The organism is Methylotetracoccus oryzae, from assembly GCF_006175985.1.
GTDB classification, from domain to species: domain Bacteria; phylum Pseudomonadota; class Gammaproteobacteria; order Methylococcales; family Methylococcaceae; genus Methylotetracoccus; species Methylotetracoccus oryzae.
In genome coordinates, this window is sequence record NZ_SRSH01000007.1 from 172214 (window position 1) to 223077 (window position 50864).

At 60.7% G+C, this 50864-nt stretch carries 44 protein-coding genes (1 of these 44 cut by a window edge); 13 read left to right on the plus strand and 31 right to left on the minus strand.

The window, feature by feature from the left end:
• The 5 genes from trpB to moeA form a co-directional block, all read right to left on the minus strand.
• Positions 1-208: the start of a tryptophan synthase subunit beta gene (trpB, locus tag BWR02_RS09135; RefSeq protein WP_268921405.1), read on the minus strand. The gene continues 1016 nt to the left of window position 1, outside the view; 208 of the gene's 1224 nt are visible here — the first part of the coding sequence; it begins with the start codon at positions 206-208; its stop codon lies beyond the left edge, outside the window.
• Positions 183-839 carry a phosphoribosylanthranilate isomerase gene (locus tag BWR02_RS09140; protein ID WP_139557428.1) on the minus strand — a complete coding sequence of 219 codons (657 nt, stop codon included), beginning with the start codon at positions 837-839 and terminating at the stop codon, positions 183-185. The genes trpB and BWR02_RS09140 overlap by 26 nt, the downstream gene beginning before the upstream one ends.
• Positions 805-1650: a tRNA pseudouridine(38-40) synthase TruA gene (gene truA, locus BWR02_RS09145; RefSeq protein WP_139557429.1), complete on the minus strand. Its 846-nt coding sequence runs from the start codon at positions 1648-1650 to the stop codon at positions 805-807. The genes BWR02_RS09140 and truA overlap by 35 nt, the downstream gene beginning before the upstream one ends.
• Positions 1651-1735: 85 nt before the next feature.
• The gene (locus BWR02_RS09150) at positions 1736-3913 is read right to left on the minus strand and encodes an iron-containing redox enzyme family protein (RefSeq protein ID WP_139557430.1); all 2178 of its coding nucleotides are present in this window, start codon (positions 3911-3913) and stop codon (positions 1736-1738) included.
• Between the two features lie 5 nt (positions 3914-3918).
• The gene (moeA, locus tag BWR02_RS09155; RefSeq protein WP_236102068.1) at positions 3919-5196 is read right to left on the minus strand and encodes a molybdopterin molybdotransferase MoeA; all 1278 of its coding nucleotides are present in this window, start codon (positions 5194-5196) and stop codon (positions 3919-3921) included.
• Between the two features lie 60 nt (positions 5197-5256).
• Here moeA and BWR02_RS09160 point away from each other — a divergent pair, with 60 nt between their 5' ends.
• Positions 5257-6330, plus strand: coding sequence for a PA0069 family radical SAM protein (locus tag BWR02_RS09160; RefSeq protein WP_139557431.1), 1074 nt, complete (start codon positions 5257-5259; stop codon positions 6328-6330).
• An 85-nt stretch (positions 6331-6415) separates the two neighbouring features.
• Here BWR02_RS09160 and BWR02_RS09165 read toward each other — a convergent pair whose 3' ends face one another.
• From BWR02_RS09165 to BWR02_RS09180, 4 genes are read right to left on the minus strand one after another with little or no spacing between them, the layout of a single operon-like run.
• Complete coding sequence (locus BWR02_RS09165) at positions 6416-7474, minus strand: peptidylprolyl isomerase (RefSeq protein WP_139557432.1); 1059 nt, start codon at positions 7472-7474, stop codon at positions 6416-6418.
• A gap of 11 nt (positions 7475-7485) precedes the next feature.
• Complete coding sequence (locus tag BWR02_RS09170; RefSeq protein ID WP_328591512.1) at positions 7486-7746, minus strand: BolA family protein; 261 nt, start codon at positions 7744-7746, stop codon at positions 7486-7488.
• Positions 7747-7775: 29 nt separating this feature from the next.
• Positions 7776-8078, minus strand: coding sequence for a YciI family protein (locus BWR02_RS09175; RefSeq protein ID WP_139557434.1), 303 nt, complete (start codon positions 8076-8078; stop codon positions 7776-7778).
• 4 nt (positions 8079-8082) lie between these two features.
• Positions 8083-8622 carry a septation protein A gene (locus BWR02_RS09180; RefSeq protein WP_129884014.1) on the minus strand — a complete coding sequence of 180 codons (540 nt, stop codon included), beginning with the start codon at positions 8620-8622 and terminating at the stop codon, positions 8083-8085.
• Between the two features lie 300 nt (positions 8623-8922).
• Between BWR02_RS09180 and BWR02_RS09185 the strand changes: the two genes are divergently transcribed.
• The gene (locus BWR02_RS09185; protein ID WP_139557435.1) at positions 8923-9231 is read left to right on the plus strand and encodes a DUF1244 domain-containing protein; all 309 of its coding nucleotides are present in this window, start codon (positions 8923-8925) and stop codon (positions 9229-9231) included.
• A 47-nt stretch (positions 9232-9278) separates the two neighbouring features.
• Here BWR02_RS09185 and gloA read toward each other — a convergent pair whose 3' ends face one another.
• The 4 genes from gloA to rlmE all read right to left on the minus strand — a co-directional run bounded on the left by gloA (position 9279) and on the right by rlmE (position 14105).
• Positions 9279-9674, minus strand: a complete 396-nt coding sequence (gene gloA / locus BWR02_RS09190; RefSeq protein WP_139557436.1) for a lactoylglutathione lyase — start codon at positions 9672-9674, stop codon at positions 9279-9281.
• 46 nt (positions 9675-9720) lie between these two features.
• Positions 9721-11064 (minus strand): phosphoglucosamine mutase, encoded by a 1344-nt coding sequence (glmM, locus tag BWR02_RS09195; protein ID WP_139557437.1) that lies wholly within the window; start codon positions 11062-11064, stop codon positions 9721-9723.
• Between the two features lie 332 nt (positions 11065-11396).
• The gene (gene ftsH, locus BWR02_RS09200; protein ID WP_236102083.1) at positions 11397-13304 is read right to left on the minus strand and encodes an ATP-dependent zinc metalloprotease FtsH; all 1908 of its coding nucleotides are present in this window, start codon (positions 13302-13304) and stop codon (positions 11397-11399) included.
• 171 nt (positions 13305-13475) lie between these two features.
• Positions 13476-14105 (minus strand): 23S rRNA (uridine(2552)-2'-O)-methyltransferase RlmE, encoded by a 630-nt coding sequence (rlmE, locus tag BWR02_RS09205; RefSeq protein WP_139557438.1) that lies wholly within the window; start codon positions 14103-14105, stop codon positions 13476-13478.
• Positions 14106-14161: 56 nt separating this feature from the next.
• Here rlmE and yhbY point away from each other — a divergent pair, with 56 nt between their 5' ends.
• Positions 14162-14503: a ribosome assembly RNA-binding protein YhbY gene (yhbY, locus tag BWR02_RS09210; protein ID WP_139557439.1), complete on the plus strand. Its 342-nt coding sequence runs from the start codon at positions 14162-14164 to the stop codon at positions 14501-14503.
• Here the strand turns inward: yhbY and greA are convergent.
• The 8 genes from greA to hrcA form a co-directional block, all read right to left on the minus strand.
• Positions 14466-14942: a transcription elongation factor GreA gene (greA, locus tag BWR02_RS09215; RefSeq protein ID WP_139557440.1), complete on the minus strand. Its 477-nt coding sequence runs from the start codon at positions 14940-14942 to the stop codon at positions 14466-14468. The genes yhbY and greA overlap by 38 nt on opposite strands.
• Before the next feature lie 39 nt (positions 14943-14981).
• Complete coding sequence (gene carB / locus BWR02_RS09220) at positions 14982-18197, minus strand: carbamoyl-phosphate synthase large subunit (protein WP_139557441.1); 3216 nt, start codon at positions 18195-18197, stop codon at positions 14982-14984.
• A gap of 11 nt (positions 18198-18208) precedes the next feature.
• Positions 18209-19345 carry a glutamine-hydrolyzing carbamoyl-phosphate synthase small subunit gene (carA, locus tag BWR02_RS09225; protein WP_139557442.1) on the minus strand — a complete coding sequence of 379 codons (1137 nt, stop codon included), beginning with the start codon at positions 19343-19345 and terminating at the stop codon, positions 18209-18211.
• 123 nt (positions 19346-19468) lie between these two features.
• Positions 19469-20281, minus strand: coding sequence for a 4-hydroxy-tetrahydrodipicolinate reductase (gene dapB / locus BWR02_RS09230; RefSeq protein ID WP_139557443.1), 813 nt, complete (start codon positions 20279-20281; stop codon positions 19469-19471).
• A 120-nt stretch (positions 20282-20401) separates the two neighbouring features.
• Positions 20402-21541, minus strand: a complete 1140-nt coding sequence (gene dnaJ, locus BWR02_RS09235; protein WP_139557444.1) for a molecular chaperone DnaJ — start codon at positions 21539-21541, stop codon at positions 20402-20404.
• Positions 21542-21617: 76 nt separating this feature from the next.
• On the minus strand, positions 21618-23558 hold the full coding sequence (dnaK, locus tag BWR02_RS09240) for a molecular chaperone DnaK (RefSeq protein WP_139557445.1): 1941 nt from the start codon (positions 23556-23558) through the stop codon (positions 21618-21620).
• 81 nt (positions 23559-23639) lie between these two features.
• Entirely contained in the window at positions 23640-24248 is a 609-nt protein-coding gene (gene grpE, locus BWR02_RS09245; RefSeq protein ID WP_139557446.1) for a nucleotide exchange factor GrpE, read from the minus strand.
• A gap of 121 nt (positions 24249-24369) precedes the next feature.
• Positions 24370-25416: a heat-inducible transcriptional repressor HrcA gene (gene hrcA / locus BWR02_RS09250; protein WP_139557447.1), complete on the minus strand. Its 1047-nt coding sequence runs from the start codon at positions 25414-25416 to the stop codon at positions 24370-24372.
• Between the two features lie 176 nt (positions 25417-25592).
• On the opposite strand from hrcA, the gene bfr reads away from it, so the two are divergent.
• From bfr to BWR02_RS09275, 5 genes are all read left to right on the plus strand, one after another.
• On the plus strand, positions 25593-26057 hold the full coding sequence (gene bfr, locus BWR02_RS09255) for a bacterioferritin (protein WP_139557448.1): 465 nt from the start codon (positions 25593-25595) through the stop codon (positions 26055-26057).
• A 19-nt stretch (positions 26058-26076) separates the two neighbouring features.
• Complete coding sequence (locus BWR02_RS09260; RefSeq protein WP_407941057.1) at positions 26077-26973, plus strand: NAD(+) kinase; 897 nt, start codon at positions 26077-26079, stop codon at positions 26971-26973.
• A gap of 3 nt (positions 26974-26976) precedes the next feature.
• Complete coding sequence (gene recN / locus BWR02_RS09265; RefSeq protein WP_139557449.1) at positions 26977-28653, plus strand: DNA repair protein RecN; 1677 nt, start codon at positions 26977-26979, stop codon at positions 28651-28653.
• Positions 28654-28726: 73 nt separating this feature from the next.
• Positions 28727-29773: an agmatine deiminase family protein gene (locus tag BWR02_RS09270; RefSeq protein ID WP_201276210.1), complete on the plus strand. Its 1047-nt coding sequence runs from the start codon at positions 28727-28729 to the stop codon at positions 29771-29773.
• Positions 29770-30660, plus strand: coding sequence for a carbon-nitrogen hydrolase (locus tag BWR02_RS09275; protein WP_139557450.1), 891 nt, complete (start codon positions 29770-29772; stop codon positions 30658-30660). Before BWR02_RS09270 ends, BWR02_RS09275 begins: the two co-directional genes overlap by 4 nt.
• Before the next feature lie 67 nt (positions 30661-30727).
• Here the strand turns inward: BWR02_RS09275 and BWR02_RS09280 are convergent, their stop codons facing one another.
• The 3 genes from BWR02_RS09280 to BWR02_RS09290 form a co-directional block, all read right to left on the minus strand.
• Entirely contained in the window at positions 30728-31054 is a 327-nt protein-coding gene (locus tag BWR02_RS09280; RefSeq protein WP_139557451.1) for an H-NS histone family protein, read from the minus strand.
• A gap of 521 nt (positions 31055-31575) precedes the next feature.
• A complete protein-coding gene (locus BWR02_RS21640) occupies positions 31576-31803 on the minus strand; it encodes a transposase domain-containing protein (RefSeq protein WP_162560083.1) in 228 nt (75 codons plus the stop codon).
• A 44-nt stretch (positions 31804-31847) separates the two neighbouring features.
• Entirely contained in the window at positions 31848-33788 is a 1941-nt protein-coding gene (locus BWR02_RS09290) for an aconitate hydratase (RefSeq protein WP_139557453.1), read from the minus strand.
• A 1196-nt stretch (positions 33789-34984) separates the two neighbouring features.
• Here BWR02_RS09290 and fae point away from each other — a divergent pair.
• Positions 34985-35503, plus strand: a complete 519-nt coding sequence (fae, locus tag BWR02_RS09295) for a formaldehyde-activating enzyme (RefSeq protein WP_139557454.1) — start codon at positions 34985-34987, stop codon at positions 35501-35503.
• Positions 35504-36011: 508 nt separating this feature from the next.
• Here the strand turns inward: fae and BWR02_RS09300 are convergent.
• From BWR02_RS09300 to BWR02_RS09315, 4 genes are all read right to left on the minus strand, one after another.
• Positions 36012-36497 (minus strand): CBS domain-containing protein, encoded by a 486-nt coding sequence (locus tag BWR02_RS09300; RefSeq protein ID WP_162560084.1) that lies wholly within the window; start codon positions 36495-36497, stop codon positions 36012-36014.
• 775 nt (positions 36498-37272) lie between these two features.
• Positions 37273-37770 (minus strand): hypothetical protein, encoded by a 498-nt coding sequence (locus BWR02_RS09305; RefSeq protein WP_139557456.1) that lies wholly within the window; start codon positions 37768-37770, stop codon positions 37273-37275.
• Between the two features lie 1754 nt (positions 37771-39524).
• Complete coding sequence (locus BWR02_RS09310) at positions 39525-39932, minus strand: hypothetical protein (RefSeq protein WP_139557457.1); 408 nt, start codon at positions 39930-39932, stop codon at positions 39525-39527.
• Between the two features lie 326 nt (positions 39933-40258).
• Positions 40259-41470 carry a sensor histidine kinase gene (locus BWR02_RS09315; RefSeq protein ID WP_139557458.1) on the minus strand — a complete coding sequence of 404 codons (1212 nt, stop codon included), beginning with the start codon at positions 41468-41470 and terminating at the stop codon, positions 40259-40261.
• Between the two features lie 1103 nt (positions 41471-42573).
• Between BWR02_RS09315 and BWR02_RS09320 the strand changes: the two genes are divergently transcribed.
• A complete protein-coding gene (locus BWR02_RS09320) occupies positions 42574-43260 on the plus strand; it encodes a response regulator transcription factor (protein WP_139557459.1) in 687 nt (228 codons plus the stop codon).
• Positions 43261-43422: 162 nt separating this feature from the next.
• Here BWR02_RS09320 and BWR02_RS09325 read toward each other — a convergent pair whose 3' ends face one another.
• From BWR02_RS09325 to BWR02_RS09335, 3 genes are all read right to left on the minus strand, one after another.
• The gene (locus BWR02_RS09325) at positions 43423-44115 is read right to left on the minus strand and encodes an iron-containing redox enzyme family protein (protein WP_139557460.1); all 693 of its coding nucleotides are present in this window, start codon (positions 44113-44115) and stop codon (positions 43423-43425) included.
• Between the two features lie 92 nt (positions 44116-44207).
• Positions 44208-44858, minus strand: coding sequence for a transposase (locus BWR02_RS09330; protein WP_139557461.1), 651 nt, complete (start codon positions 44856-44858; stop codon positions 44208-44210).
• Positions 44859-45243: 385 nt separating this feature from the next.
• Positions 45244-48447 carry a PAS domain S-box protein gene (locus tag BWR02_RS09335; protein ID WP_139557462.1) on the minus strand — a complete coding sequence of 1068 codons (3204 nt, stop codon included), beginning with the start codon at positions 48445-48447 and terminating at the stop codon, positions 45244-45246.
• 113 nt (positions 48448-48560) lie between these two features.
• Between BWR02_RS09335 and BWR02_RS09340 the strand changes: the two genes are divergently transcribed.
• The 3 genes from BWR02_RS09340 (at position 48561) to BWR02_RS09350 (ending at position 50141) form a co-directional block, all read left to right on the plus strand.
• Positions 48561-48878, plus strand: a complete 318-nt coding sequence (locus BWR02_RS09340; protein ID WP_162560085.1) for a hypothetical protein — start codon at positions 48561-48563, stop codon at positions 48876-48878.
• A 475-nt stretch (positions 48879-49353) separates the two neighbouring features.
• Positions 49354-49641, plus strand: coding sequence for a sll1863 family stress response protein (locus BWR02_RS09345; protein WP_139557464.1), 288 nt, complete (start codon positions 49354-49356; stop codon positions 49639-49641).
• A gap of 242 nt (positions 49642-49883) precedes the next feature.
• Positions 49884-50141 carry a high-potential iron-sulfur protein gene (locus BWR02_RS09350; RefSeq protein WP_139557465.1) on the plus strand — a complete coding sequence of 86 codons (258 nt, stop codon included), beginning with the start codon at positions 49884-49886 and terminating at the stop codon, positions 50139-50141.
• Positions 50142-50864 lie beyond the last annotated feature (723 nt).

The window sequence follows — 50864 nt, forward strand, 5'->3', positions numbered from 1 at the left end:
GCGACGGACGGCCGACATAGTGCTTGAGGTCGTGATCGAGTTCGGCGATGAAATCGGGGTCCGTGCGGTAGCGTTCATACGCGGCACGCAGTTCGGTCAGCGGCTCCATCAGCGTTTCCGCGACGAAAATACCGCCGTAAGGGCCGAAGTGTCCCCTTTCGTCCGGGAGATTGTAGGGTCCGCTAACGCGACCGCTGTCTTTGATCAAAGTCATAAACCTCTGTTAAGAAACGTGCGATCCTGGCAGCATCCTTGATGCCCTTCGCGCTCTCCACGCCGCTCGACACGTCGACGGCATAGGGTCTTGCTACTTCCAGCGCCTGCCCCACGTTGTCGGGGTTAAGTCCGCCCGCCAGAATGAGCTGCCGCCCCGGCGGCGCGACCGCGCGCTGCCAGTCGAAAGCCTGCCCAGTACCGCCCCGAATGTCTCCGTGGTAGGCGTCGAGCAAGAGCGCCAGCGCATCGGGAAACCGGGCAAACTCCGCTGCGAGATCGATGTCCGGCGCCATCTGTAACGCCCGGACATACGGTTTTCGAAAGCTGGCGCAATACTCGGGAGACTCGTCCCCATGGAACTGCAGCAGGTCGATGCGCACTTTGGACAGAACGCCGTCCACTTCGTGCCCGGTCGCGTTGACGAACAGGCCAACCACCGTCACGAATGGCCCGACCGCCGCCAGCACGGCCTGTGCGCGATCGATATCGACCGCCCGCGGGCTTGGCGGGTAGAACACCAGTCCGATCGCATCCGCGCCCAGCGCCACGGCCTGCTCGGCATCGCCGGGCTGAGTCAAGCCGCAGATTTTAACGCGAGTTCGTTGCCAGGGATACGCCGTCATGGGGATGATGGGGTCTGAAGCGGTCCACGCCCGGGGGCAGGCGCGAAAAGATCGAATCTTGTGGCACGGCGAAAGTGGCCGGGTACATGACGCTGGCGAAATATAACCCATCCGGCGGTGCGGTGACACTCGCAAGCGACCGGGACCGGGCGTCGAGGACTTCCCGGGCCCACTCGGGTTCAGCCTTGCCCGCACCTATTGTCATTAGAACACCGACGATGTTCCTAACCATGTGATGCAGGAATGCGTTGGCGACCAGATCCACGACGACCTGATCACCGTCACGGCTAACGTCGAGCAAGTGCATCCGACGGAAGGGGCTTTTCGACTGACAGCCCTGAGCCCGAAAAGACGAAAAATCATGTTCCCCGACCAGATGCTCGGCCCCACGCTGCATACGTACCTCGTCCAGCGGGTAGAAACACCAGGTGGCCCTGCGGTGCAATAGCGCCGAACGCATCGGGCGATTCAGGATGGCATAGCGGTAATACCGGGCGATCGCACTGTAACGCGCATGAAAGTCACACGGAACCACCCTGGCCCACAGCACCCTGACATCGTCGGGAAGCGCGCTGTTGGTCCCCATGATCCAGCCCCGCATTGGGCGCTCGACCGCGCAATCGAAATGGACGACTTGTTGCAGGGCATGGACGCCGGCGTCGGTGCGCCCTGACGCATGCACCCGAACGGAAATGGCCGCGACGCGACTCAGAGCGGTTTCGAGAACCTCCTGCACGGTCCTGCGCCCCTTTTGCCATTGCCAGCCCGCGAAGCGACTGCCGTCGTACTCGATCCCGAGGGCAACGCGCACTGGCCTCTCGCCATTCCGGACCTCGGAACGACTCACGGAGAAGACCGGGAAGGCATGGCCTGCGCCCGAGCAGGCTGTCCTGATTTCATGTTGGCTGCGGCCCCATCACTCGGGTACGAAGGCGCGGGACCCACCCGCGTGTCAGGTAAGCGGCCGCCAGTCGCCACTTGAAAGGGCGGGTCACGACGCGCAGCAGGTCGTACCCGCGCTGGATGCGCTGCCAGTGCTCCTGTTCTGCTGCCTCACCACCCAGGCCACGCGCCTCACGGAGATAAACCACGATGGCGTCCCTGGCCAGTGCGGCATGGCCGCTCGCAAGATTATCGATCGACTGGTGCAGCCTCACGATTTGGGCATCGATGCCCCAGTATTCGAGATCGCGCGCGACCTGTCCGTACGACGCGCCCAGGCCGCTGACCTCGATCGCCAGATTCAGACCCAACAACTCGGGCAGGAAGCGATGGGTGTGAACCGATATCGACAGCAGCAGCGCTGGAAGCTCGAAGGCTGCATCGAGAAAACGGGGACTTGATGCAAAGTCTATGGAGTCGACCGCCGGACAATCGATGCCGAGGCTGACCAAGAGCCTCCGATAGATCCAGGGATGATTCTGAACGACGTTCCCGCTGCCCAGTTCGTCGGCGTAAATGGTGGTGAGCCGCCGCGCAACCCCAGGGGACACGCGCGCCAGACCGTCCACCCGTTGCAGCCAGCACCCATCAACCAGAACCGCGGGGGCGAGTTGTTCGATACCGAACACATAGGCACCACGAGGCAGCTTCGGTACGCTTCGCGGCTTTGGTGAGGGTGAGTCGGTCTGGCGCCGGTAGAGCGCGTTCAACCACGTTTCGAAGGTTGCCTCGGAATAGGGAAACCGGTCACATCGGTGCCATGGATCGCGGGCTACCCGCTGCACACAGCGCTCGATATAGCGGCGTGCCGAGCAGAACGCCCCCGGCTGCTGTTCCTCCGGATTGACCAGCACGTGAAACAGGCTTCGGGGAACCGTGCACAACCTCCGGGCATCCCGCCGCACCAACGCCCCGACGCCGACCTCAGCGACCACCTGCGGCGCGCCACCACCCGCTCCAGCGGCAGCTCTATCTCCCGACTCCACCGCCATCGGAACCTTGTACGTAGGATCTGACACCGGTCGTCTGAGTCCGGCGAGCCAGGCTCGCAACGTGGCTTCCTCGTCGGCGGTCAGTACCCCGAACATCGGCCCGCCGAATCGGAACAGGGTCAACAGATGACTTCGCTCGGGCACCTCGCGGTCAATCCATGCCGATGCCGCCAATGCCGACAGCAAGGCGTCGGTCTGGAATGGCTGATCAGCAAACCAGGCGTCCAGGCTGCGTCCGCCGATCATCACGCCGCCGTGATACCCAGTCGCGAACGGTGCCTTGCTCAGCAGCAATCGGCGCATCGCGCCGACGACATCCACTGCGTTATGACGATGCGCCTCGAGCGCTTGCCAAGCCTGCTCGGTCAGCGATTGATGCAGGGCGATACCGCGGACCATGCGCGCATTGAGCAGGCTTCGGGTCTGGCCAGTGGCGCTGCGCCGCGCCGCTTTCCACGCAGCAGCCAGCACCGGGCGTTCGGCCTGCAGGCAACGCACCTGAGTTTGCAGAATCTCCAATAGGCCAGCGTGCTCCCGCGTGACATCACGTAGCCCGTCACACTGCGGAGCGGTGCTGCGAATCTCGGCGAGCGCGTAACCCAGAATCTCGGGGAAGAATGCGACCGGAAAACAGCCGAGGCCAAGGCGCAGGAATACCGCTTCATGGAGCAGGTCACCGGCTGAGTCCACGACGCCGCCAGCCGTCGCTGGCTGGCTGTCATCGGTCGCGTGCGCTGCAGCCCGCAGTTGATCGGTAGGGCTTCCCGGCGCAAAGCATCGAACATAGATGCCGAACAACAGGGCATGCGCCTGCCGATGGCCCGTGGCCGCCTGTGCAATACGGCACAGTTCGGCTCCCGCTCCGGCCAGCCAGGGCAAAAGGTAGCGCAAATCGTCGATGCTCGCCTTTGGCCCGGGACCGACCGGCGCCCTGTCCCGCTTCACCAGCGTTGCAAGGCGCGTCTCCAGTGCGGCGCGGGCCATCGACAACAGTTCGGGCGCATCGTCGTCGGTGGCCAGCCGACGACACAGAGTGCGATAGTCCCACCCGGCGCTGACCCGGGGGAAGCCGGTCGTGACGGCGCTGCGTGGGATGGACCGGGACGCTTCGTCGCCCGCGGTTGGACACGACCTGAACATGTCGGCTAGAACACCGCGGAAAACGGGAGCACGGCCACCTGGCTGCCCGCGGCAACCGGCCCTTCGGCCGCTGGCAGGACGATCAGGCCGTTGGCCAGGCTCATCGAGCGGAGAATCCCCGAGCCCTGGTTTCCGGTAGTCCGCACCTGATATCCGCTGCCGCCGGCCCGCGGAGTCAAGATGCCCCGCTGGAACTCCATGCGTCCAGGCTGTTTTTGCAGCGGCGTCTCGACCATTGCATTGATTAGAGGGATCAGCGGCCGGTCCAAAACACCCATCCGCTTTTCCAGCACCGGCCTCACGAACCAGCAGAACGCTACCAACGCCGCGACCGGGTTGCCCGGCAATCCGAAAAATATCGCGTTCTCTACAGACCCGAACGCCAACGGTCGCCCGGGCTTCATCGCCACTCGCCACAGGCTGATCCGCCCGATGTCGGCCACGACCTCGCGGATACGGTCGGCCGCGCCGCTGGACACGCCGCCGCTGGACACGATCAGGTCCAGATGAGTCGCCGCCGAGTGCAACGTGGCTACCAGCTCGCCGGGATCGTCGCGGACGATGCCGAGGTCGCAGACTTCGGCTCCCATACGCCGCAGCGCAGCCGAAAGCTGGTAACGATTGCTGTCATACACCATACCGGGTGTCAGCGCCCCCCCCAAACCGCGCACCTCGTCACCGGTCGACAGGACGCCGACGCGCAAGCGCCTGTAAACGGAAATCTCGACCAGACCTACCGAAGCCAGCAGTCCGATATCCGCGGGCATCAACCAGCGTCCGCAGGCCAGCAGGACCTCACCTGCGCGCAAATCCTCACCGGCCTGCCGCACGTTGGCGCCCGCACGGAGCGGCGGTGCGAAACGCACGTGGTCGTCATCCAGCGCCTGCGTCTGTTCCTGCATCACGACAGTGTCAGCGCCGTCGGGCATGACCGCGCCAGTCATGATCCGAACCGCTTCGTGGGCCGCTAGCGGATTACCCTGGTAAGGGGACCCGGCATACGCAACCCCGGCGACCCGAAAAGAGTTGTCCCCTTCGGCCAGATCGCTCGCGCGCACGGCGTAGCCGTCGACTGCGGAATTGGCATGAGCGGGGACCGGCCTGGCAGCGACCACGGATTGGGCCAAGACCCGCCCCACGGCCTCCCACAGCGGGACGCGCTCGCAGGCGGACACCGGAGCAACCTCTGACAGCATGGCTTGCAAAGCAAGATCGACCGGGAGGCTCTGCTGGTCAACGATGTCGTCGCAACTCATCTCGGCGTTCAGGTTAAGGCGCGTCAAGGAACGTGCGATGCTACCATGCGCCGTTGAGGATTCAGTCGGACTTCCCACTACGTCACTATGGTCAACGGACCCATCAAAGGTCGGGGCGCCATTACCAATCGTGCATCACGGTTCGACACCACCGTTCGGGAGCCCGACGAGGCCGCAGACTCCGGCATCGGGATCGGAGTGCCGCGAACGGAAGTCACCGAAGAATACGCGCGCTCCATCGTCTCGACCAACCGTTCGCCGGACATTCCTTTCGACCGGTCCATCAACCCTTACCGCGGCTGCGAACACGGCTGCATCTATTGCTACGCCCGACCGACACATGCCTACCTGGGCTTGTCGCCAGGGCTGGATTTCGAGACGCGGCTCGTCGTCAAGCGCAACGCCGCAGAGCAGCTGTCTACCGAGCTGGGGCGCAAGGGCTACCGCTGCGAACCGATCGCGCTCGGCGCCAATACCGACCCTTACCAGCCGGTCGAGCGGATCCATCGCGTGACGCGGGAAATTCTCGAGGTCCTGCACGATTGCCGACACCCGATCACGATCACGACGAAGTCGGCACTGATCGAACGTGATCTCGACCTGCTGGCGGCCATGGCCGAGCGCCGGCTGGTCGAGGTGCAAATCTCGATCACGACACTGGACGGACAACTCGCTCGGGTCATGGAACCCCGCGCCACAGCGCCTGCACGGCGCCTGGAGACAGTGCGGACACTGGCGGATGCCGGTGTGCCGGTGCGCTTGATGGTTGCCCCGTTGATCCCGTTCGTCAACGATGCGGATCTCGAGAATCTGATCACCGAAGGCGCGCGCCACGGCGCGCAGTCGGCGGGGTACATCGTTCTGCGGCTGCCGCTGGAAATCAAGGACCTTTTCCGGGAATGGCTGGAGGCCCACTTTCCGCTCCGGGCCCACCGCGTGCTTGCCTGCGTGACCGAACTGCATGGCGGTCAGTTGTACAACCCGCAATTCGGCAAGCGCCAGACTGGCACCGGGATATTCGCTGACTTGCTGCGACAGCGGTTCGCAATCGCACTGCGGAAATCGGGTATGCGTTGCGAGTTGCCACCGCTGGACTCCTCGCTGTTCCGTCCGCCGCGTCGGCACGCAGCGCAATTGGATCTGTTCGCGGAAGACGACTGAGGTCGTTCAAGTAGGGCGGCGGTTTTGGGCCGGATGCCGCGCGGAGCGTGACCCCGTGCGGCACCCGGCGGGAGTCGAGGAACGCCTATTCAGGCTGCTCAGGTGTCTGAGTGTCGTCCTCCGGTACTTCCTCCTCCGGTGGAACCTGCTCCTCGATGACCGTCTCCTCCTCAACCTCAACCGGTCCGCCAGCCTCGGCAGATTCGTCGTTGTCATCCGGCACTTCGGTCGCAGCGGGCGCCCCGGTCGCCGCAGGTGCCACGGCAGCGGGCGGCTGTCCCGGCTTGCCGGCCGCGGGGGCGTCGTACTTGATCAGCGTCTCGATCTTCGCCTGGCTCTTTTGTTCATCCAGATACCTCTGCAGCTTGTCACTCTGCAGGAACGACTGGACCTGCGGCTTCACGGATTCGTAGCTCGGCGCTTCCTGCTCCCGCGAGCTCTCCCGCTGGATCACGTGCCACCCAAAATCCGTCTTCACCGGAGCCTTGGTCGTTTCGCCATTCTTCAGCGCGATCACGGCATTCGCGAAGGGCGGAACCATCTGGTCTGGGGAGAACCACCCGAGATCACCACCATTGTTCTTGGAACCCGGATCCTTGGACAACTTCTTTGCGATCGCGTCGAACTTTTCACCCTTGCCGAGGCGCTTGATCACATCCAGAGCCGTCTTCTCGTCTTCCACCAGGATGTGCCGGGCCTTGTATTCGCTGGCCTTCATCGCGCCAACACGCTGGTCGTATTCCTTCCGGATTTCCTCGTCGGTAGGCGTCAGCTTTTTGAGCAGGTTTTCGGCTGCCACCTGCGACAAAGTCATCCGGATGGCATTGTCGACTCGCGCCGCTATCGACGGATCCTTCAACAATTGATCCTTTTCGGCCGACTGCCGCAGGATCTCACGCTTGACCAGTTCGTCGACGATCTTGTCCTTCGGCACCCCTTCGCCGCCGCGGCGCTGAGCAATCTCGGTGGCCAGCATGTCGACCGACTGCTTGCTGATCGGACGGCCATTCACGAGGACCGCCGTATCGTCGCGGGAAACCGGAGGTAGCACTATCGCTCCCTCGGCGGAGGTCTTGCCGGCCTGGTCGCAGGACCACAATGAAACACCGCTTAACGCAACCAGGACCAAAAGGCGTTTATTCATCTTGCAATTCCCTATTGTCTGTTTTCAATTCGGTCGAACTCGTCGGGCGCATAGGCTTTCATGCTGAAAGCATGAATGTCGGTCTGCATCAGATCGCCCAAAGCTTGATATACCAGCCGGTGCCGTGCGACGAGACTCTGGCCGGCAAACGGCTCGGCCACGATGATGGCGGAAAAGTGTCCGCCACCGCTTTGCCGGGCTCCGGCATGACCGGCATGGGCGGCACTGTCGTCGAACAGCTCGAGGTGCAGGGGCTCGAGGGCCTTTTCCAAACGCGCGCGGATCCGCTCGATTCGGGCACTCATCTCGGAAACACTCGCTTGAAGGGCTTGACGACGACCCGCTCATAGACGCCCTCGCGACGGTACGGATCTGCCGCGGCCCAGGCTTCGGCTTCCGCCAAACCGGGGAAATCGGCCACGATCAGGCTACCGGTAAATCCGGGATCGCCCGGATCGTCGGCGTCGATTGCCGGGTGCGGGCCGGCGAGAATCAGGCGCCCCTCGTTGGCGAGCACCTCCAGTCGGGCCAGATGGTCCGGTCGCGCCTTCCGACGCAATGCGCCACTACCCGGCACATCCTCACACAGGATTGCGTACAGCACCGATTCACTCCTGATGAGGTTCAGCCACGTACCGGTGCAGGTACAGGGTTTGCAGGATCACGAAAAAGAGCGTCAGCCCGATCAGACCAAACAGCTTGAAATTGACCCAGGTGTCGGTGTCGAAGCGGTAGGCAACGAACAGGTTGACGCAGCCGACGACGATGAAGAAAGAAGCCCACATCAGGTTGAGGCGTTTCCACACACCCGAAGGGAGTTCCACCTTGCCACCCAGCAAGCGCTCGATCGCGGTCCGCCGCCCGAAAATCTGGCTGAGCAGAAACGCCACACCGAACAGCCAATTCACGACCGTCGGCTTCCACTTGATGAACAGCTCATCCTGAAAGTACAGAGTTGCGCCACCGAAGACGGCGATCACGGCCAGTGTAATCAGGTGCATCGGCTCGATGCGTCGGGTTCGAAACCAGACGAAAGCGACCTGCACGACGGTCGCGATGATCGCCACTACGGTCGCGACATAAATGCCGTAGACCTTGAAGGCACCGAAGAACAGCAGGATCGGGAAAAAATCGACTAGAAGTTTCATGGTGAGCAGCGATTAGCTGGATCCTGCGTCATAACAGTGTTTCCTAACTGCAAGTCCTGCCGACGGCGGGCGACAATACACCAAGGGCATGGTCAGCAAACGTTCTGATAGGGCGGACCGGCCCTGAATGCGGATTCGACACCCGGTCTCTCGAGCATCGACGGGCCCTTGCGTTGCCTGAGCAGGTCGCTATGATACAAGAAAAAGTCGTGGACTGACGTTTCCATCATCTGCGCTGCGTGGCTTGGCTTCAGCGGGCACTTGCGCATTCCCTGTCGCTCCCAAGGTTGTAGGCCCAACGTGTCATTGGATTCATCCGCCCAAACGGCGATCGAAGCGGCGGCCTTTCGCCGCCTGCTGCAGCACCTCAGAGAACACCCCGAAGTCCAGAACATCGAGCTGATGATCACGGCTGACTTCTGCCGGAACTGCTTGGCCAAATGGCTGACAGAGGCCGCGCAGCAAGCCGGTGAACCGTTGGACGAGAGCGCCGCCCGCGAGTGGGTTTACGGCGAGCCCTACGCTCGGTGGAAGGAAAAATTTCAGCGCGAAGCCACTCCCGAGCAACTCGAAGCCCTGAGACAGCGGCAATCCAAGACCGACACCTAAGGCTTACGCTGCGTTGCCGGAGACGGTTTCGTAACGTCGCTCCGAATTCACGGGTTTTCCAAGCAACGACCGATCAGTTCGATTCGGTATCCGTCAGGATCTTCTACGAAAGCAATGACGGTACGGCCGTGTTGCATGGGGCCGGCTTCCCGAACGATCCGCGCTCCCCGGCTACGCAACTCCTCGACCGCAGCGTAGACGTCATCAACCTCTACGGCCAGGTGTCCGAAGGCGTTGCCGAGCTCGTACCGTTCCACCCCCCAATTGAAGGTCAATTCGAGCACCGTATGCTCGGATTCGTCGCCGTAACCAACGAAGGCCAAGGTGAATCGGCCCTCCGGGTAATCATGTTGCCGCAGCAGCTTCATACCCAACACATTGACGTAAAAGTCGATCGAGCGTTCCAGGTTTCCGACCCGGATCATCGTATGTAGCAAACGCATGAGTTTTCCCGTTGGCAGAAACGACCGGCGATGGTTTGCAAGCGAGTCAGAGCGACAGAGCGGCCCGGACATCGTCCGCCAGGCGATGCGCGAGCTGGTCGACGAGTTCGCGATCCTGACCCTCGACCATGACACGTACCAGCGGCTCTGTTCCCGATGAGCGCAGCAACACGCGCCCCCTTCCCTTAAGCCGAGCTTCGACATCTTCCCTCGCACGCCGGATGGACTGATGGGACTCGAGGTTGGTCCTCACGTCGACACGGACGTTGACCAGACACTGCGGATACTTGGTCATGCCAGATTTCAGTTCGTGCAGGGATTTCCCCTGCGCCTTCATCTCGGCAAGCACCTGCAAGGCCGCGACGATACCGTCCCCCGTCGTCGTGCGGTCACGGCAGATGATATGCCCGGAACCCTCGCCCCCGAGCATGCTGTCGTGCGATTCCATCAGTTCCAGTACATAGCGGTCGCCGACCGCAGCACGCTGCAGGGGGACATCGATCGCCGCAAGCGCATGCTCCAGCCCCAGATTGCTCATCAAGGTACCGATCACCGGGCCCCGCAACTGCCCCTGGTCAAGGCGGGAACGGGCGATGATGTACAACAATTCATCACCGTCTACGATTTCACCACGATGATCGACCATGATCACGCGATCCCCGTCGCCATCGAAGGCGACACCGAGATCGGCGCCTGCTTCGACCACAGCCTGGCGCAATAACTCCGGCTGGGTCGCACCCACGGCATCATTGATGTTGAGCCCGTCGGGTGAAACGGCAAGCGCCGTGACTTTCGCGCCGACTTCAGCGAACACATGGGGAGCGATGTGGTACGTGGCTCCGTTGGCACAGTCGACAACGACCTTGAGCCCGGCGAATTCGGTACCGGCCGGGATCGTACTCTTGCAGAATTCGATGTAGCGCCCCGCGGCATCTTGGATGCGCGCGGCCTTACCCAGCCCCGATGAGGGCACGGTGGTCATAGGTTGGTCGATCTGTTCCTCGATGCGCAGTTCGACCTCGTCGGGCAGCTTCAAACCCTGCCCGGAAAAGAACTTGATTCCGTTGTCCGCGTACGGGTTATGGGAAGCGCTGATCACGATGCCGGCCTGGGCCCGAAAGGTGCGGGTCAAATAGGCGACTGCCGGTGTCGGCATGGGGCCGAGCAACTGGGTATTGACCCCCGCCGCGGCCAACCCGGCCTCCAGCGCAGACTCGAACATGTAGCCCGAGATGCGGGTATCCTTGCCGATGATCACCTTGCGTGGGCCAGTGCCTCCGGCAAATACCTTGCCCGCAGCCCAGCCCAGCTTCAGCATGAAATCGGGTGTTATCGGATAAGTGCCGACCGTACCGCGTATACCGTCGGTCCCAAAAAAACGCTTCTTCATGTGTATTCTCCTCCCCTCCCAGGGATTGGCCGGATCGCCGCAGCGAACCGCGACGGCGTAACGGTGAGGTCATAGCGGTCGCGGCACCAATTCCATCTACCCATCCGCCCTAATTTACCGTTTTACAGACTCCTGACATCCGCCCAACGCCGATTCGCCTGTCCAAGGAATCACGAAACAGGAGCGAGTGTAGCGAAAATCGTCGTCGGGAGGGAACGGGAAGTGAGCGGGGGCGTGACGCCGAAGGTCGCGATACGCGGGGAAGGCATGTTCCAAAAAAAACCCCCGGGCGCATTGGCATGCGCCCGGGGGCTTGGCTTCAGCGCAACGAGCTAGTGTTGCGCGGCAGGACGACCGAACGTCGGCGCATCGTCAGCGCGAGGCGGCGCGTCAGCCGTCTGGCCCCCACTGGGCGGGGTCTGGTCTTCCCAGCCCTGCGGCTCGCGCGGCACACGCCCCTCCATGATGTCGTCGATCTGCAACCGATCGATGGTCTCGTACTTCATCAGGGCATCGGCCATCAAGTGCATCTTGTCGATGTTCTCGCGCAGGATACGCTCCGACCGCTCGTAGTTCCTGTCGATGATGGAACGAATTTCCTCGTCGATCAGGTGTGCCGTCTCTTCCGAAACTGATTTGTGCTTCGTCACGGATCGGCCGAGGAATACCTCACCCTCCTCTTCACTGTAAGCCAGGGGACCCAGCCGCTCGGACAAACCCCAACGAGTCACCATGCTGCGAGCCAGATTCGTCGCCCGCTCGATGTCGTTTTGAGCGCCAGTGGTCACCCGTTCCTTGCCAACGATCATTTCTTCAGCGATGCGGCCACCGAAAAGACTGGAGATCTGACTCTCGAGCTTCTGCTTGCTGGCACTGTACTGGTCGCGTTCGGGCAAGAACATCGTAATGCCCAAGGCCCGACCACGCGGCATGATGCTGACCTTGTAGACCGGATCGTGTTCCGGGACCAGTCGGCCGACGATCGCATGCCCCGCTTCGTGATATGCGGTCAGACGTTTTTCGTCTTCGCTCATGACCATGGACTTGCGCTCGGCGCCCATCAGGATCTTATCCTTGGCCTTCTCGAAGTCGGACATGTCGATCACGCGCTTATTTTTACGCGCTGCGAACAGAGCCGCTTCATTGACGAGGTTGGCAAGATCGGCGCCCGAGAAACCCGGCGTACCACGAGCCAGGTATTTCGGCTCGACGTTGTCGGCCACAGGAGTACGCTTCATGTGCACTTTCAGGATCTGCTCGCGACCACGCACGTCCGGCAGGCCGACTGTGACCTGACGATCGAAGCGGCCAGGGCGCAACAGTGCCGGGTCAAGAACGTCCGGTCGGTTGGTGGCCGCAATCACGATGATGCCTTCCGTGCCCTCGAAGCCGTCCATCTCGACGAGCAACTGGTTGAGGGTCTGCTCCCGCTCGTCGTGTCCACCGCCCAGGCCGGCCCCGCGGTGACGACCAACGGCATCGATTTCGTCGATGAAAATGATGCACGGAGCATGCTTCTTGGCCTGCTCGAACATGTCCCTAACACGGGAGGCACCAACGCCGACGAACATTTCGACGAAATCCGAGCCCGAGATCGAGAAGAACGGCACTTTCGCTTCGCCGGCGATGGCGCGAGCCAACAGCGTCTTACCGGTTCCGGGCGGACCCACCATCAGAGCCCCGCGCGGAATTTTGCCGCCCAGCTTCTGGAATTTGCTCGGATCTTTGAGGAAGTCGACCATCTCGGTCACATCTTCCTTCGCTTCTTCAACGCCGGCGACATCGGCGAACGTCACCTTCACCTGATCTTCTTCGATCAGCCGCGCCTTGCTCTTGCCGAAGGACATCGCCCCGCGACCACCGGCTCCGCCCTGCATCTGCCGCATGAAGAAAATCCAGACGGCGATCAGCAGCAGCATCGGGAACCAGGAGATGAAGATCTGCATCAACAGCGACTGCTGCTCCGGCGGCTGCGCCTTGATCTCGACATGGTTCTTTAGCAAATCGTCGACCATGTGAGGATCTTCGGGAGTGTAAGTGGCGAATTTCTCGCCGCTGCCGAGGACACCTTTGATCATCGGTCCGTCGATGGTCACTTGCTTGACCTGCCCTTCATTCACCGCAGCGATGAATTGCGAGTAGGACATACTGGAATCAGTGGCTTTGCGATTGCCGAAATTGTTGAATACAGACATCAACACGACGGCAATAACCACCCACAGGACAATGTTCTTCAACATATCATTCACGTCCACCACTCCCTAATTCGGATTGGAACCCGAGTGTATCTCATTGTTTAGCGAAATTCTAAGTTTGTAACCCGGACCGCGGGTGCACGGTGTTTTTCCGCGCACCGAAAATAGGACAAGGGCCCCGCGGGATGGTTCCAGAAGGATCAGGTGGATTGTTCGTCAGCCTGCCGGCGCACGGTAACCGCTTGCAACGACGTAAGTTTCCGGGCTACGGCTCCGCGACGCCTTGGGCTTGCTAAGCGCCACACGGCTGAAGTTCGCGCGGACCGTGCGCAGAAATTCGTCGAAACCGGTACCCGAGAACGTCTTTACGACCAGCGTGCCGCCCGGACGCAGGACCTGTTGCGCCAAGTCCAGTGCGAGCTCCACCAGGTATAAGGACCGTGGTATATCGACCCCGCGTATGCCACTCATGTTCGGAGCCATATCGGACAAGATCAGGTCTACCGGACGCCCGACCAGTTCCGCCCGCAAGCGAGCGAGCGTGGCATCCTCACGAAAGTCGCCCTGAATGAAGCTCACCCCGGGCAAGGGTTCCATGGCCAGGATGTCGAGCGCTATAATCGCGCCTCCCGGCCTGATGCGGTTGACCGCAAACTGCGACCAGCCTCCAGGGGCCGCGCCAAGGTCCACCACAGTCATTCCGGAACGGAGCAGCCTAAAACGCTGGTCCAATTCTTCGAGCTTGAAGACGGCGCGTGAGCGGTAACCCAGTTCCCTCGCTTTCTTTACATATTCGTCGCTGTGATGCTCGGCCAGCCACCGGCTGCTCGTAGGACGTCTAGCCAAATCGGAACGCTCCGTCAGCAGGGGACATCCGAACACTTTCACCAGACAACATCGGCATGATCACTTCCCAGCAGAAGAAACTTCTCAAGGCGAGGGCGCATACCCTCAAGCCCGTCGTCATCACCGGCGCAGCCGGCCTTACTCCTGCGGTCACTGCCGAGATCGACCGTGCGCTCGAGCATCATGAACTGATCAAGGTCAGGATCAACGCCGATACGCCACAGCAACGATCAGCGCTGGCAGCCGAGGTCTGCACCGAACTTCAGGCCGACCACGTACAGACCGTCGGCCATGTCGTCACGCTCTATCGGGAAAAACCGCCGGCGCCCGCGACGGGCCGCGGCCTCCCGAAGAAACGCACTAGATATACCGGATCTGCAAAATCTCGTACTCCCTGACGCCACCGGGAGCCTGCACGGTCGCAACATCCTCGACGTGTTTGCCGATCAGCGCCCGCGCGATCGGCGACGAGATTGAAATCAATCCCTGCTTGATATCGGCTTCGTCCTCGCCGACGAGCTGATAGGTGACCGTGTTCCCGGTCGCGAGATCTTCGAGTTCAACCGTCGCGCCGAAAACCACCTTCCCGTCCGCATTGACTCGCGTCACGTCGATGATTTGCGCGTTGGCCAGTTTCGCCTCGATTTCGTTGATTCGCCCTTCGGTAAACGCCTGCTCCTCGCGAGCCGCGTGATACTCGGCGTTCTCCTTCAGATCGCCGTGCGCCCGCGCCTCGGCAATGGCCTGGATGATTTTGGGACGGCGCACCGACTTGAGGTGATTCAGTTCTTCCCTCAACTTCTCGGCACCGCGAGTGGTAATCGGCGTTTTGTTCATGGTTGTGGTTCGGGATGCGGATGGAAATGTCGCCGCCGTTCAGAAGTCCCCGTGGAGATCCTGCAGCCTGCAGACGCCAGCCGATTGCGCTTCGTCGAGTGCGAAGCAGATCGCGCGTGCGCCTGACACCGTCGTCGTGTAGGTGACCTGACGTTGTAACGCCTGCCGCCGAATCGTGAATGAATCGGCGATCGCCTTCGCGCCTTCGGTCGTGTTGATGATCAGATGCAGTTGCCCGTTCTTGATCATGTCAACGATGTGCGGACGGCCCTCGTAGACCTTGTTGACCACCTCGCAAGGCACACCCGCATCCACCAGGGTTTGCGCGGTCCCCCGAGTGGCGACCAGGGAAAAGCCCTTCGACACCAGGTCGCGCGCGATCGGGACAATCTTGACCTTGTCCGCATCGCGGATACTGATCAGTGTCACACCACTGGTGGGCAGACGCACATTCGCGGCACGCTGCGCCTTGCCATAGGCTTCACCGAACGTGGCGCCGACCCCCATGACCTCACCGGTGGATTTCATCTCGGGACCGAGCACGGGATCGACCCGGGGAAACTTGATGAACGGGAACACCGCTTCCTTGACCGAGAAGTAGGACGGAACCCGCTCCTCGACGATCCCCTGTTCGGCCAAGGTCCGGCCCACCATGCAGCGCGCGGCGACCTTTGCCAACTGATAGCCGGTTGCCTTGGACACGAAGGGAACGGTGCGGGAGGCCCTGGGGTTGACTTCCAAAATAAAGACATCCCGCCCCTGGATCGCGAACTGCGCGTTCATCAGGCCGACCACATTCAGCGACTCGGCCAGCAATTTGACCTGCTCGCGAATCTGCAACTGGATGGCAGCATCCAGATCGTAAGGCGGAATGGAGCAGGCCGAATCGCCCGAATGGACTCCTGCCTGCTCGATATGTTGCATCAGTCCGCCGACGAGAACCTCCGATCCGTCCCGAACGGCGTCGACATCCATCTCGATCGCATCATCCAGAAACCGGTCCAGCAAAACCGGCGACTCGTTCGAGACGCTGACCGCCTCGCGCATGTAGCGGCGCAACTCGTCGTCGTTGAAGACGATCTCCATCGCCCGTCCACCCAGCACATACGACGGTCGCACGACCAGCGGATAACCGATCTGCTGCGCGCAGGCCACGGCCTCATCCAGGGATCGAGCCGTCTTGTTGGGCGGCTGCTTCAGACCGAGACGCTCGATCAAGAGCTGGAAGCGCTCCCGATCCTCGGCCAGATCGATGGAGTCGGGCGAGGTGCCGATGATGGGCGCGCCCGCGGCTTCAAGCGCTCGCGCGAGCTTCAGCGGCGTTTGTCCTCCGTACTGCACCACAACTCCGTACGGCTGTTCGAGATCGATGATCTCCAGCACGTCTTCTAGCGTCAGCGGCTCGAAGTAGAGCCGATCGGAGGTGTCGAAATCGGTCGAGACCGTTTCCGGATTGCAGTTCACCATGATGGTTTCAAAGCCATCCTCGCGCAGCGCCATCGCAGCATGGACGCAGCAGTAATCGAACTCGATGCCCTGCCCGATCCGGTTCGGCCCGCCACCGAGCACCATCACCTTCCGCCGCGTCGACGGCTCCGCCTCGCACTCCTGCTCGTAGGTCGAGTACAGGTAGGCCGTCGAACTCGCAAACTCGGCGGCGCAGGAATCGATACGCTTGTAGACTGGCTTGATACCGAAACCACGGCGCAGGGAACGGATCGCGTCGGCGCTGCTGCCCAGCAAAGAGGCGAGACGCGAGTCGGCGAAACCCTTGCGCTTCAGGGCGAACAAGTCGGCCCGGGACAACCCGGTCGCCTGACGCCCGGCCAGATCGGCCTCGGTCGCAATCAGGTCTTCGATTTGCGCCAAAAACCACGGGTCGATCCGGCTGTGCTCATGGACTTCGTCCAGTGTCCAGCCGCTGCGAAAGGCATCGGCAACATGCAGGATGCGCTCCGGCCCCGGGTAGTGCAGTTCGCGCTGCAGGCTTTCGCGGACGTTGCCGGCCGCGGGATCCAGCCGGCTGACCAGGCCGTCTATCCCGGTTTCGAGACTGCGCAAGGCCTTTTGCAGGGACTCCTGGAAGGTGCGGCCGATCGCCATCGCCTCGCCCACCGACTTCATCTGGGTGGTCAGCCGATCATCCGCCTGCGGAAACTTTTCGAACGTGAAACGCGGAATCTTCGTTACGACGTAATCGATGGTCGGTTCGAACGATGCCGGCATCGCGCCGCCGGTGATCTCGTTGCGCAACTCGTCGAGTGTATAACCGACCGCGAGTTTCGCTGCGACCTTGGCAATCGGAAAACCGGTCGCCTTCGAGGCCAGGGCCGAGGAACGCGATACGCGCGGATTCATTTCGATGACGACCATGCGGCCGTCAGCCGGATTGACCGCAAACTGCACATTCGACCCGCCGGTGTCGACGCCGATCTCGCGGAGCACGGCGATCGATGCATCCCGCATCAACTGGTATTCCTTGTCGGTCAGCGTCTGCACGGGTGCAACGGTAATCGAGTCGCCCGTATGCACGCCCATCGGATCGAAGTTCTCGATCGAGCAGACGATGATGCAGTTGTCGTTGCGGTCCCGCACGACTTCCATCTCAAACTCTTTCCAGCCGAGCACCGATTCTTCGATCAGCAGTTCCCGGGTTGGCGACAGATCGAGCCCACGCTCGCAGATCTCGACGAACTCCTCGCGGTTGTAGGCGATGCCACCGCCGCTGCCGCCCAGCGTAAACGACGGACGGATAATCGTCGGGTACCCGATGCGGTCGAGCACCTCCAACGCCTCATCCAGCGTGTGCGCGACTTCGGAGCGGGGCGTCGCCAGCCCGATGCGGTTCATCGCCTTGCGGAAACGATCGCGGTCCTCGGCCTTGTCGATCGCGTCCTTCCTGGCACCGATCAATTCCACGCCGAACCGATCAAGCACCCCTTCCCGATCGAGATCGAGGGCGCAATTCAGGGCTGTTTGTCCACCCATCGTCGGCAGCAAGGCATCCGGGCGCTCCTTTTCGATGATCTGGGCGACGGTCTGCCAATCGATCGGCTCGATGTAGGTCGCATCGGCCATTTCCGGGTCGGTCATGATCGTGGCGGGGTTCGAGTTGACCAGGACCACGCGGTAGCCTTCCTCACGCAAGGCCTTACAGGCCTGCGCCCCGGAGTAGTCGAACTCGCAGGCCTGACCGATGACGATCGGCCCGGCGCCCAGCAGCAGAATGGATTCGATATCGGTTCTTTTCGGCATGTCGTGCTCTGCTACGTTCGGCGACTCGTACCCTTCATTCTCTCGATGAAGGCATCGAACAAGGGGCTCAGGTCATGCGGACCCGGGCTGGCTTCCGGATGACCCTGGAAGCTGAATGCGGGCCGGTCGGTCCGTTCGATGCCTTGCAGGCTCTGGTCGAACAAAGACCGGTGAGTTGCGCGCAGCGTCACGGGCAGACTGTCTTCATCGACCGTAAAGCCGTGGTTCTGGCTCGTGATCATGACCTTCCCCGTTGCAAGATCCTGCACCGGATGGTTCGCGCCATGATGGCCGAACTTCATCTTGACGGTCCTTGCACCGCTGGCCAGTGCCAGCAGTTGGTGGCCCAGGCAGATGCCGAAGACCGGGACTCCGGCGTCGACGATGGCGCGTATCGCCTCGATTGCATAGGTGCAGGGCTCGGGATCACCCGGACCATTCGACAGAAACACCCCATCCGGGCGCCGCGCGAGAACGGCGACGGCCGGCGTCGTCGCCGGCACCACGGTGACGCGGCACCCGCGGTCGGCGAGTAGCCTCAAGATGTTGTGCTTGATACCGAAGTCGTAGGCCACGACCTCGTAACCGAACTCGGCCAGCTCACGATGCCCCTCGCCGAGTTGCCAAGCGCCTTGAGTCCACGCGTACTCTTCATTGACGGTGACCTCCCGCGCCAAGTCCATACCTTTCAGCCCGGGAAATTCCTGTGCCAGCGCGATCGCGCGCTCGGGGACAATGTCACCCCCGGCGACCAGACACCCGCGCTGCGCACCCTTGTCCCGCAGGATCCGGGTCAACTGGCGGGTATCGAGGCCGGCGATTCCGACGATCCCCGAGGCTCGTAGAAAATCGGTGAGACTCCGACCGGACCGCCAGTTGCTGAACCGCGCCGGCACATCGCGGACAACCAACCCGGCGGCGAACGGACGCACCGATTCCGCATCTTCGTCGTTGATCCCGGTATTGCCGATATGGGGATACGTCAGGGTGACGATCTGCCGCGCGTAGGAGGGATCCGTCAGGATCTCCTGATAGCCCGTGATCGCGGTATTGAACACCACTTCACCGACAGAACTGCCGTCGGCACCGACGGCGACGCCATCGAACACCGTTCCATCTTCGAGAGCCAGGAATGCGGGTCTATCCAAAAAAGCCACCTTTAGACGTGCAAAACGGGAGGAGCCCGGAGGACTCGTCCCGTCAATCCGCGTACGAACTTAATCGCGTGATTTTACGCAACCGCCCCCCCTCGTGTCCACGGCAGGGCCGCGTCAGAGCGACTTCAAACCAAGTACATCCTGCATATCGTAAAGGCCGGACTCACGCCCCATGACCCATTGCGCCGCACGCAGCGCGCCCTTGGCGAAGGTCAACCGGCTGGACGCCTTGTGGGAGATTTCAACGCGCTCACCGTCGTCGGCAAACATCACCGTGTGCTCGCCGACGATGTCGCCGGCGCGTATCGTCGCAAAACCGATGGTTTTCGGGTTGCGCGCACCGGTGGTCCCTTCGCGCCCGTAGACGGCGCACTCCGCCAGGTCGCGGTCGAGCGCTGCCGCGATCACTTCGCCCATACGCAGCGCCGTGCCCGATGGCGCATCGACCTTGTGCCGGTGATGCGCCTCGATGATCTCGATGTCGGTCTGATCGCCGATCGTACGCGCCGTAAGCTCGAGCAGCTTCAGCACGAGGTTGACACCGACACTCATGTTGGGGGCGAGAACGAGGGCCATGGACTGGCTCGCGGCCTCTATCGTCTGCCGCTGCTCGGCGGTAAACCCGGTCGTGCCGATGACCATACGCACCCCGGCAGCGCGGCAAATCGCGACATGACCGAGAGTGGGCTCCGGCCGCGTGAAGTCGATCAGCACGTCGAGTTGTTCACTGGCACTCTCCAGGCCGGTCGCCACTGGAACACCGACCGCTGGCAAGCCGGCGAGTTCTCCGGCATCCATCCCCAGGTACGGGCTCTGCGCATGCTCCAGCGCAGCCGCCAAAACGAGGCCGGGGGACTCCTGGCACGCGGCGATCAAGCTCTTGCCCATCCGGCCGGCAGCGCCGGCTATCCCAATACGTAATGCCACACTGATCTCCCGAAACAAAAAATCGCGGTTCCGTGGCTTATCGCCCCATTGCCGCACATTCGCCTGACCGCTGGGAATCGGGTACCCGCGCAGCATCTCGGCAACAGACGAAGGCCGCGGCTACAAACCCAATTTATCGAAGAACTGCTTGACCCCATCGAGCCAACCGTGAGCCTGCGGGCTGTGCCGGCTACCACCGCCGCTCAAGGATTCATCCAGACGCCTGATCAGTTCGACCTGGTCCTTATCGAGAGAAACCGGCGTCTCGATCTGCACCCGACACAAGAGGTCGCCCTGCGGCCCGCCGCGGACCGGCTTTACGCCCTTGCCGCGCAGGCGGAACAATTTACCAGTCTGGGTTTCCGGCGGTATTTTCAGCACCACCTTGCCATCCAGCGTCGGTACGTCCAACTCCCCGCCCAGACATGCGCACGGGAAACTGATTGGCACTTCACAATAAAGATTGGCGCCATCGCGCGTGAAGATCGGATGATCCTTTACCGCTACCTGTACGTACAAGTCTCCGGGCGGCCCGGCATGGTCGCCTGCCTCCCCCTCCCCGGCGAGACGGATGCGATCGCCGGAATCCACACCCGGGGGGATCTTGACCGACAAGGTCTTGGTGTCCTGTATGCGCCCCTGCCCCTGGCACGACCGACACGGATCCTTGATCTGCTGGCCGGTGCCGCGGCACGCCGGACAGGTCTGCTGCACCGAGAAGAATCCCTGCTGCATCCGGATCGCGCCATGGCCCTGACAGGTCGTGCAGGTTACGGGACCCGACCCCTTCTTGGCGCCGCTGCCTCCGCATTCCTGGCAGGTATTCCAGGTCGGCACCCTGATCTTGACCTCGGTACCGGCAACGGCGTCTTCCAGCGTCAGTTCGAGGTTGTAGCGCAGGTCAGCGCCGCGCTGCGCTCTGCCTCCCCCACCGCGGCGCTTGCCACCGCCGAAGATGTCGCCGAAGACGTCGCTGAAGATGTCGCTGAAACTGTCGCCCGAGAAACCGAAGCCGCCAGCGCCGCCCATCGAAGGATCGACGCCGGCGTGTCCGAACTGATCGTAAGCGGCCCGCTTCTGCGGGTCCGACAAGACATCGTAGGCCTCCTTGACCTTCTTGAACTGCTCCTCGGCGTTCGGGTTGTCGGTGTTGCGATCCGGATGGAACTTCATCGCAAGCCGCCGGAAGCTTTTCTTGATATCGCTATCGCTGGCGTTGCGAGCGACCCCCAACAATTCGTAATAGTCTTCTTTGGCCATGATGCAACACGACCGCCGGCTTACGCCGGCGGTAATCGACTGATGAATCTACCGACCATCGCGGCCGGCAGAGCGGTTATTTCTTGTCGTCCTTCACTTCCTCGAACTCGGCATCGACGACGTCATCCGCCGTGGCGTGCGCCGTCTGCTCGGACGAACCCGCGGACTCGTGCGACGCGGCGCCGGCATCGCCATCGGACTTCTGCGCGTACACCCGCTCCGCCAGTTTGCCCGATACCTCCATCAATGCCTGCGTCTTGCTCTCGATCGAGGCATGGTCATCGCCCTTGATGGCTTCCTTCAGCTCGGCAATCGCACTCTCGATCCGGCTCTTTTCATCCGCATCGACCTTGTCGCCAAGGTCATGCAGCGACTTGTTCGTTGCGTGAATCATCGCGTCCGCGTGATTACGCGCATTCACCAGTTCGTGCATCTTCCGATCGTCTTCGGCATGCAATTCGGCATCCTTGACCATTCGCTTGATCTCGTCTTCGGAAAGTCCGCTCGACGCGCGAATCTGGATCGACTGCTGCTTACCGGTCGCCTTGTCCTTGGCCGACACGTGCAGGATGCCGTTGGCGTCGATATCAAACGTGACTTCAATCTGCGGAATGCCGCGCGGAGCCGGCGGGATATCGGCCAGATCGAAGCGTCCGAGCGACTTGTTGTCCTTGGCCATCTCGCGCTCGCCCTGCAGGACATGGATCGTCACCGCCGTCTGGCTGTCCTCGGCCGTCGAGAACACCTGTTGCTGCTTCGTCGGGATGGTCGTGTTCTTCTCGATCAGCTTGGTCATGACGCCGCCCAGGGTCTCGATACCCAGGGACAACGGGGTGACGTCCAGCAGCAGCACGTCCTTCACCTGGCCGCCCAGTACGCCGGCCTGGATCGCCGCACCGACGGCTACCGCCTCGTCGGGGTTCACGTCCTTGCGCGGCTCCTTGCCGAAGATTTCACGGACGAAATCCTGCACCTTGGGCATGCGCGTCTGACCGCCAACCAGGATCACCTCGTCGACCTCGGCCGCCTTCAAACCGGCATCCTTCAGCGCCGTAAGGCACGGCCCTTTCGTGCGCGTGATCAGCTCCTCGACCAGCGACTCGAGCTTGGCTCGCGTCAGCTTCAGGTTCAAGTGCTTCGGGCCGCTTGCGTCGGCCGTAATGTAGGGCAGATTGATTTCCGTCTGCTGGCTGCTCGACAGCTCGATCTTGGCCTTCTCTGCGGATTCCTTGAGTCGCTGCAAGGCCAGCGGATCGTGGTGCAGATCGATGCCGCTTTCCTTTTTGAACTCGTCGGCGATGTAGTCGATGATGCGCAGGTCGAAGTCTTCACCGCCGAGGAAGGTATCGCCATTGGTCGACAGCACTTCGAACTGGTGCTCACCGTCCACTTCCGCGATCTCGATGATCGAGATGTCGAAGGTACCGCCACCGAGGTCGTACACCGCGATTTTCTGGTCGCCCCGGCTCTTGTCCATGCCGTAGGCCAGCGCTGCCGCGGTCGGCTCGTTGATGATGCGCTTGACTTCGAGGCCGGCGATGCGCCCGGCGTCCTTGGTCGCCTGCCGCTGGGAGTCATTGAAGTAAGCCGGCACCGTGATGACCGCCTCGGTGATTTCCTCGCCAAGGTAGGCTTCCGCGTCCTTCTTGAGTTTCATCAACACGCGCGCCGAAACTTCCGGCGGCGCCATTTTCTTTCCGCCCGCATCGACCCAGGCGTCGCCGTTCTCTGCCTCAACGATTTTGTAGGGCACCATCTTGATGTCCTTCTGCACGACGTCGTCCTTGAAGCGCCGTCCAATGAGTCGCTTGATCGCGAACAGCGTGTTCGTCGGATTCGTGATGGCCTGGCGTTTGGCCGACTGGCCGACCAGGACTTCGCTATCCGAAGTGAAGGCGACCACCGACGGCGTCGTCCGGCCACCCTCTGAGTTCTCGATGACCCGCGGCTTGTCCACCTCAAGGATCGCGACACAGGAGTTGGTCGTACCGAGGTCGATACCAATAATTTTTGCCATTTTTTGAATGCGCTCCGGTATTCGTTGGTTAAATTCGTGAATCGGTCACTGCCGGGGTCTTGGGGTGCATCGAGCAGGATTTCAAGCCTGGCCTTGGGCCGGCACGGGAACCGGCTGCGCGACAACGACGAGAGCAGGCCGAAGCAACCGGTCGTGCAGCAGATACCCTTTCTGAAACACGCGAATGACGGTATTCGGGTCGGCATCGGCCGTCGGCTCGGCGGCCATCGCCTGATGGAACTCCGGATTGAAGCGCTCGCCCAGCGGATCGACTGGCTTGACATCGAAACGCTCCAGCGCAGCGCCCAACTGCTTCAACGTCAGCTCCATGCCCTCCCGCACCCCGTCGGCATTCGCGTCCGCGGCGGAAGCCGCCTGCAATCCCAGCTCCAGGCTATCCACCACTGCGAGCAACTCCTTGGAAAAGCGCTCCAGCGCGAACTTGTGGGCGTTTTGCAGATCCTTCTCGGCACGGCGCCGCACGTTTTCCATTTCAGCCTGGGCACGCACGAACCGCTCCCAGTTCTCCTCGGCCTTCTTGGTCGCCTCGTTCAGCCGCTTCTCCATCAACTCGATGGAAGGCGGCTCATTCGCGTCGCCGCCGGGCGCCGCTGGTTCGAGGGTGGCATCGAGGTTCGCCTCTGGAACCTCGGCGGCGTCGACTGGATGATTCGTCTCTTGTTGTTGCATGGCAATGTCTCCCGAATTCTCTTTATGCAAGGCGGCAGGGCAGGCATCAACCGCGCTGCCGCGCGGCGACGACCGCAACCGCGAAGGGGATCGAGGGTCCGCTCCCTTGGTGACCGGTGCGCTAGGATCTCCGGCAAAGCGCCAAACCGAGCAACCTCGCGGTGATGTCGACCAGAGGGATCACGCGCTCGTACTCCATCCGCGTCGGGCCGATCACGCCCAATACGCCGACCACTCGGCCGTCGATCGAGTACCGTGACGTAACAAGACTGCAGGGCTCGAGCGAGCGGCACCCGCTCTCTTCGCCGATGAAGATCTGAACACCGGGCGTTTCCAGACAGCGGTCCAGAAGATGCACGATGTCTTCCTTCTGCTGGAAGATCTCGAAGAGGCCTCTCAGACGCTCCATGCTCGCCAGTTCCGAAAACTCCATCAGGTTGATTTCGCCAGCCAGCACGAACGGCTTGCGCTTCCTGCCACCCTGATTCAACGCGAGCTTGACCATCTCCGCGGCGTCGATCATTTCCTGCCCGATCCGGTCGCGCGACTCTTCCAGGTCACGAAACAGGCCATCCCGGATGCCGCTCAAGTCCTTCCCGGCGCAGGTCGCGTTGAGGTAATTGGCGGCAACCGTGAGCTGCGCGGCACTGAACGGGCGCGCCGTATGAATGATCTTGTTGTGCACCTCGCGGTCGTTTGTCACCAGAATCACCAGGACGCGGTGATCCGACAAGGGCACGAACTCGATGTGCCGAAAGGTGGGCGCATCACACCGTGGCACGGTCACGAGACCGGCCATGTGCGTGGCGTCGGATAGCAGCCTCGAGGCCGCCTCCAGCAAATCCTCCGGGGTATCCTGTGTTTCGAGGTCGCCCTGAAACTGTGCAATCACCTCTTGCTGCAAAGGCCGCACCGTCAACAGCGAATCGACGAAGAATCGATACCCGGAAACGGTCGGCATGCGCCCGGCCGACGTATGCGGTGCCGTCACCAACCCCAGCTCCTCGAGGTCAGCCATCACGTTACGTATCGTTGCCGGGCTCAGATTCAGACCGGCATCGCGCGCGAGGACACGCGAGCCGACCGGCTGGCCGTCGTCGATATAACGTTCGACCAACACCTTGAACAGGTGCTGGGCCCGATCGCTCAGTTCCGGTAGATTAGACACGCAGGGGACGACTTTTAGCACTCTCGGCGTGAGAGTGCTAAAGGTAGCAACCCCTAGATTATGTGTCAATAAGCTCATACCATAGCCCGCGGATGTGCGGGGCCGCGGTGTCTGCGCATCGAGTCCCCAAGGCGTGCAGCTGTGCCACTCACACCCTGATCTTCCGGAGTAACCACATGAAGGGCGACCCCAAGGTTATCGAATGTCTGAACCGCGTCCTCGGCAACGAACTGATCGGGATCAATCAATATTTTCTCCACGCGCGGATGTTGAAGAATTGGGGCTACCACAAGCTCAATGACCATGAGTACCGGGAATCGATCGACGAGATGAAGCACGCCGACCGACTGATCGAACGCATCCTCTTCCTGGAAGGCCTGCCGAACCTGCAGGAACTCGGACATCTGCGCATCGGTGAAAACGTTCCGGAAATACTGGCTGCGGACCTGCAACTGGAACAACAGGCGCATGTCGTGCTGAAGGATGCGGTTGCGCTGTGTGAGACGGCCGGGGACTTCGTGTCGCGGGAACTGTGTCAGGAAATTCTCAGCAGCGAGGAAGAGCACATCGACTGGATCGAAACACAGCTCGGCCTGATCTCGGCTGTGGGACTCGAAAACTATCTCCAGTCCCACTGTTGATGGGGCCACCGCCGATTTCGTGCTGATCGCCCCGATGCAGCGGCAATTCAAGACCATAGGGCTGATCGGCAAGCCGGACGCCGAACGTATCTCGGCCACGCTCGAACACATACACCAGCACCTGACCGAACAAGGGTTCCGCGTTCTCGTCGACCGCGGCTGCGCCGGTTTCGTGTCGGGTAACTCGACCGTTTGCGACATCGACGAAATCGGCAGAAGTTGCGACGCCGCAGTCATTGTCGGCGGCGACGGCACCCTGCTGAGAGCGGCGCGGCTCCTGGTCGACCACGAAATTCCCTTGATCGGCGTCAACCTCGGGCGACTCGGATTTCTCGTCGATATTTCGCCGGACGAGGTGGGCACGCAGCTCGACGCCATTCTGGGTGGCGACTACCAGTTCGAGGAACGTTCCCTGCTCCGCGTGCGTGTGTCCCGCAACGGCACTGTCGTGCACGACCGGGTCGCAGTGAACGAAATCGTCGTGCACAGCGCCATCGCGACCAGCATGATCGAGATCGAAACCTGGATCGACGGCGCGTTCCTCAACACGCAGCGCTCCGACGGGCTGATCATTTCGACCCCGACCGGATCGACGGCCTACGCCCTGTCGGCGGGCGGTCCGATACTGCATCCGGGACTGAACGCCCTGGTGCTGGCTCCGATCAACCCGCACACCCTGACCAATCGACCCATCGTCATTGGCGGCGACAGCCTCATCGAGATCGGCTTTCGGCCCAGCAAGCAGTTTCGCGCCCAGGTCAACTGTGACAATGTCTCGATCCCTGACGTCGAGGCAACGGATCGCCTGCGCATCACCCGGCATGACCGCCCCTTCCGGATGCTGCATCCCGTCGACCACGACTTCTTTGCCATCCTCCGGTCCAAGCTGAACTGGAGCAGCGGCAACCGCAACTGAACCATGCTAACCGGTCTGAGCATACGCGACCTCGCTCTGGTCGAAGCCCTGGAACTGGAACTCGCGTCCGGCTTCACGGTGCTGACCGGCGAGACTGGCGCCGGCAAGTCGATACTGCTCAATGCGCTGGGCCTCGCGCTCGGGGACCGCGCGGACTCCGGGCTGGTGCGCCCGGGCGCCAGCCGGGCCGAAGTCACGCTGCAGTTCGATGTGTCCGACCTTCCGACAGCCCAGACCTGGCTGGACGAACACGAACTGTTCGACGATCTCGACTCATGCTTCATACGCCGCACGATCGGCAGTGACGGCCGATCCAAGGCCTATATCAATGGCCGGCCGGTGACGCTACAGCAACTGCAGGACTTCAGTTCACTGCTGGTCGAGATCCATGGGCAACACGCTCATCTGGCCTTGCTGCAGGCTCGGGAACAGCGGCGACTCCTCGACGAGTCATCAGGGACGCTCGCTCTGGTCGGCGAGGTCGGCGAACTTTACGGACGCTGGCGGACGCTGCAGGACCAGCTCACGCAGCGTCGCCAGACGTCGGCGCAGCGGGCCGCGCGCGAGGAATTGCTGCGCTATCAGGTCGAGGAACTGGAACGCCATGAGGTCTGCTCCGCCGACTACGAGCAAGTGCTCGCCGAACACTCGCGGCTGGCCAATGTTGGACGCATTCTGGCACTGAGCCAGCAGCAGCTGGACCTGCTGTACGACGACGAAACCGGTTCGGCCAACCGGCTGCTAGCGCAGGCCGTTACGTCAATGAAGGAGCTCGGCGCGCTGTGCCCGGAACTGGGCGAGGTCATGGCGATGCTTCACGAAGCGCAGATCCAGATCAAGGAAGCGGCCGCATCGATCCGTCATCATGTCGACCGGCTGGAGTCGGATCCAAAGCGGCTCGAATGGCTGGAGGAGCGCATCGGCGATCTGAATCGTCTGGCCCGCAAACATCAGGTGACGCCGGCCGAACTCGGACCGCAGTATGCGGCACTGAGCGCCGAGCTGGAGAGCCTCGGCCGCAGCGAGGAGCAGGTTGCAGAGTTGGAGCGCGCCGTACAGGATACGCTGGAACGCTACCAGGTATCGGCTCGTCGCTTGTCCGAGCAGCGGAACATCGGCGCTGCGCAGCTCAGCACACGCATTACGGCTGTGATCCGTGAACTCGGCATGCCCTACGGCGAGTTTCGAATTTCCGTTCAACCGTCGGATGACTCCGAAATGGGGCCCCACGGGATGGATCGGATCGAGTTTTCGGTTACGGCCAACCCCGGCCTGCCGGCACGTCCCATCGGCAAAGTGGCATCGGGCGGCGAACTGTCCCGTATCAGTCTGGCAATACAGGTCAGCGCGATGGCCTACAAGTCCACGCCCACCCTGATCTTCGACGAGGTCGACACCGGCATCGGGGGCGGTGTCGCGGAGATCGTCGGCCAGAAGCTGCGGTTGCTGGCCGCCGATCGGCAGGTGTTGTGCGTAACTCATCTGCCACAAGTCGCGGCCCAGGGCCACAACCATCTGCTGGTCGCGAAGTCGACCCAGAACGATGTCACGCAAACCGTCGTCAGTCCGATCTGCCCGACCGAAAGAACCCGGGAAATCGCCCGCATGCTGGGCGGCGTCCGAATCACAGAACAGACGCTCGCACACGCCGAGGAGATGCTGGCGCAAGCCCTCTCCTGAAAGTCGGAGCAGCGCTTCTCGCCCGCCCCGCCACCACGCTCATCCAGAAGCCAAGAACGAACTGAGGGAACCCGTGACCCATCGCCATTTTCCGCCCGAATGGGCCGAGCAAAGCGCCGTCCTGATCGCCTGGCCGACCACGGACGGCGCCTTCGCCGACTGCCTCGACGAAGCAGTCGAAACCTATGTTCATATCGCCACCGCCATCAGCCGGCGCGAACACGTTCTGATCGCCTGCCCTGATGCCACTTTGCAGGCGTCGATACTCGATCGAATCGAAGCATCGCAAGGCGTGACCTCGCGCGTCCGATTCGTCGACGTGCGCTATGACGACATCTGGGTTCGCGATACCGCCCCGCTAAGCATCGAAACGCCCGCAGGACCAATCCTGCTCAATTTCCGCTTCAACGGATGGGGGGGGAAGTACGACTGCGCCAATGACGCAGCATTCGGCAGCGGCGTCGTTCAAGCCGGCGTTTTTTGCGGTGTGGGCACCGAGACGAGCCGCATGGTGCTCGAAGGCGGCAGCATCGAGACCGACGGCGCGGGCACACTGCTGACCACTCGCTTCTGTCTGAGCAACCCGAACCGAAATCCGGATCTGTCGGCCGCCGCGATCGAGTCGGAACTGACAGAGCGCCTCGGCGTTGACCGACTGCTCTGGCTCGACCACGGTCACGTCGCGGGTGACGACACCGACGCGCATGTCGACACGCTGGCACGTTTCTGTGACGAACACACGATCGCGTTCACGGCTTGCGACGACCCTGGCGATCCGCATTATGCCAGCCTGTCCGCGATGGACGAGGAACTGCGTTCCTTCCGGACCCGAACCGGCCTACCTTATCGTCTAATCCCCCTGCCGATCCCGCAACCGATTCTCGCGCCGGATGGGACCCGGCTACCGGCCACCTACGCGAACTTTCTGATCATCAACGAGGCCGTACTGGTGCCGACTTATGGTGATGCGAACGATGCGCTTGCGATAGAGCGGCTGGATCGCTCCTTCCCCGGACGCGAAATCGTGCCGATCGACTGCCGCATCCTGATCCGACAATATGGGAGCCTGCATTGCATGACCATGCAGTTTCCGAAAAACCTTTCACTGACCGCGCCATGAAAGACACCGTGACTTTGGGCCTCGTACAGCAGGGTTGCAATGCTTCCGACACTGCCACCAATCTCGCTGCCTCGCTGGCCGGTATCCGCGAGGCTGCAGCGCTGGGAGCCAAGCTAATCCTGCTGCCGGAACTTCATCTCGGACCTTATTTTTGTCAAACGGAAAACACCACTCAATTCGACCTGGCTGAACCGATTCCCGGGCCAACCACCGAAAAGCTCGCCGCGGCGGCAAAAGAACTCGGCGTCGTGATTGTCGGATCCCTGTTCGAGCGGCGCGCTGCCGGCTTATATCACAATACCGCCATAGTTCTAGATGCCGATGGAACGCTCGCCGGAAAATACCGAAAAATGCATATTCCAGATGATCCTGGTTACTACGAGAAGTTTTACTTCACGCCAGGCGACTTGGGCTTCACGCCGATCGATACCTCCGTCGGCCGACTCGGGATATTGGTCTGCTGGGACCAGTGGTACCCGGAAGCCGCGAGACTCATGGCACTCGCAGGAGCCGACATCCTGCTATATCCCACTGCGATCGGCTGGAATCCGCTGGATGAACCCAAGGAAAGGGAACGCCAACTTGAAGCCTGGGTCACGGTACAGCGCGGGCATGCCGTTGCAAACGGTATTCCGGTGGCCGCTTGCAACCGCATCGGTCAGGAAATGGACCCCAGCGGTACAACACCGGGTATCCGCTTTTGGGGTAATAGTTTCGTTGCCGGCCCTCAAGGGGAAGTGCTCAGCCGCGCCGATGACACAGGACCCCAGGTCCTGAGGGTCGAAATCGACCGGATGCGCTCGGAATCCGTACGACGGATTTGGCCATTCCTCCGGGACCGCCGCATCGATGCCTATGGTGACATCGTAAAGCGTTTCCGAGACTGAGGTCTCTCTGAAACGCGCCCCGTGCCCCCCGAACCCTTGTACCGTCACATGGCATGAGTCGCTTTCGCTACGAAGCCACTTCGAACTCTTCCAGCTTTCGCCCGTGGGCCAACAACTGTTGCAGCCACTTGGGTTTCACACCCCGGCCGCTCCATTGCTCGGCAAGATTGTCCGGATTCCGATATTTGATTGGAACCTTGCGGCCCTTGCGCCCAGGAGCAGCAGAGGGCCCGTCGATTATCTCCACGGCAACACCGATCGAGGCCGCAAGCTGCTTCATCTGACTCAAAACCTCCTTCCGCTTTCCTTGCTGCTTCTCCTTCAGAGCCCGCGCGGCTTCCTCGATCATCGATTCCAATTCCCTTTCGGTCATTTCGACGTATTTTTTACTCATCGCTTCTCTCACGGTTAAATTGAAATTTCTTTTGGCCTGTCTCGCCCGAGTTCTTCAAGAAGCGATCGATACCAAAAAAACAGCAAGACCCTACAGAGTAGCTGTGAGCGAATGGTATAGTTGCGTGGAAAGAACTTCAACTAGAGTATGTTCATTTTCTCGCTGCAACAAACCGAATGCAGGAGAATCCGGCCTCGCCCAATGGTGGAAAGTCGTCCTGTACCGATGACAGCGGGTCGAGAGAAGCAGTTCCTCAAGACTTCGGCAAACTAAGTTTAACCTCATTCCCGAGCCTGGCTCGCCGGCATGCCGCCACTGAAGGCAACAGCCCAGAACATACCAACGCTGTCGACGAGTAGGAGTGACGCCCGATCCCCGCGATGCACTGAACCACCCCGGGAATCGTGGAGGCTGGTTAATTAAGTCAGGCTAGGGTAGCCGCCTGCTCGGCGAGTTGCCGATCGTGGTTTACCTGTAAGCGCTCCACAAACCCCAGGTATTCGGTGCGGATCCGGTGGTGATCAAATGCGCGGGTTGGCAACGCCAGGATAGCAGGGCTTCGACGTGTTCGGCAGTGGTCCGGTGGGCAAGCGACGCAAGACAGGGTGCAGCCACAGGTACGGTTCGACGCCGTTGGCCTTGACGGTTTCGGTTTCGACCAGCAAATAGATCAGCGCGCCGGCGTGGGCACCAGCCGGCGCATCGGCAAGCAGCCAGCCTCTGCCGCCCGCTGCCCCACCCGCCTGCACGGTTTGAACAACTCGCCCGATGCGCCGTTATGACGATGTAGAGGTTACTGACCTCGTTCGTGGCTGACCCAGTTGATCAGGCCGCCCGCCAACACTACCCCGACCTCCCGATCACTGAGTTCGTGGAGAACCTGAAAGTGGGTCTGTCGGCTGAGGTTTTCCACCGTGATCGGCGCATGCCGTTCCAATTCGGCGCGCACCCCTTTGATCCGCAGCCTGTCGCCGGGTCGAACGTCATAGGCATCGGCGGCGTAGATGAAGCGCAGAGGCAGCACGCCGAAATTCACCAGGTTGTCCCTATGGATTCGCGCGAAGCCCTTGGCGAGGACCGCGCGGAGTCCCAGATAGCGCGGCGCGAGCGCGGCATGCTCGCGGCTGGACCCCTGACCGTAGTTGTCGCCGGCGATCACGAAGAAACCCGAGTCGCGATGCGGAAGCGCTCGCTCATGGAAGCTTCGATCGATCGGGGCGAACACGAACTCGCTGATCTTCTGGATGTTGCTGCGGTACGGCAGAACCTTGGCACCGGCCGGCAGGATCTCGTCCGTGGATATGTCATCGGCAACCTTCAGCAACACAGGCCCTTCCAGGCAATCCGGAAGAGGCTCGAGAAAAGGCAGCGGCTGAATGTTGGGACCTAATTCCAATGGAGTCCCGAGTTCTCGAGGGTCCGGCTCCACCAGCATCGCCGTGTTGATCAGGGGTCTATCCGGTTCCTCGAACGAGGGATACACCATCCCGAGCGTTCGCGGATCGGTGATCACCCCGGTCAGGGCCGACGCCGTGGCCGTCTCCGGGCTGCACAAATAGACATGATCGTCGCGAGTACCCGATCGCCCCGGAAAGTTGCGGGGTACGGTGCGCAGGCTGATGCGGTCGGTTGCCGGCGCCTGACCCATGCCGATGCAGCCATTGCAGCCGGCCTGATGGAGCCTCGCACCGGCCCGCACCAGCCTGCCCAGTAACCCGAGTTCGATCATGTTTTCCAGAATCTGGCGCGAGGTCGGATTCACGTCGAAGGAGACACGCGGATGCACCTGTCTGCCGTCGACCATCCGGGCGGGAATCGCGAAGTCACGCAAACCGGGATTAGCGGACGATCCGATGTAAGCCTGGTAGATCTCCCTGCCCGCCACTTCCCTTACCGGGACGACGTTGCCCGGGCTCCCGGGCAATGCGATCAGCGGCTCCAGACTCGTCAGGTCGATCTCATCGTGCTCGTCGTAGGTCGCACCAGGATGCGACTGAATCTCGCGAAACGCCGCCTCCCGCCCCTGCGCCCTCAGGAAAACCCGAACCGCTGAATCGGCCGGAAACACCGTTGTGGTCGCGCCGAGCTCTGCGCCCATGTTGGCGATCACGTGGCGATCCATCGCGGTCAAGCGGTCGAGACCCGGCCCGTAGTATTCGATGATCCGGCCACGGCCGCCGCTGACCCCATGTCGGCGAAGCATTTCCAGAATCACATCTTTGGCACTGACCCAGGCAGGCAGCGTCCCGTGCAGCCTGACACCCCAGATGCGCGGCATGCGCAGGTGAAACGGTTCACCGGCCATGGCCATGGCGACCTCCACTCCCCCGGCACCGAACGCCAGCATGCCCAGAGCACCGGCGGCGCAGGTGTGACTATCGCATCCGAGCAAGGTCTTGCCCGGCGCACCGAACCGTTCCATGTGGACGGGGTGGCTGACACCGTTGCCGGGACGGCTGTACCACAGACCGAACCGCCGGCACGCGCTGTACAGAAACAGATGATCATCCGGGTTCCGGTAGTCTTCCTGAAGCAGGTTATGATCGATGTACTGCACCGAGAGCTCAGTGCGGACCCGCGGAAGGTTCATGGCCGCGAACTCGAGCATGGCCAGCGTGCCGGTTGCATCCTGTGCCAGGGTCTGATCGATGCGCAGAGCGATCTCCTCGCCCTCGGCCAGGCAACCTGAAATCAGGTGACTCGAAATCAACTGTTGGGCGACGTTCTGCTTCATGTTCGTCTCTCGGCGAAAGGGCCCGCAGTCGAGTTCCGAGCGGAGGCTTGAAGGGGTTGGACCCTTATAGCCGAACCTGACGTCCCTAACTATCAGCCTAACTACGTAGGATTGCCCCCTCGGTATCGAAGGTTCCCGGCAAGCGATGTGCCTCGCCGCAGCCCGTCCAGCCCAAGGCGCTGGAGCCCGGAACCCGCCCCTTCGCTCGCCGATTACGGGCAGCACGCACGTGACAGCACGGATAGTCACGGCGCACCGCTTGTCAGATAGCGGGCGGGAACCGATTTGGCCCTGCAGCAACCACCAACCTGCAATGCGGGGCCGGGCGGGACCAAATAGTCCGCCGCAAGGTCCAGCCCGTCTGCCCGAAAGAGACGCTGGTTTGGCAACACACTCGCTGACGAACGATACCTGTCGGCGGAACCGTCGGGGCCTCGCCGTGTCATCTATATTCCTAAGGCGCCGGAGGCAGTGTGAAATTCAGGGCGTGTCCATCGCACAGGCGAATCATCGATGGCACCCCACGAGGCGACTCGGAAGCCGAGCCGGACAGAGTTCCAGACAGCGAACGAAAGGCTCACGGCACTCAACCGGGAGGGTCGCGAACGAGTCGCCGAATTGAGCCGCGCGAACGCTGCATTCGACAGCCTGGTCGCCACCGCGGAGATCGGCACCTTGCTCCTTGACTGTTAACTGACGCTCGTGCACTTCTAGGAAATGCATCAGTCCGGCATCCAGGACGCACTGGGGCGGGCCGCCAACTTGGCGCATGCTTCCTTGCGTGTCTCCAGCCCGCAATGCCCAGAGACGGTTGGCATCCAGGTCTAGGATATCGAGCGCGATAAGCGGCGCGGACGAATACGGGCTAGCGCCAGGTCGCGACGTCCTATGCCCCGTAACCAGCCACTCGTCGGACCATAGCAGGCCGAAGAAACACAGATCATCCGTACGGCTACTGGGGGGTTTGTACGGATTGCCGTCGAAGCCGGCCCGATCTATAAGCTCGAACTGGCAGCCAGTGACCGGCTCGCGCGTCGCGAGCGCGCGGCCTGCGGCTTGGGCCGCCCGCGATGTTCAGTGGTGAACCAGAACCGTGACGGCAGATATCAGGAACGTGGTCTGTCGGCCGCTGGCGCCTGCACCGATCCGCTCCCGGACTGGCGCGGTGCTCTGACAGCTTGGATAGGAGAAAGGCAATGAACGGTTACAAGATCAATCACGTCCTGGTAGCGGAAGCCCTGGTCGGCGAAGGGAACGAAGTCGCACATATCGAACTGATTATGGGACCGCGCGGTAGCGCAGCCGAAATCGCCTTTTGTACCGCTTTGACCAACCAGAAACGAGGCGACAGTGCGCTGTTGGCCCTGGTTGCACCGAACCTGATGGCGAAGCCTGCGACGGTGATGTTCAACAAGGTTGAGATCAAGGACGAGCGGCAAGTCACGCAGATGTTCGGGCCCGCCGAGCGAGGCATCGCCAAGGCGGTGGTGGACTCGGTCAAAGAGGGCATCATCCCGAGAGATGAGGCCGATCACGTATTCATCTGTATCGGGGTATTCATTCACTGGGACGCCAAGGACAACAACAAGATCCAGGACTGGAACTATCAGGCGACCAAGTTGGCGATCGCTCGCGCGCTGGCCGGGGAACCGACCATCGCCGACGTGATTGCGCAGGAAGACATCATGCACCACCCATTGGCTGCACATGACTAGCTCCCGTGGAATCTCGAGCGTCGGGCCGAAATCAGAAGTGGGTATGGCGCGGTCCCCATCGGTTCGCAAGCGCTCCTGCGAGCTCACGATACGCCCAGCGCCCAGCCGAAAGGAAGGCGCGGGGCTACTACGCAGCGCAACCTATCTGATTTCGAGCGACCGCGAATGACGCGAAGTCTTATTGCCTGACTCAAACGGCATCCTCCGATGATCGCGGCGCACCTGACAGATACTGCGGCGTTACCGATCGACTGCTGGGCTGACCTATTGAACGGAGCGGACTTCACGGGCAAACAAGAGCGAATTTACGCTGTCATGGAACACCTGGGATTGCGTCGATTCCGCGTGTACCCTGACAGCCAATACAGGAGTGAACCGAGCATCCGCGAAAAACCAGGGCCATGACCACACCTGATCCCGAGGCGACCGCGCGACACCGCTGACGGGCGGACGCGAGTCCACCCGCTCCGGTCTGCTCAACAGCTCGCGGAGGGCGATGCCCGGACCATCACGCGTCGGCGATTGGGGACTCCTGGGTGCGAGGCGCACAGATTGCCGCGAGCGTATCGCCGATCTCGTTCTCGGTGATTTCCTTGCTTTGCTCACCGCACTCTCGCATTGCCTCTTGGGCCAAGTCGGCGAGTGAGATCATGCCGATGACAACGCCTTGGTCGTTTACGACCGGAAGTCTTCGGACCTGCCCCGATCGCATCCGTTGTTCCGCCTCGGCGAGTGAGTCATCCGGACGACACGTCAAGACGTCACGCGACATCGTATCCTTGACATATAAATCGCGAAGGGGCCGGCCCTTGAGCAGGGCGGACATCGCGATATCGCGATCAGTGACAATGCCCACCGTCTGGCTTGCGCCATTGCCGGTACATACCGCAACAGCCCCACAGTCAAAATCCCACATTAACTGCGCGGCACGCTCCAAGGAGTCGTCGGGCTGGCAGGTATGGACTCGCTTGCTCATAATCTTATCTATACGCATGGCGTTACCTCGTCTCTCTCGATCCAACGGTTTGGACGCCAAAAATGTCCGGCCACTTGATGCGGCCCCGCGACATTTCAGGGAAGCCCCTGCCAGGTTCTGTTTCTTGGCGAAGATATGTTCGAGTCTCCGAAAGCGTTGCGCCATTCGTATATCCACTTAGGTAGCGCGCCGGGTCGCGCATGGGGCGGATGAGGTGCGCCGCGCCACTCACGTCAGCATTTCGCCAGAGCACACAGTGACAGCGACTACGTATCACCAGGGATAGTCGCGCAAGCTTCAGCTCCGTATCCTTACGCACAGGCTCCCGGCAAGGAAACCCGCTGGTTCCTTCTCCGTTCAATGCCTCGCGGTTTCGAAGGCCGGAACCTTTACCCGTGTAAGACGGGTCCTCTTTTTTCGCTCGGATTCGGCGAAACCTTTCCCCAGCCGAATATCTCAGGTTCCAGTGCCAACACGGTTGATGCGGTCAAACGGGGTGTGAGCGCAAGCGCGAGCATGGGAACACGTCCGATGTATGGAAGGCCATACGCCGGACCGCGTAGAGTTCAGTTGAGGGCTCAAGGTTCGAATACACGGAAACGGCCGTGTGTAGCCACTCCCCCGATCAACCGCTCGTCTCAACACTGCGGGGTCTTCCAACCCTGCGCCGCCGATGCCCAAAGACAGCGATTCATAAACCTCGCCGCAGTTACCCACCGCGTTCGAACCGCTGTACTTTCGGCATCGGATCCCTAAAGGACAAAGAGCAGACCGCTGACCGCTCAGGCGCGCGTCAGCAATGCGGAAGTGAGTCGACACGGATCCGTGATGATCGCGGCTCGGTGCTCTTCCACAAGAAGCTTACCGCGGTGGGACGCATCTGCGAGAGAATGCGCACTTGCCGTGTCTGTATTCGATCACCGTTTTCGGCAACGATCTTATACCTGCCGGGCGCCAGGTGTGCATACAGATACGGACCTTCAGAGCGCGTGTCGAGCACGGTAGCACCATCCTGACTTATTATCCTGACCGGGATATCCGCCAAAAATTGACTGGCAGGTGTCTCCGCGAAAAGTAGATGCAGATTGAACGCGGCTTTCATGCCCTTGATCTGGCAAACCTCATCCTGACCAACGCCGCCGCTGACGTAGGAGACCCTACCCTGTGTTTGCAGCGATATTGCTTCTGCTTGACCGTACATGCCGAGCACGGTCAGACAGGCCAGTAATGAATGTAATGGGCATCTGTGGGCTACTACTGAACCGATTTCTTGACTGGTTTGGGTAACCATCGTGTTGTCCTCCGTTCAGAGGTTATAACGGGCGAGGGCCGGTTCACCTGATTGACCGGATCGCGTATGTTCGATACCCGATCGATGCGACGGAGCTGGAAGGCGAGCAGGCCCTGGGGCCTACAGAAATCATGATGGTTTCGCGGCCTTGCTTGTTTGACCTGACATTCCACCGGCTGGTTTCGCGAAGCCCCTCCGGTTGAGCACGTCCGTACGAATACTGAGCGCCAAGATGTCGGCGTTGGGCTTGCGGAGGGCAGGTGCGGCGATCAACACGCCGATCAGCGTGACTGATCGCTCCGTTAACCCAGCTCATACGCGCGCCTGTAGCCACTGTGCGTGACAAGGAGACAGCCACAATCACTGCCCGCGAGTGCCGCAACATGCTTTCTCTGGCGAATGGCACGCTTTCTTGGTACCGCTGCTCGCAAGCATGATCTCGTGTTACAACGGTATTCCCTTGTGGCTCCGGAACCGTTGGTTCAGCCCCCTTCGCCTCCATGTTGGTGATGGGATTCGACGTCGAGCCGGGAACGCGGTGTCATTCGCCCCATTCCGGAGAGACGGAATCCAACCGGAGTTTGGTTCTAGTAGTTATCAGGGACTTCAGTGACACACGCCGACCCTCGCCATAAGTATTCATCGCAAGCGCCAAGAGCGCGCAGAAAACGCTGATAACCGTCATCACCCTGCTGGCCGAATGAAGGAGAACGACGTGTTTTCGATTCCATCTCACCGATACTCGATCTCTCCGCGAGTAGTTTCTAGCGACCTGATCCGGCCCGCATAAATGAGGCTATCCCAGACGTCGCACCAAGTCGCCGCAAGACTGGCGAGTGGACACACAATCGTGGCGCAGATCCGGCCGTCAGAACCCCGGAGTTCCAGCACATTGGGCGCTCCATCACCGGGCCGACCCGTTGCCACGTAAGCGGCTTCCAGGCCTTGCTCATTCATGTGGAAACTAAAGCAGTCGCCGATGAGGCTGAACAGGCCTTGTTGACGTTGGGAGCGCCGGATTTCGCGCCGCAGATTCGCATACCCCGAAGGAATGGCGACCCTGACCTCACAGGGCACCTCCAACACCAATAGTAATTCGAGCCGGTCTTGAACCGCCTGAATGGACTCTATTTCCCACCCTCGAGCCTGGCACGGGTCTGGGGTTCGAGCCACCAGCGCAACTGGTTTGGGCCTCGTACATGTCGAGTTTGCCCGTCTCGATAAAGTGATGTGCTGATCTGACCGATTTTGTGAAGTTTGCCTATACATTCCCCGGTCCGCGCTTTTCTCTCGTACGGAATCGCTGACCGCGCTGAGACGCCCCCGACGACAGCTTGTCCTTGACTCTCGGGGGCGGAACCCGTGTAGGTCGCGCCGGGGAATCATTTGGGGCCCAACAGCCATATGCTGTATCGAATACGCGGTTCAGGCTACATGAGGGTGGCAGCATTCCCGAATCAACTCGCCCAGCAAGTTCGAGGCATCGCTTGTTGCTATCCACCCAGGTTACCGTGGTCACGCTAGCGCCGAGGGTCACCGCAGACTATCCGTCTGAATACGGATGCGAGACCACCGTCGGCAAGGCCTGGCGATCGCTGCGTGGCGTGCGAAGCGGCGCGACCGACTCGTGGATGATGGGACTGCGGTCATACCGCTCTGGGATTGATGATGTGCCGACCCCTCACGCGGGCGTTCCCCGCCCCTTTCGTTCGGTCAGCGGAGTCGTGCCACATCCTCTCGGTCACAATGCCCGTTCACACCGCCGCAACCCCGAGCGGTTTCAAAGTCTCGGGACGCGCAGGAAAACGAAAGCTCAGCAAGACACTGCCGCCATTCCGCTTGTCGATCCTCAAGCCCGTGTGCAAGCCTTCGGCCGTTTCCAGCAGATGGAGACCTGACACCTCGGAGATCAACTCATGGATGTGCAGCTTACCGTCCCCGAGCGACAGCTCCAGGCCGCGACCATTCGGCAGAACATGAAGTCCCGCAAAGGGAAAGTCCCGCGCCGTCAGGTGTGCGTGGGGATGCTCGGTCTCACCTGACGACAGGGGTGCCTCCTGCTCGATGACGGACGTCGCGACCAGACAGCCGTGGTGTTCCAGACTGAACTCATCGCAAAATTCCGCCCATTGATGCCGTGCAATGTTATTCACCCTAATCACGCAATGCCTCCGAATACAGCTGATTTGACCGATGCGAAACGAGATTCGGCGTGAACATCCGACCAGCCTAGCAGCCGAGGAAGTAATATGGGATTCGCAAGCGCACGGAGGCGGAGCGCCGTGAGCAGTCGTGGGACCCAGCGGCAGAGATCAAGCCAAAGCCGGCGAGAACGGACGTACCCAGTTGCGCAGTGAGCGTGGAGCGGAAAAGCAGCCCTTATGGAAGGTAGAAGCGCGGGGTCGCGAGAGGCGAGAAGCCGGAAAGGCGTTTGATCGAACGTCGGAGCCAGCTACAGCGACTTCCTATCCGCCGCGAACACGATGGACTAAGAGACATCGCGCCCCTGTGCTCCGACGCGATCAGCGCTCCGAATCAAACTCGGGATCCGCACCACGACCGCAATACCGCGATCGTGGCCGAGGTTGACTTTACTCACACTGCCGCCGTGTTGCCGGATCACCTGGCTGGCGAACGCGAACCCCGGTCCTAGTCCGCCAGGGCCCGCAAAGATCAGGGGCTGCATGTCAAAAGCGGACTTTAATGACCATTCCGGTGTTCGCTCAAGAGCACCGGAATGGCCCTCACCGATGCGTATCAACACGTAGTCCCCTTCCCGTTTGACGGACGACTCAACGACTGCGGCGGGCGGAGCGGACTCGATGACCTGACGGTAAAGCCGTCCGAGCGCGTGCTCAAGCCGGCCGGGATCACCGAATACCATCGATGACTGGAGGTCCAGATCGATGTTCAAGCGCTTGTCAAGCTTGTAAGCCATTCCGACCGCAATATCAGCCACGCGATGGAGTATCGGATTCAAGTCCATATCGTGCATGTGCCATTCGACCTTCCCCATAATCAACTGTGCTAGGTCGATGAGGCCATTCAGGTCGTCAGTCATTTGTCGTACCTGGTGTTCGATACTCTTTCCGGCCCAGAGGAGAACCTCGGGTTTGTCCGCCCCGTACTTTCGAATCATCTGCGCCGCACTGAGGAGGGGTGCGAGTCGATTCCGATAATCGTGGCTCAGCATTTCCAGTGCTGCGAAAAGATGCGCCTCCGAGTCGGTGACGACGGCAGGGAAATGCAAGCACCCGGCACGTTCGAGCGATTCAACTGACAGCATCACGGCCGAAACGCGACCCGTGGAACCCCGTAGCGCGCCAAGCCGGCCTCGCCACACCGGCTCGACCGGATCGGCCATGGAGCTCGCCGCGCCGAGGACAAAGTTGGGGACGGGTTCGCCCGTTTCGATAGCGGCTCGGCACAAAGGCTCCAGGATTTTCGCCCACCCCGCCTGGATTTCCCTAATGGAGCGGCCGACAAGGACTTCGATCGGGGAACCACTGATGGCTGAAAGTGCCGAATCGGCAAACAAATATCGCAAGTCTGTGTCCAGCACACCGAACCCGCAGGTTCCCGACTGTTGATCCCAACCCAGGTCGTTGCGGTACTTATCCATAGAAGGGAAAAACGTAGTGTTGGTCGGACACCCGATGCTGCATGCGCCGTAAAGAGACTGAGTGGGACCGCCGATCACGCCCGTGCAGGGTAGGCAAGGTTCGGATGATGAGATCGAACACCCCCGATACTACAGCTACTCGAATCGCAGCCGGGGCTCGCGATCGATACGCTAGCGATGCGCCGGGCTTCACGATCTTCGACTCCCATAAAGCGCTGGGGCGCAAGAGCCTGTATCGCGGAGTCCCATGCTCCGCCATGCCGCCAGGCATGCCGTAAATGCGCGGCGTTGAGCACACACTCGGCGCGCCACTGATGGCTCCCGACTTGGCGCCCATTTGTGACCGTGGCTAGCATCGCTACAGGATCTGAGAGTGGTGTACTCAGCCGGACGAAAAGCACACGGATGTCGATCAGCCTGACTGCGCCGAAAGGCCCCGCGCGGGCACGGGCGACGGCAAAGCGCTGAATCGGGTCACAAGCACCACGTCCAGATATTGAATCTGAACACGTTCCCAGCACCCTGGGGATGAAGGGAGCCGGAATGCTCCGGCGACCAAGAGTAGTGAAGCCAAACGGAACTCGATCGCTGCGCGACCACCTCGTTTCGGTTCGACAAACCCCAAATCGACAACTGCGGGACGTCGTTGGGCTTAACGGAGATCCATGACAGCGCTCACGCCTCACTTAACCATACCGGGCAGCACTTCTCTATCCGCACGATTACCGAGTTCCCCCAAAGAATTTCCAGATGCAGTTCTAACGGCTGTCCGAATGCCGGGAATGAAGGGCTATGGGCGCTGCCGATCGATCCGTTCACAATGCGAGTTCACTACGCTTCCGGCCATCGGGATCAGGGGTCTTGCCGTACTGGAGGCGCGAACTTGAGGTATCCAGGCGGGCGCCAACGAACTCATCACCAAGGCATTGATCAATAGGAGAACCGCTGGCCCGCCTTGAGCCCCGTCTTGGTTTGGCTCGGCCTTCGCTTCCCGGTGCCGTGATAGACTCCCCGGACGCCGGACATGGCTGCGATGTGCGAATGCGTCCGGGCCCCCTTGTCGCACGGGTCGTCAACAGGCGACTCCTGATCGACAGTGAGCCCTCCAGCAGTAGCCTTGCATCTTCGTCACTTTCGACAGCGAACTCCGGGCCCGACTTCCGAGTTCAGCGACCCGACGTTTGCTTTTCCGCTTTATGCCGATATCCAGTAGTAGCGAGCCGGTTTCCCCGCACGAACGCTCCGATTCCACAGTTTTCGTGGTGGACGACGAGCCAGCTCTGTTGGATGCAGTGCGGATGATTCTCGAGACCGAGGGTTACAAGGTCCGTTGTTTTCGGAGCGGGCGGGAATTCCTCGATGCGCTGGACCCAAGCGCGCACGGTTGCGTAATCCTCGACTTGTGCTTACCCGATTGTTCTGGCTTGGACATTCAGGACAAGCTGGTCGAGCGCGGCATCGATTTCCCCCACATTTTCCTGACGGGTTATGGGAGCGTTTCCACGACCTCGAAAGCGTTCCGCACCGGCGCCCTCGATTTTCTGGAGAAGCCCTTCGATAGCGAGGTGCTGCTGGAGCGCGTCGCCGAAGCACTTGCACGCGCAGAAGATCAGCGAACCGGCCGATCGACGGTCCACCCGATATCAGAGCGGTACAAGCGTTTGAGTAGCCGGGAAAAGCAGGTGCTAGCGTACATTGTGGATGGCGATTCCTCGAAGCAGATGGCCAAGAAGATGGGCATCAGTCACCGCACGGTCGAGGTCTACCGAGGTCAGATCATGCGTAAGATCGGTGTCGAGACTCTGGTACAACTGATGCTGGCCGTTGCACCTTTATTCGAGCAGGACGAAAACTCTCGCGATACTTGAAAATCCGCATCGCCGTTTCGCCACCGTTCCCGAGACCCGAACCTGCCGGGGCAGATCGAATGGGACTGCCCCTGGCGTGATGAGCGAGCGCCGCTACGGCAACAGTCCCCCGCATCCATTTTTCCGTGCTGGCCGCGGGTTATCGCAGTCGTTCAGCCATGCCTACAGGCGATGGGGAACATGTGGCGGGCCCGCGGAATCCCAGTCTGCCCAGGAATCAAAGGCGTCGCGAAAGAGGCGTGCGACCTCCCAGGCAATCCAGCCATAGGCGATACCGCCTGGGCTCTCCCTACTACAGGCCGGAATGAGATCAAGACCCATCAGTTCGTGTTTCAGATCCACCTTGGCATGCGCCGCCCAGTAGCCCTCCGGCGTCAACCCGAGCTCAGCCAGCTTAGGATTGGCAGTCGCGAACAAATCACAGGCAATGCCCTCGGACATCAGGTTCAGCGTGATCACTTGATGCGGGAGGCGCTCACGAATTGCCGATCGTACCAGGTAGGAACCGATTGCCCGTGTGGGCAAGGTGGGCATCACCGATTTCGGATCTTCATCCCGACCGATAAACCCGAACTTTCGCATCCATGCTGCGAGCTCCGCAGGATGTGTCACTTCCTCGGCGGCATGTTCACCGAATTGGTCCCTGAAGGAGTCCTCACGGCAGCTGCCGTAGCGGAGCGCGACGGCCCCGGTGAAGTCCTCGGAGAGGAAGTAGAGCTGTCGTATCCACTGAAAGTGCGCCGGAGTCGATGCTGCGCGCAGCATCGCAAAAAATCGGCCGTGGCGAATCTGGTCCCGGTAGCTCCGTTGAAGAGCGAGAAGCCAGCTGAGCGGGTGACGACCGTTTGCGTCCATGTTTCCCTCACGCGTAAGCGCGCATCAACACGGCCATCGGGAGGCTTCCGACCGGCGAACCGGGCATTGACACGGAACACCGCTAACTTCAGTCACACCACGCCGAAAATCCGGGGTATGTACCCGGGATCTGCGACGCTCCCGATAAGGCGTTCCACGTAGCGCTCAGCGACCCGACGTTCGGCTGGGTTCAACTCATGAAAAACATTGCGATAGATACGATTGAACTCCAATATGGGTTCCAACTCGTAAGGGCGCGCCATGCGCATGAAATGCTCGGCCAGAGGGGCAAGCGTTGCGGTGTGTTCCTCGTCAGCGATCAGCAGCGGATCTCGATGAGAACCTGCCTCCAGACTGTATCCGTTCGCGGAAAGGTAGCTGTCGACCATCGCCCTCACCTTCTGGGTGACGCTGTTGACCTCCAGGTTTTGGCGGAACTCAGCCAGCTCCGATGGACTGGGGCATGCAAGCTCGCGCTTCGTAAAGCCCGCAAACGCTTGTATCGACCGACTATCCTGGAGCGCAGCCAGGGCGGCCTCATCACGGAACCCGAACCAGCACTGCACCAGGTACAAGCGCAATAAACACTCCAGCCGCGCCGCGGGAGTCTCCCCAGCCTCGTTCAGGATAAGTTTTCGCAAGCGCGGCCACGGCAGAATGGAATTCATGATCGACAGAAAGCTGTCATGGGTATCTATCGCCGGATTAGCCAACTGCGCAGTCGAAAGCAGACGCGGATTCATCGGTTCCCCCCAACGGTGAGATCAGACGGAGATTTCGCATGCACGACCTAAACACGCTTCAGGATCGCCATACCCCCAGATGCTGATTTCACACCTTAACGCGCCGGGCTGGACATCCGGACGGGCACGTAGGTTGGCCGGCCCTCCGTGTGCACGCGGAGGCCCGGCAGAGCGACTGCCCTAGACAACCTTCCGCTCTCGTGTGGGCAACACGCGGCTGAGCGTGAGCGGTGCCTATAGGACCACCGACGCGGATACCGACTGATTGTTGCAGCGGCAGCCAACGCGATCTCCAGCCGCCGCAGTTGGCTTTCCCACAAAGCTCCGGTATCAGGTCCAGTGCGGCACGGTCCATCACGTCACGGCCCACACCCCATGGGACCTGCTATTTCGTCTCGGCTGTTCGGGCCTCAGGTACCACCAAAATGGTCTCCAACAGATCAAGATCAACTGGCTTGATCAGATGGTGATCGAATCCCGCCTCCCGACTGCGACGCTGATCCTGCTCCTGGCCCCACCCGGTCAAGGCGACCAAACGGAACGAGGAGCCATCGGCACGCTGGCGAATGCATCGGGCTACCGAACATCCATCCATACCGGGCATACCGAGATCCAGGAGTATGACCTCGGGTTGGAAGGCGTCGAGTGCAGTCAAGGCGGCCAGGCCCCCGTATTCCACACGGACATCGATGTCCAGAAACTTCAACGAAAGTGCCAGGCTGTCCGCGACGTCCCGGTTGTCATCGACGATCATGACACGACGCGGGAAACTCCGTGCAGGCAGCAAGTTGGGCGGTGGTACCGGTTCGGATGGAGCCGGTGCCAACGGCAAACGGATCGAAAACTCGCTGCCCTGTCCAGGGCCGTCACTGATCGCCGCGACCTGTCCGCCATGCATTTCGACTAGACGCCGCACGAGGGAGAGTCCGAGACCAAGCCCACCTTGGGCCTTCGCGGAACCCTGGTGGAATTGCGTAAACGGTTCGAAGACATGGGGCAGCGCGTCGGCAGGCATCCCGACGCCGCTGTCATGGACCGTTATCAGGGCTTCGTGATCCTGCCGCTCCAGTGTCATACGGATAGAGCCCCCAGGATCCATGTACTTGATGGCGTTGCTGAGCAGGTTGTCCAGTACCTGAGCAATACGAACCCGATCCGCATCGACCCAGGCAGGTTCCACGGGGAGTGACACATTCAACGAATGATAGTCGGCGGCAATCGACGATCGAAAGGCTGCGGCGACCTCCTCCACGACTCCGACCAAATCGGTCCTCTCCTTCCTTAATTCGATCTTCCCGAGCGTAATACGCGACACATCCATCAGATCATCCACCAGCCGTACCACGTGGATCATCTGCCGCTCCATCATTTCCAGTAGAGCCTCGTTTGTCTCCGACCAGGCGTGGGTCTTGCGCAACGCGGACACGCCGCTACGGATGGGTGCCAACGGATTGCGGAGTTCGTGGGCCAGCGTCGCAAGAAATTCGTCCTTACGCCGATCGGCGTCGCGCAGCGTTTCCTCCAACTGTCGACGCGCGGTGATATCGGTGACCAGTATCACAAGATGAATGGGCCTTTCGGCCGAGTCACGCAGCAGCGACACGAACTTGTGGACCCAAACGACACTGCCGTCCTTTCGAATGTATCGGCTTTCAGTTTCGAACGATGGCAACGCCTGCGCACGCAAACGACTAATCTGGAAGCGATCCGTCGCTCGGTCATCGGGGTGGACCAGATCGGAAGATGTTTGTTGGCGAAGCTCCTCCGGAGCGTAACCGAGCAGCGTCTGAAAAGCCGGATTGCACTCCAGCAAGTGTCCCTCCGGATCGCCGATGGCAATGCCGATCGCGGCGTGTTCGTAGACCGCGCGAAAACGTTGCTCACTGGCGCGCAATGCATTCTCGCCCTGTTTCCGCTCGGTCATGTCACGCGTCACGGTCGCGAAATACAGTGGCTTCCTGGTCTGCGGGTCATCGATACGAAAGACTTCATAAAGGACCGGGATCGGCGCGTCGGTCAGCCAGTGGCGGAAGGTGAGGTCACCACACCAACGCCCCTCGCTCAAGACAGCGGGCAGCACCACGCGATCGACGAAGTTCCGTTCCTCGCGCACGAAATACTCGCGAATTTCCGTGAGGCTCACGTCGAAATCACCATCGAGCCCCACCATGCGGCGCCCTGCCTGGTTAAGGAAACTGGGTTTACCCGAGAGGTCGGAAATACCGATGAAATCCGGTGATCTTTCGACGATCGACGCCAGACGAAGCCGCTCGAGTTCAACGAGTTTTCGTTCGGTGATGTCCTGAGTAATCCCGAACCCGCTGCTCAAGGTGCCGCCCGAGTCGAACTCGAGGAATGCTTTCTCCTTGACCCATTTCACACATCCGTCGACCAGGATGCGGTGCTCGATATCGTACGGCTCGCCCTTCAGGGCGGCAGACCATTGTGCATCCACGTATTCGCGATCTTCAGGATGCACAATCTGCAGAAAGCTGTCATAGCTCATGGCTGAGCCCACCGGAACACCAAAGATCCGATAGTTCTCGTCGGACCAGGTCAGGATGTTCTTGCGCAGATCCAATCGCCAACTGCCGATCTGACCCACCTGCTGAGCGCGGCTCAGGTCATCCTTGCTCTGCCGCAAGACTTCTTCGGCATGTGCCCTTTCAATGATGTCTGCCACTTGGCGGGCCAGAAAATCCAATAGCTGCAATTCTCGTTGATTGGGCCGTCCACGGTTGCGATAGTGGGTAGAAAACATGCCGAGCGGCTTTCCCTGGTGGCTGACCAGGGGCGTAAATTGGACCGCCCTGACACCAGCCCGCAACTGGACCTCCAAGGCTGGCGTACCCAGAAAAATTTCGCTTTGTTCAACATCCTCGACAATAACGCGTTCCCCGCGCTCCAGTGCCGTGCCGCAAACGCCCTGACCGCGCGAGACGGTATCCCAGAACTCCACCCACCATGTTGGGAATCCCACCTGGCAAACGATCCTGAGATCTTCGGACTCCGGCTGCAGCAACTGAATGTGCCCGAAATCCGCACCGGTGATCGCTACCGCCGTCTCGACCACCTGAGTGAAAAAAGACTCCAGATGTCCCGGCCGGATTGGTATTTGCCCCAGGCGATGGAGCCGTGTCATAGCCTCAAGGCTATGCGTCAACTGCGATTCCTTTTCGCTAAGCCTCGCGTAGCTCTGACGGATCCGTGCAGCCTGGTCACGGATCACCGTGATACCCTGGCCGATCAGAGCCATGTTGAAGTAGAAGAATCCCAGGGAGAGATAGTTGGAAAGACTGTCGCTGAAACCGAAGAAAGGAGGTCTGAAGAGATATTCACCAGCGAGACCCGAAAGAAACATAGCAACAATCGATGGCCCGGTCCCGCAGAGATAAAAGGCGATCAGGGCAGCGGGATAAAGGGTGACGAAGGCGAGACTCCCGGTCGTGGCATCGATCAGCGGGTTCATCAGGAACCGAGCGCCCAGTGCAACGAGCACCAACACTAACGCAAGCGCATACCGGGCACGGGCGGGCCAACGAAAATGCCACTCCCCAATCGGTACGGATAACAGATGAAACCCGCGCACTGGTTGTCAGAATCTCGAAAGCTCAAGGCTGAATGCGGTCATCGGTATCACTCTAACTCGACGATGAGGCGGAAGCGAGCGCCGTCGCGCCATCATGCGAGGAACAAGGGCTGTTGCTCCGACCAGGCCTGCGTTGCGACATGCAGGACGGCGGTTGGAGCCAAAACGACAAACGCCGGCGCTTGCCACTCGAACACAAGCTCGAGCTCGCGCCGGACCATATCCTGAAACAGTGCAGCAGCAACCTGTCGGACGTGCTAGCGCCTTGGACGCTGCGTGATGCGTGCGAATCGCACCGAGCACAAACCAAGCAGGACTCTTGCGTACCCAAGTCCGTCATCTATGCGGGTGGCTACGACCTGTCGATCAACCGCTACAACGAAGTGTTCTACAAAGTGGTGCCAACCCAATGTTGCACACCGAGAGGCTGAGGGCACGTGGCGACCATTCCATACAGGCGGGGCGCAACCGCCGATTTAAGTCCTGAGAGCCTTTGGCGACACGGCCTGTGGTTCGGGAACGCTACCATTTCACGCCCGGCTGCCTCATGGGCGCTACGAACAGCCATCACGACCCGCAAATGAGCCCCCTCTTGGAAAGGTACTGTTTGGAGTAGGCATCGTACCGTAGTGACGCGATGCGCTTTCTACCGAAACTTCGATCCAACTAATGCCGGCTTTGCTTCAGTTTCGGGAGCACCGCCCCCGGCGGAATCTAATAATGGATCGGAGAATTCCTCGCCTTATTGAACGGAATCCGCCACCTCCGTAGTCGCACGGATTGCGGCATCGAGTTCTCCGGCGTTACCCTTGCTCCGTAGCCAAAGGAGAGGCCGAGCAGTCTGATCAGCGTACCTCAAGCCGATGGTTATGAAAATCACGAAGCAATCAATCTTGGAGGCAAATAATGGATTCTAAACAGGCTTATCAGGAAAAGATGGACGCTCAATTGCGGGAATGGGAAGCGAAAGTTGAAGAGTTGAGAGCCAAAATTGACCAGGCGAAGGCCGAATTGAAAATAGAGTACAGGGAACAGATTGACGCATTGCGTGGTAAGGTGGACTCCGCACAAGGAAAGTTAGAGGAGTTGCGTCATTCCGGCGAAGAAGCGTGGGCAGAACTCAAACCAGGCCTGGAGCGTGCTTGGGATGACATTAAAACTTCTGTCGAGAACGCCGTGGCCAAGTTTTCCTAGCTAGAGACTGGACAGCGGTATCCTATCCTTTATTAGACACAATGCGATTAAATTCGGTTTCGCCTTACCTGAAAAAAGAGTCTTCTTTAACATGTGATCAGCACGTTTTATCCCTGCCATGAGCCAGGTCATTTAAGACATAGTGATTCCCTGGAACTCTCGGGCTCTACTATGCGCTGATCGCGATGTCATGTGCGTCATAAAAGAAAGATGTACAGCCGATTTTCTGGAGAGTATTAGTCATGTCTACGGCCGTTTATGAACGTCGCATGCTGTTGCGCGGGTTTCTGGCTGCCGGATGCGCCTTGTTATTACAAAGCAAAAATCGTGCAGAGGCAGCAAGGTTAAGCAAGGAAGAAGCGCAATATCAAGACAAACCCAAGGGCGAACAGCACTGCGAGAACTGTATGCACTTTATCGGCCCCAACGCCTGCGCCGTGGTGGAAGGCAGCATCAGTCCCAGTGGCTGGTGCAGGCTATGGGTCAGAACATCGGGTTGATTGCAGAACGGTCGGCCGTGAGTCCCGGAATCGCATGACGGCAGATGGTCTATGTCAAAAAGGGGAATCCGGCGCCGAGAGTCTGCCAAAACGCAACCAGCATGGGCGAGCCCGCGATCAAGTGGGACTGCCACCGGGCAGGGGTGATGCGCCGCACTGTGCTCGGCATAAGGGTAGGACGTAGCATACCGCGTAACGAAGCCGGTCAATGCCGATGTGCCTTGCTCGTGGTGCAGCCATCAGATAAATCGAACTCTACGGCACACACACACCAGGGCTGAAGTGGACCTTGCGGTGGGTGGAATGCAGTTGGCCATTGACGGCGCCCCAGTTCCTCATGGCCGCTAGGCTGCTCCCGCCGCACGGCGAGACGCCGGCGGCGACCGCAACGGAGTTCCAGCTCTAATCACCTCACACGGCCGGCATTTGCCGGGCCGTAACGACAGCTTGCGACAGGATTCCAATGACCAGAAAGGCAAGCCTCGCCGCTGAGTGCTGATCGAGCGGAAAACCTAACCGTTCGATACGCAGGGCGCGCCGTTCAGGGAGGACAGCTCGATCAGAAGCCCTCTCAAAGTTGATACTGATAATGATGGCCCCTAGGGAACCTCTGAACAATTCCGAGTTGACGCGCAAGGACGCATCCCGCGGAGAATCAGGCGTCGAAAATGGACTTTAGTGACGCAAATTCCGCGTTTGAGAGGGCGATTTCCGCCCGGATTC

Bases quoted from the DNA above. Each gene is read 5' to 3' on its own strand.
- yhbY (WP_139557439.1), top strand. From the start codon at position 14,162: ATGATCACTTCCCAGCAGAAGAAACTTCTCAAGGCGAGGGCGCATACC.
- BWR02_RS09350 (WP_139557465.1), top strand. From the start codon at position 49,884: ATGTCTACGGCCGTTTATGAACGTCGCATGCTGTTGCGCGGGTTTCTG.
- carB (WP_139557441.1), bottom strand. From the start codon at position 18,197: ATGCCGAAAAGAACCGATATCGAATCCATTCTGCTGCTGGGCGCCGGG.
- BWR02_RS09300 (WP_162560084.1), bottom strand. From the start codon at position 36,497: ATGCGTATAGATAAGATTATGAGCAAGCGAGTCCATACCTGCCAGCCC.
- BWR02_RS09280 (WP_139557451.1), bottom strand. From the start codon at position 31,054: ATGAGTAAAAAATACGTCGAAATGACCGAAAGGGAATTGGAATCGATG.
- glmM (WP_139557437.1), bottom strand. From the start codon at position 11,064: ATGAAGAAGCGTTTTTTTGGGACCGACGGTATACGCGGTACGGTCGGC.
- BWR02_RS09180 (WP_129884014.1), bottom strand. From the start codon at position 8,622: ATGAAACTTCTAGTCGATTTTTTCCCGATCCTGCTGTTCTTCGGTGCC.
- gloA (WP_139557436.1), bottom strand. From the start codon at position 9,674: ATGCGTTTGCTACATACGATGATCCGGGTCGGAAACCTGGAACGCTCG.
- BWR02_RS09305 (WP_139557456.1), bottom strand. From the start codon at position 37,770: ATGGTTACCCAAACCAGTCAAGAAATCGGTTCAGTAGTAGCCCACAGA.
- BWR02_RS09325 (WP_139557460.1), bottom strand. From the start codon at position 44,115: ATGGACGCAAACGGTCGTCACCCGCTCAGCTGGCTTCTCGCTCTTCAA.
- BWR02_RS09165 (WP_139557432.1), bottom strand. From the start codon at position 7,474: ATGAATAAACGCCTTTTGGTCCTGGTTGCGTTAAGCGGTGTTTCATTG.
- BWR02_RS09290 (WP_139557453.1), bottom strand. From the start codon at position 33,788: ATGAAGCAGAACGTCGCCCAACAGTTGATTTCGAGTCACCTGATTTCA.
- bfr (WP_139557448.1), top strand. From the start codon at position 25,593: ATGAAGGGCGACCCCAAGGTTATCGAATGTCTGAACCGCGTCCTCGGC.
- dnaK (WP_139557445.1), bottom strand. From the start codon at position 23,558: ATGGCAAAAATTATTGGTATCGACCTCGGTACGACCAACTCCTGTGTC.
- recN (WP_139557449.1), top strand. From the start codon at position 26,977: ATGCTAACCGGTCTGAGCATACGCGACCTCGCTCTGGTCGAAGCCCTG.
- grpE (WP_139557446.1), bottom strand. From the start codon at position 24,248: ATGCAACAACAAGAGACGAATCATCCAGTCGACGCCGCCGAGGTTCCA.
- greA (WP_139557440.1), bottom strand. From the start codon at position 14,942: ATGAACAAAACGCCGATTACCACTCGCGGTGCCGAGAAGTTGAGGGAA.
- fae (WP_139557454.1), top strand. From the start codon at position 34,985: ATGAACGGTTACAAGATCAATCACGTCCTGGTAGCGGAAGCCCTGGTC.
- BWR02_RS09330 (WP_139557461.1), bottom strand. From the start codon at position 44,858: ATGAATCCGCGTCTGCTTTCGACTGCGCAGTTGGCTAATCCGGCGATA.
- BWR02_RS09160 (WP_139557431.1), top strand. From the start codon at position 5,257: ATGGTCAACGGACCCATCAAAGGTCGGGGCGCCATTACCAATCGTGCA.
- BWR02_RS09275 (WP_139557450.1), top strand. From the start codon at position 29,770: ATGAAAGACACCGTGACTTTGGGCCTCGTACAGCAGGGTTGCAATGCT.
- BWR02_RS09140 (WP_139557428.1), bottom strand. From the start codon at position 839: ATGACGGCGTATCCCTGGCAACGAACTCGCGTTAAAATCTGCGGCTTG.
- dnaJ (WP_139557444.1), bottom strand. From the start codon at position 21,541: ATGGCCAAAGAAGACTATTACGAATTGTTGGGGGTCGCTCGCAACGCC.
- BWR02_RS09345 (WP_139557464.1), top strand. From the start codon at position 49,354: ATGGATTCTAAACAGGCTTATCAGGAAAAGATGGACGCTCAATTGCGG.
- ftsH (WP_236102083.1), bottom strand. From the start codon at position 13,304: ATGTTGAAGAACATTGTCCTGTGGGTGGTTATTGCCGTCGTGTTGATG.
- BWR02_RS09150 (WP_139557430.1), bottom strand. From the start codon at position 3,913: ATGTTCAGGTCGTGTCCAACCGCGGGCGACGAAGCGTCCCGGTCCATC.